This window comes from Streptomyces sp. SID14436 (assembly GCF_010548465.1).
Lineage (GTDB): Bacteria > Actinomycetota > Actinomycetes > Streptomycetales > Streptomycetaceae > Streptomyces.
This window is the reverse complement of sequence record NZ_JAAGMD010000207.1, coordinates 1-57,671: the sequence shown is the minus strand read 5'-3', so window position 1 is coordinate 57,671 and position 57,671 is coordinate 1. Positions and strand designations below refer to the sequence as shown.

Sequence of the window (57,671 nt, the reverse complement as noted above, 5' to 3'; positions counted from 1 at the left end):
AACGACTCAATACGTCGCTGGGTGTGTTCCGTGCGTTCAGTTACGGAACGCTCTACCCCTGCCTCAAGACGCTGGTCGCGAACGGCTGGTTGATCGAGGAACCGGGGCACACCACCGAGGACGCCCTCGCCGCTCCGCTCACGGGCCGTCGCGCCAAGATCGTCTACCGGTTGACGGCGGAGGGGAAGGAGCACTTCGAACAGCTCCTCTCCCAGACGGGGCCCGACGCGTACGAGGACGAGACCTTCGCCGCGCGCTTCGCCTTCTTCGGCCAGACGTCCCGCGACGTGCGCATGCGCGTGCTCGAGGGCCGCCGCAGTCGGCTGGAGGAGCGCCTGGAGAAGATGCGCGCCTCCCTGGCGCGGACCAGAGAGCGCCTCGACGACTACACCCTCGAGCTCCAGCGCCACGGGATGGAGTCCGTGGAGCGCGAAGTGCGCTGGCTGAACGAGCTCATCGAGAGCGAGCGTGCCGGGCGGGACCTCAAGGGTTCCGTCTCCGGGGGGACCGCTCAGCACGACACCACATCTGGAGCGACGGGCGGCCTGCCCCGGCCGGAGGACGACCTCCGGCCGGATACGCCCGACGACACCGCCACGTGAGTCCCAGTCAGGGCCTCACTCGTACTACACAGGGAGCAACCGGAATGGGTTCGGTTCGCGTAGCCATCGTTGGCGTGGGCAACTGCGCCGCATCGCTGGTGCAGGGAGTCGAGTACTACAAGGACGCCGACCCGGCGTCCAAGGTGCCGGGCCTGATGCACGTCCAGTTCGGCGACTACCACGTGCGCGACGTCGAGTTCGTCGCCGCCTTCGACGTGGACGCCAAGAAGGTCGGTCTCGACCTCGCGGACGCCATCGGCGCATCCGAGAACAACACCATCAAAATCTGCGACGTCCCCAGCACCGGTGTGACGGTCCAGCGCGGCCACACCCACGACGGTCTCGGCAAGTACTACCGCGAGACCATCGAGGAGTCCGCCGAGGAGCCCGTCGACGTCGTGCAGGTCCTCAAGGACAAGCAGGTCGACGTCCTCGTCTGCTACCTGCCCGTCGGTTCCGAGGACGCTGCGAAGTTCTACGCACAGTGCGCCATCGACGCCAAGGTCGCCTTCGTCAACGCCCTCCCGGTCTTCATCGCCGGCACCAAGGAGTGGGCCGACAAGTTCACCGAGGCGGGCGTCCCGATCGTCGGTGACGACATCAAGTCCCAGGTCGGCGCCACCATCACGCACCGTGTGATGGCGAAGCTGTTCGAGGACCGGGGCGTGATCCTGGACCGCACGATGCAGCTGAACGTCGGCGGCAACATGGACTTCAAGAACATGCTCGAGCGGGACCGCCTGGAGTCCAAGAAGATCTCCAAGACGCAGGCCGTCACCTCGCAGATCCGCGACCGCGAGCTCGGCGAGGGCAACGTCCACATCGGCCCGTCCGACTACGTCGCCTGGCTCGACGACCGCAAGTGGGCCTACGTCCGCCTCGAGGGCCGTGCCTTCGGTGACGTCCCGCTGAACCTCGAGTACAAGCTGGAGGTCTGGGACTCCCCGAACTCCGCCGGTGTCATCATCGACGCCCTGCGTGCCGCGAAGATCGCCAAGGACCGGGGCATCGGCGGCCCGATCCTCTCGGCGTCCTCGTACTTCATGAAGTCCCCGCCGGTGCAGTACTTCGACGACGAGGCCCACGCCAACGTCGAGAAGTTCATCCGGGGTGAGGTCGAGCGCTGATCCCGCTCGTCCAGGGCAGTTGAGGGTCTCCGGGTCGCACGGCCCGGAGACCTTCGTTCTGTGTGAGGCTGTCCCCCATGGCCGTCGTCCGTGACCTGCGCGTACTCCTGCGTTTCCAGGGTTTCAGACGCCTGCTGACCGTCCGGCTGCTCTCCCAGGGCGCCGACGGTGTCTTCCAGGTCGCGCTCGCCGCCTACGTCGTGTTCTCGCCGGAGCGGCAGACGTCGGCCGCGGCGATCGCCTCGGCCATGGCGGTGTTGCTGCTGCCGTACTCCCTGGTGGGTCCGTTCGCCGGGGCTCTGCTGGACCGCTGGCGCCGACGCCAGGTCTTCCTCCACGGCAATCTCCTGCGCGCCCTGATGGCCTGCGTGACCGCACTGCTGATCCTCGGCCGGGTGCCGGACGGCCTTCTCTTCGCCGCCGCGCTCTGCGTCACCGCCGTGAACCGCTTCGTCCTGGCCGGTCTGTCCGCCTCCCTTCCGCGCGTGGTCGACGCCGAGCGGCTGGTCATCGCCAACTCCCTGTCTCCGACCGCCGGAACGCTGGCCGCGACCGCGGGCGGGGGTCTCGCCTTCCTCGTCCGCCTGCTCGTCGCCGACTCGGACGCCGCCGTGGTCCTGGTGGGCGCCGCGCTCTATCTGTGCGCCGCGCTCGCGTCACTGCGGATCGCAAAGGACCTGCTCGGCCCGGACCGTGCGATGACACCGGCCCGCCTGTCCACCGCCCTCAAGGGCTGCGCCCGCGACCTGGTGGCGGGCGTGAGCCACCTCGCCGCCCCCGAGCGCAGGGAGGCGGCCTGGGCGCTCACGGCGATGTCGCTCATGCGGTTCTGCTACGGCGCCATGCTCGTCATGGTCCTGATGCTGTGCCGGTACGCGCTGACCTCGACCACGGACGACGGGCTCGCCCTGCTGGGGACCGCGCTGGGTGTCTCCGGCGCCGGTTTCTTCGCGGCGGCCGTCCTGACCCCCTGGGCCGCGGGACGCCTCGGAGCTGGCCGGTGGATCCGGGTGTGCTCGGGCGCCGCGGCCGTCCTCGTGCCGGCCCTCGGTCTTCCCTTCGCCACCGGGCCCCTGCTGGCCGGGGCGTTCGTCCTGGGACTGGCCACCCAGGGAGCGAAGATCGCCACGGACACGATCGTCCAGTCGACCGTGGAGGACGCCTATCGTGGCCGGATCTTCTCGGTCTACGACGTGCTGTTCAACGTCGCCTTCGTCGGCGCCGCCGGGGTCGCCGCCCTGATGCTGCCGCCGGACGGCCGGTCGGTTCCGCTGGTGGTAACGATCGCCGTTATCTACGGGGCAGTAGCAGCGGCTATCGCCCGGTTTGAGCGCCAGTAAGTGTCACATCAGTGCCACAGAGCCCCACGGGACTCCTGAGTTGTCAGTCGGGCCAGGTAGCTTACGTGCGTCTTACCTCGCGCGGATTTCTCGCCGCGCCGCCTTTCCGAGTTCTAGGGGGACCCCTAAGTGACCACTCCACCGCCCCAGGGCAATCCGTTCGCGCAGGGCCAGCCGCCGCAGGGCCAGGCCCCTCAGCCGCAGCAGGGCGGGTTCCCCCAGCAGGCCGGTCAGCCGGGGTTCCCGCCGCCGGGTGCGCCCGTTCCGCCGCCGCCTCCCGCGGGCGGCCGCTTCAACAAGAAGCTGCTGCGCGTCGTCGCCGTGATCGCGATCGCGGTCGTCATCGGTGTGGTCAAGTGGCAGTGGAACAAATCCGACGCCGAGACCACGTCGGTGGGCAGCTGCATGCACAACGAGGGCACGCAGTTCAAGCCGGACCTCAAGTCCGTCGACTGCTCCTCCAGTGACGCCGAGTACAAGGTCGTCGAGAAGTTCGACGACACCAGCGACAGCAACAAGTGCAAGTCGGTCCCGGACGCGCCCATCGCCTACTACCAGACGGGCGGCGGCCACGAGGTCGTCCTCTGCCTCAAGGACGTGAAGTAACCCGCCTGCTTCCCGCGGAGGGGCGATGTTTCACGTGAAACATCGCCCCTCCGTGTGTGCGAGACGCATCGACGGTGCCGTGTTTCACGTGAAACACGGCACCGTTCGCGTTCAGTCCTGACGCTCGGCCCACCACTCCTTGAGGGCCGCGACGGCCGCTTCGTGCTCCATGGGGCCGTGCTCCAGCCGCAGCTCCAGCATGTGCTTGTACGCCTGGCCGACCGCCGGTCCCGGCTTCAGGTCGAGGATCTGCATGATCTGGTTGCCGTCGAGGTCGGGACGGATGGCGTCCAGTTCCTCCTGCTCCTGAAGCTGGGCGATCCGCTCCTCCAGGCCGTCGTACGCCCGCGACAGCGCGGCAGCCTTCCGCCGGTTGCGCGTGGTGCAGTCGGAGCGCGTCAGCTTGTGGAGCCGGTCCAGCAGCGGACCGGCGTCCCGGACGTAACGGCGGACGGCGGAGTCGGTCCACTCTCCCGTGCCGTAGCCGTGGAACCTCAGGTGGAGCTCGACAAGACGCGAGACGTCCCTCACGAGCTCGTTGGAGTACTTGAGCGCCGTCATGCGCTTCTTGGTCATCTTCGCTCCGACCACCTCATGGTGATGGAACGAGACCCGGCCGTCCTTCTCGAAGCGGCGGGTTCGGGGCTTGCCGATGTCGTGCAGGAGAGCCGCCAGGCGGAGCGTCAGGTCGGGACCGTCGTCCTCCAGGGCGATCGCCTGCTCCAGAACGATCAGCGTGTGCTCGTAGACGTCCTTGTGCCGGTGATGCTCGTCGCGCTCCAGGCGCAGTGCGGGAAGCTCGGGGAGGACGTGCTGGGCCAGGCCGGTGTCGACGAGCAGCGTCAGACCCTTCCGCGGGTGGGGGGAGAGGATCAGCTTGTTCAGCTCGTCCCGCACCCGCTCGGCGGAGACGATCTCGATCCGGCCGGCCATCTCCGTCATCGCCTCGACGACCTCCGGGGCCACGTCGAAGTCGAGCTGCGCGGCGAACCGCGCGGCGCGCATCATCCGCAGCGGGTCGTCCGAGAAGCTCTCCTGCGGGGTCCCCGGCGTCCGCAGCAGGCGCTGGGCGAGGCTGCCGCGGCCGTCGTGCGGATCGATGAAGGTCTTCTCCGGAAGAGCGACGGCCATCGCGTTCACGGTGAAGTCGCGGCGGACGAGATCCTCCTCGATGGAGTTGCCGTAGGACACCTCCGGTTTGCGCGAGGTGCGGTCGTACGCCTCGGACCGGTACGTGGTGACCTCGATCTGGTAGCCGTCCTTCTGCGCACCGACCGTGCCGAAGGCGATCCCGACCTCCCAGACCGCGTCCGCCCAGGGCCGGACGATCTTCAGTACCTCCTCCGGTCGGGCGTCGGTCGTGAAGTCCAGGTCGTTGCCGAGCCGCCCCAGCAACGCGTCCCGGACCGAACCCCCGACCAGGGCCAGGGAGAATCCGGCCTCCTGGAAGCGGCGGGCGAGGTCGTCGGCGACAGGGGCGACCTGCAGCGGCTCGTTCCCCGCGGAGCGCTGCACCTGGCTCAGGACACTGGTTTCTTCATTGGCGTTCGGCACAACAGAAAAGAGTACGTGGCCGGGGGAGCCGGAAGCGCCCCCATTACATCCGCCCCGGGACACCTCGCACCGAACCCGCACAAGCACCACTCCGGCGACTCGGAGACGCACTCCCGCCCTTCAGCGGCATAGCGGACGCCTGGCTGCCGTGCGCGATCTTGGAGCCCGGTCCGCGGCACCTCCTCTCAGCGCGCATCGTTACCATGCGGGGACGCACATTCCGACGACCACTGACGACGAGGGACGGGCGAGCGCGTGGCCGAGGCGGCAGACTTCCAGGGGACGAGTCCCTCACCTGCCCGCCGCTGGGTGCGGCGCTCGGGGGCCCTTCTCGCCTCGGCGCTCCTGCTGACCGGGCTGCTGCAGTCGTCCTCGGCGCCTTCAGCGGACGCGGCGGCCCGGGACACGCTCCGGGCCGCCACCGACACGGGCTCGGTCGCGGTGTCCGTGGACTCGCTCACCCCCAGCGTTCCGTCGGAGGGCGACACCGTCACGGTGTCGGGCACCGTGACCAACAAGGGCCGCCAGGCCGTCACCGACGCCCACGTCGGCCTTCGGGTGGGCCCCCTGATGAACACCCGCTCGGGGATCGACACGGTCGCCCGGAACAGCCGGGACATCCTGAGCCCCGCCGGCCGGGAACTCGGCGGCAAGTACACCGAGAAGTTCTCCGAGCTCACGCCCGGTGTCTCCCAGCGCTTCAGCATCTCGGTCCCCGTCGACGAGCTGGACCTCGGGCAGGACGGCGTCTACCAGCTGGCGGTGTCGCTCTCGGGCGAGACCGCCGCGCAGCCCTGGGAGCGGATCCTCGGCGTGCAGCGGACGTTCCTGCCGTGGCAGCCGGAGGAGGCCCGCAAGCGGACGAAGACGACCGTCCTGTGGCCGCTCATCTCCTCGTCCCACATGACGGCGGAGACGGGATCGGACGAGCAGCAGACGCCCGTCTTCCGCGACGACGACCTGGCCAAGGAGATCTCCCCCGGCGGACGGCTCGACCGCATGGTGTCCCTGGGCAAGGACCTGGACGTCACCTGGGTCGTCGATCCCGACCTGCTGGCCTCGGTCGACGCCATGACCGACCGGTACGAGGTCAGGGCCGAGGGCGACACCACCGTGCCGGGCCGCAACCAGGACGTCGCCAAGCGGTGGCTGGCCGAGGTGCAGAAGGCCGTGGCGGACAACGAAGTGGTCGCGCTGCCCTTCGGCGACCCGGACCTGGCCTCCCTCGCCCACAACGGCACCTCGGTCGGCGGCTCGCTGAAGCACCTCAAGGACGCCACCGACGTCGTCGTGAACACGGTCGAGCCGATCCTCCACGTGACGCCGACCACCGACTTCGCCTGGCCCGTCGACGGTGCGGTCGACCCCTCCATCATCAAGGTCGCCACCTCGGCCGGCGCCGACAAGGTCATCGCCCGCAGCGACAGCCTCAAGGAGACCGACGGCCTGTCGTACACGCCGTCCGCGGCCCGCCCCATCGGCGGCGGCACCACCGCGGTCGTCGCGGACGCCCCCCTGTCCACGGCCTTCCGGGGCGATCTGACGAAGGCGTCCGCGTCCACACTCGCCACGCAGCGGTTCCTGGCCCAGAGCCTCACGCTGGGCCTGCAGACGGGCAAGAAACGCAGCATCGTCGTCGCACCGCAGCGCATGCCCTCGGCGAGCCAGGCACAGACGATGGCCGAGGCCCTGGAGGCCCTGCGGGAGGGGACCTGGTCGGAGTCCCAGGACCTCACCGACGCCGCCAAGGCCAAGCCGGACCCGGCGGCCGCCACCCGGGTCCCCTCGGCCGGCGCGTACCCCTCCGCACTGCGCAAGCAGGAGCTGCCGCGCGCCGCCTACGAGCAGATCGCGCGGACGCAGGGGAAGCTGGACAAGTTCAACGTGATCCTCTCCGACCGCTCCAGGGTGGTGACCCCCTTCGGGCGCGCCCTGAACCGGGCCATGTCCGCGTCGTGGCGCGGCCGGGTCGCGGAGGCCGCGACCTACCGGAGCGGCGTCGAAGCGTACCTGGACGTCCTGATCGACCAGGTCAAGCTGATCGACAAGTCGGAGACGAAGCTCTCCGGCCGCAGCGCGACCATTCCCGTGACGGTCCAGAACAACCTGGTGCAGGGCGTCGAGCACCTGGTGCTGCGCCTCAGCTCGACCAATCCGACCCGTCTGGAGATCGGCGGGGCCGCCTACGCGGAGCAGCCCGTCACTGTCTCCGGCGGCCACAGCCAGTCGGTGAAGTTCACCACCTCCGCCAACGCCAACGGCCGGGCCACGGTCGTCGCGCAGCTCTTCACCGAGGACGGCCGCCCGTACGGTGAGCCCGTCGTCTTCGACGTGAAGGTCACCGAGATCACCGCCACGGTGATGCTGGTCATCGGCGGCGGTGTCCTGCTCCTCGTCCTGGCCGGATTCCGGATGTACACCCAGCGCAAGCGGGCCGCCGCCCGCCGTGCCGAGGACGAGCCCGACGGGACGGACGAGGACGGCGACGGAGACGGTGAGGGCCCGCGGAAACCGACGGCACCCGAAGCGCGTCCCACCGAGGAGTCGGAGGCCGGCTCGCGGGCAGACGCCCCGCAGCAGCCGAGTGACCCCGCCCCGGACACCGCATCGGAAAGCCCGGACCCGTCCGGCACGGGTGAGAGAGTGGACCGTTGAGGATGTCGTGGCCGGTGGGCCCGGGACGATGAGGTGGGGTAACCATGAACGCGCCGTACGACGGTGACCGCGGCCGTGCCGCGGGCAGCTCGGGTCATCCCGAGCCGGACCGCTCCGAGGGTCCGCCGCCCGGGCACGACCAGGAGCCGCAGCCACCCGCGGACACGTACCTCCAGGACGCCTACGACCAGGACCCCTACCGGGCTCAGGACATCGCGGCCCAGGACCCCGTCGCCGAGGCCCTCTACGACCGCGCCGCGCATCCGCCGCCCCCGCCCGGCACGCAGCCGCCCGCCCAGCCGCTGTACGGGCAGCCGCCGCAGTCGCCGTACGCGCCCGACCCCCGGGTGTGGGCCCAGACGCCGGCGCCCGAGCCGGACGGCCCGACCCAGCTGCTGCCGCACGGTGACGACCCGCGCACCACGCAGTACGTGGGCGTGGACGACCTGGTCGGCCGGAGCGGTGGCCGGCAGCAGGAACCCGACGCCTTCGCGCATCTCTTCCGCGACCAGCAGCACAGCGGCGCCGTTCCCGGACAACAGGGCGGCGGGTACCCGGAGGAGCACCGGGGCGCTCACGCCACGCACCTCCCGCAGGACGCCCGGGTCGGCGAACCCGCCGGAGTGCCCGCACCGGTCTCGACACCGGGCCACTACGCAGGGGCGACCCCTCCTCCGGCCGCCGAGGCCCCCCAGGAGTCGGAGACCCCCGCGCCCGCCCCGAAGAAGGGCGGCAGGGCCGGAGGACTGCTGAAGTCGAGTGCCGTGATGGCGGCGGGCACCATGGTGTCCCGGCTGACCGGCTTCGTCCGCTCGGCACTGATCGTCTCCGCGCTCGGACTCGGCCTCCTCGGCGACTCCTTCCAGGTCGCCTACCAGCTGCCGACGATGATCTACATCCTCACGGTCGGCGGCGGCCTGAACTCCGTGTTCGTGCCGCAGCTCGTGCGTGCCATGAAGGACGACGACGACGGTGGCGAGGCCTACGCCAACCGCCTGCTGACCCTGGTGATGGTGGCCCTGGCCGCCCTCACCGCACTCGCCTGGTTCGCCGCGCCGCTGCTGGTGCGCGCGCTGTCCAACCCCGTCGCCTCGGACCCCGCCGCCAACGAGGTCGCTGTCACCTTCACCCGCTACTTCCTGCCCTCGATCTTCTTCATGGGCGTCCACGTGGTGATGGGTCAGATCCTCAACGCACGCGGTCAGTTCGGCGCGATGATGTGGACCCCGGTCCTCAACAACGTCGTCATCATCACGACCCTCGGCGTCTTCATCTACGTCTACGGCACGGCCGCCGACTCCCGGATGAACGTCACCAACATCCCCCCGGAGGGTCAGCGGCTCCTCGGGATCGGTGTCCTGCTCGGCCTCGTCGTCCAGGCCCTGGCCATGATCCCGTACCTGCGGGAGACCGGCTTCCGCATCCGCCCGCGCTTCGACTGGAAGGGCCACGGCCTCGGCAAGGCCGCGATGCTCGCCAAGTGGACCATCCTGTTCGTACTGGCCAACCAGGCCGGCGCCCTGGTCGTGACGCAGCTGTCCACCGCATCCGGGCTCGCCTCCGACGTCGAGGGCACGGGCTTCGCCGCGTACGCCAACGCCCAGCTGATCTGGGGTCTGCCCCAGGCCATCATCACCGTCTCCCTGATGGCCGCCCTGCTGCCCCGGATCTCCCGCTCGGCGGCGGAGGAAGACGGCGGCGCCGTCCGCGACGACATCTCCCAGGGCCTGCGCACCACCGCGGTCGCCATCGTGCCGATCGCCTTCGGCTTCATCGCCCTCGGCATCCCGATGTGCACCCTGATGTTCGGCTCCTCGGGCACCAGCGAGGCCACCAACATGGGGTACATGCTGATGGCCTTCGGTCTCGGCCTGATCCCCTACTCCGTGCAGTACGTCGTGCTGCGCGCCTTCTACGCCTACGAGGACACCCGCACGCCCTTCTACAACACCGTCATCGTGGCCGCCGTGAACGCGGCCGCCGCGGTGGTCTGCTTCCTGGTGCTCCCCGCCCGCTGGGCCGTGGTCGGCATGGCCGCCTCGTACGGCGCGGCCTACGCGGTGGGGGTCGGCGTCGCCTGGCGACGGCTGCGCAAGCGGCTGGGCGGCGACCTGGACGGCGCCCGGGTGCTGCGGACCTACGCGCGGCTGTGCATCGCGTCCGTCCCGGCCGCCCTGCTCAGCGGCGCTGCCTGTTACGGCATCAGCCAGACGATCGGCCAGGGCGTCGCGGGATCCTTCGCCGCCATCCTGGTCGGCGGGGCCGTTCTGCTGGGGGTCTTCTTCGTCGCGGCCCGCCGGATGCGCATCGAAGAGCTCAACTCGTTGGTCGGTATGGTCCGCGGACGCCTGGGACGCTGATGCCGGGGGTAGGCGCACAACCATCGTCCACCGCCGTGTGTCGTGCATAGCGGCGGACTGTGGGCACAATTGGTTTCGGCGTCGGATGCGCGCGACGGACGCCGGCCGACGCGCAAGGAATGGGGAGGCAGGGAACGACGGTGGCGGATCGGAGCACAGCTGCCGTCGACGTGGCAGACAACAGCGGCGAGGAGTCGCTGACCGCACAGGCGGACCAGTCCACGGCCGACGGGGTGGCCAAGAACCGGGAGCAGGACACGGACAGCGACGAGGCACAGGAGAACGCCGGGACCGACCGTTCCGGGAAGACCTCGCCGCCCGAACTGCACAGCGGTCACAAGCTGGCCAGACGCTACCGCCTCGAGGAGTGCGTCACCCGTCTGGACGGATTCAGCAGTTGGCGTGCCGTGGACGAGAAGCTCCGCCGCGCCGTCGGGGTGCACATCCTGCCCGCGGACCACGCACGGGCCCGCTCCGTCCTGGCCGCGGCACGCTCCTCCGCCCTGCTGGGCGACCCCCGCTTCGTCCAGGTCCTGGACGCCGTCGAGGAGAACGACGTCGTCTACGTCGTACACGAATGGCTCCCCGACGCCACCGAGCTGACCACGCTCCTGGCGGCCGGCCCCCTGGAGGTCTACGACGCCTACCAGATGGTCAGTCAGATCGCCTCGGCCATGGCCGCCGCACACCGCGAGGGCCTGTCCCACCTCCGTCTGAACCCCAACTCCGTGCTGCGCACCTCGACCGGCCAGTGGCGCATCCGCGGCCTGGCCGTCAACGCGGCGCTGCGGGGCGTCTCGTCCGACACCCCGCAGCGCACCGACACGGAGTCCATCGGGGCTCTGCTCTACGCCTCGCTCACCCAGCGCTGGCCGTACGAAAGCGACGCCTACGGCCTCACCGGCCTGCCCAAGGACGTCGGGCTGCTCCCGCCGGACCAGGTACGGGCCGGAGTGCACCGCGGGCTGTCCGAGCTGGCCATGCGCGCGCTCGCCAACGACGGAGCCACCGCCTCCCGTCACGAGGCCGCCTGCACCACTCCCGAGGAGCTGGTCAAGGCGATCGGTGAGATGCCGCGCATCCGTCCGCCGGAGCCCGCGTTCACCACACCGCCGGACTACCAGCGCACGACCTACCAGCAGGGCACCTACGGTCGGCCCGCCCCCCGCCCGGGTGGCACGCAGCCGGTGCCGACCCCTCCGCCCCCGCTGCAGAGCCGCACCGGCAAGGTGTTGAAGTGGGCCGTGTCCGCCCTGCTCATCGCCGCGCTCGGTCTGGGCAGCTGGCAACTCGCGGACGCCCTCATGGATCAGGGCGGCAAGTCCGACGACACCGACAAGACCCAGACGACGGAGGGGAACGAGAAGGGCGGCGACCGGCGCGCACCCGCCAAGCCGCTGGCCATCCAGGGAGCCCAGGAGTACGTCGCGAAGGGCGCGGCCCAGGCCCCCGGGGACGTCGGCAACACCTTCGACGGTGACAGCTCGACCTACTGGCGCACCAAGACCTACCGGGAGGGCCCGGACATGAACCCGGCCTACAAGCCCGGTGTCGGGATCGTCTACGACCTCGGGTCCGAGCAGTCGGTGACGTCGTCGTCGATCGGGCTGCTGCACCAGGGCGCCCACACCACGATCACCCTCTACGCCACGGACTCCCCGGGTTCGTCGACCCCGATCAGTTCCATGCGGAAGCTGGGGACGGAGACGACGACCGGCGGACAGGCCACGGTGAAGGTCGACAAGCCGGTCAAGACCCGCTACGTGCTGGTCTGGCTGACAGCCCTGCCGTCGGCGCCCGGCGACGCCTACAGTGAGCCCGGTTACAAGCAGGCCATCACCGACCTGAAGTTCACCGGCTGACGTCTCACCGAGGGGGAGGGGTCCGATGGCGGACGGCACCGCGTACCGCGAAGCGAGCGATCAGGACCTGCTCTCCCGCCACGTAGAGGGCGACCCCGACGCGTTCGGCGAGCTCGTGCGCAGGCACCGCGACCGGTTGTGGGCGGTGGCACTGCGGACCCTGGGGGACCGCGAGGAAGCCGCCGACGCCGTCCAGGACGCCCTCGTCTCCGCCTACCGGGCCGCCCACACCTTCCGCGGGCAGTCGGCCGTCACGACGTGGCTGCACCGGATCACGGTGAACGCCTGCCTCGACCGCGCCCGCAAGGCGGCCTCCCGCAGGACGTCTCCGGTCGACGACACGGAGCGGCTGGAGCAGCTCCTGGAGCCGCACGAGTCCGCCTCCGCGCCCGCGGAGCGCAATGACCTCCATCGTCAGCTGATCGAGGCGATGGCCACGCTCCCGCCCGATCAGCGGGCGGCCCTGGTACTCGTGGACATGCAGGGGTATCCGGTCGCTGAGGCGGCCCGCATCCTCGACGTGCCCGCCGGCACCGTGAAGAGCCGGTGTGCACGGGGGAGGGCCAGACTGCAGCCGCTGCTCACCCACCTACGGTCCGACGCCACGGGCGACGGCACAAGACAGGGCGGGGCACGGAACCGGACACGTGGTCCGTCCGTCCCATCCTCAGCGGAACCGCGGCAAGCGGTTCCTCCGGAGACCGGACCGAATGACCCGGCGGCAGTGAAGGGCGGAGGTGGGCGAGCGTGACGTCGACGACAGACAGGGCGGAGCATCCCGATGTCGCGGAGATCTCCGACCTCACGGAGGGGCTCCTCGCACCGGACCGCACGGCTGCCGTACGACAGCATCTCGACGGATGCGACCTGTGCGCCGAGGTCCATGCCTCGCTGGAGGAGATCCGGGGCCTGCTCGGCGCCGTGCCGGGGCCGCCCCGTATGCCCGACGACGTCGCCCGCCGCATCGACGCCGCGCTCGCCGCCGAAGCCCTGCTGGATGCAGGGGTGCCGGACACCCGGGAGTCCGAGGACGCCGTCGACGCTTCGGCTTCGCCGTCCGAAGGCGACCGTGCCCGTGTTTCACGTGAAACATCGGCACCCCCACCGCCGGATCGTCCCGGCGGGAGTGCTCGGGCGTCCACGACAGGCCCGGGCCGGAAAGGCCGAACGCGACGGGGCCGGCGCAGGGTCGCCGTCCTGGGCACCGTGTTCACGGTTGCCGCACTGGGCCTCGGCTCGGTCCTCCTGTCGTCGCTCGACGACACCGGCCGTCCCGAGGAAGAGCGTCAGGTCACCGCGGCCGACACGTTCACCCAGGGCACGCTGGAGCGGCAGGTGACGGACCTCCTCGGACAGGAAGCACCGGCACGCGGTGACGGCCGCACGCCGAACACCTTCGGGCTCGAATCAGAGGCGGCGGGTGCGAGCCCCCGGGTCCTCCAGCAGCCGACCGTCCCGGAATGCGTCCAGGAGGGAATCGGCAGCGACGACGCCGCCCTCGCCACCGAGACCGGTGTCTTCCAGGGCAGGAAGGCTCTGCTCGTGGTGCTCCCCGACGCCTCCGACGATCGCCGGGTCACGGCCTACATCGTCGAAGCGACCTGCGTGGACAACCCGTCGGCAGGCCCGGCCGAGGTCCTGTTGAAGCAGTCCTACAGCCGACCCTGACGACCGTCCGTCCCTCGCCGACCGCCGAGCCCGGCCCCCGTCCGGTCCACGCTGCCGGCACCCCTCGGACAGCGCTACCGTGTGCCCCGGCACGGCGGGAATGCGCGCCCCGTAGGATCCGTTGGATGGGGTGAGAGGTCCGCGAGAAGCTCCCACCACCGGTCGACCGAAGCAGACCAGAGACGAGGAAACACGCTGTGAGCGACGTCCGTAACGTGATCATCATCGGCTCGGGGCCCGCCGGCTACACGGCGGCGCTCTACACCGCCCGTGCGTCGCTGAAGCCCCTGGTGTTCGAAGGGGCCGTCACCGCCGGCGGCGCCCTGATGAACACCACCGATGTCGAGAACTTCCCCGGCTTCCAGGACGGCGTCCTGGGCCCCGAGCTCATGGACAACATGCGCGCCCAGGCCGAGCGCTTCGGCGCCGAGCTCGTCCCGGACGACGTGGTGGCCGTCGACCTCACCGGCGACATCAAGACCGTCACCGACACCGCGGGGACGGTCCACCGGGCGAAGACGGTCATCGTCACCACCGGCTCGCAGCACCGCAAGCTGGGCCTGCCCAACGAGGACGCCCTGTCCGGCCGGGGTGTCTCCTGGTGCGCGACCTGTGACGGGTTCTTCTTCAAGGACCAGGACATCGCCGTGATCGGTGGTGGCGACACCGCGATGGAGGAGGCCACCTTCCTCTCGCGCTTCGCCAAGTCCGTGACGGTCGTCCACCGCAGGGACACCCTGCGCGCCTCCAAGGCGATGCAGGAGCGTGCCTTCGCCGACCCGAAGATCTCGTTCGTCTGGGACAGCGAGGTCGCCGAGGTCCAGGGCGACCAGAAGCTCTCCGGTCTGAAGCTGCGCAACGTCAAGACGGGCGAGCTGTCGGACCTGGCGGTGACGGGCCTGTTCATCGCCATCGGGCACGACCCGCGCACCGAGCTGGTCAAGGGCCAGCTGGAGCTCGACGAGGAGGGCTACCTGAAGGTCGAGGCGCCGTCGACCCGCACGAGCCTTCCCGGCGTCTTCGGTGCCGGTGACGTGGTCGACCACACCTACCGCCAGGCGATCACGGCGGCCGGCACGGGCTGTGCCGCCGCGCTCGACGCCGAGCGTTACCTCGCCGCTCTCGCGGACGGTGAGAAGGCCGAACCCGAGAAGACCGCCGCCGTCTGATCACCCACCCGCCCCACGCATCGACCAGTTAAGGAGCCCGCCGTGGCAGGCACCCTGAAGAACGTGACCGACGACTCCTTCGAGCAGGACGTCCTCAAGAGCGACAAGCCCGTCCTGGTGGACTTCTGGGCCGCTTGGTGCGGCCCGTGCCGCCAGATCGCTCCGTCCCTCGAGGCCATCGCCTCCGAGTACGGGGACAAGATCGAGGTCGTCAAGCTGAACATCGACGAGAACCCGGGTACGGCCGCCAAGTACGGCGTCATGTCCATCCCGACGCTGAACGTCTACCAGCGGGGCGAGGTCGCCAAGACCATCGTCGGTGCCAAGCCGAAGGCCGCGATCGTCCGCGATCTGGAGGAGTTCATCGCCGAGTGACGGCGAGCCGTCGTACGGCTGTTTCACGTGAAACACGAGAGGGCCGACCCGGTGAGGGTCGGCCCTCTCGCATGAGGTCCGTCGAGGCCGCCTCCGGTATCACAGCGGCCGGAGGGCGGGTTCCTTCTGCACCGCTCCCAGCAAGCGGTCCAGCGCCATCTCCACGTCTTCCTTCCAGGAGAGGGCCGTCCTGAGTTCCAGCCTCAAGCGGGGATACCGGGGGTGTTGCCGCACGGTCTTGAACCCCACGGCCAGCAGATGGTCCGCGGGCAGGACACAGGCGGGCTCCTTCCACCGGGCGTCGCCGAACGCCTCGATCGCCTTGAAGCCCCGGCGCATCAGGTCCTTCGCCACCGTCTGCACCATCACCCGTCCCAGTCCCTGACCCTGGTAACCCGGCACGATGATCGCGGTGATCAGCTGGACCGCGTCCGGTGACACGGGACTCGTGGGAAAGGCGGAGGAGCGGGGTACGTAGGCGGGCGGGGCGTAGAGCACGAACCCCACGGGGACGTCGTCGACGTAGACGACTCTTCCGCAGGAGCCCCAGTCCAGGAGGACGGCCGAGATCCACGACTCCTTCTCGAGCGCGGCCGTGCCTGCCTTTACCGCTGTCTCACCGCTGACGGGGTCGAGCTCCCAGAAGACACACGAGCGACAGCGCTGGGGGAGGTCCTGAAGGTTGTCCAGCGTGAGCGGTACGACCCGACGCCCCATGAAGGGTGTTCCTCGCTTTCTTCGCCCGCTGCCTCACACGCGGCTGCCAGAGCACTCCGTTCCCTGAGCAGGCTGCCGACGAAGCCGCCGACGGCGCCCACCCCGAGCCAGGCACTCACCATCCGGGTGCGGCTCGTCATCTGCATGGCCCCTGCCTTGGTCTCGGACGTCCTGCCGGGTGGATGCGCCATATACGAACGCATCGTATCCATGATGCGTTTGCCTCGATACCGGCGAAAAGCAAAGGGCGGACCGTGTTCCGGTACACACCGGACAGGTCCGCCCCGGGCTGCCGCTGCGGGCAGCCGCGCCTCAGGCCTCGGGCTCCACGGAGTCGTCGTCCACGAGGCTCCTCTGCAGTACCGGCCCCTCGCCGGGCGCGAGCGTGCCGAGGATGCGCTCGAGGTCCTCCATGGAGGCGAACTCGACGGTGATCTTGCCCTTCTTCTGGCCCAGGTCGACCTTCACTCGCGTCTCGAACCGATCCGAGAGACGGGTCGCCAGGTCGGTCAGCGCCGGCGAGACCAGAGCCCCCGCTCGCGGGCCCTTGGCCTTCGAGGTCTTCTGCGGCCGCGAACCCATCAGGTTCACGATCTCCTCGACGGCCCGGACCGAGAGGCCCTCGGCGACGATGCGGTGAGCCAGCCGGTCCTGCTCCTCGGAGTCGTCGACCGACAGAAGGGCTCGCGCGTGGCCCGCGGAGAGCACCCCGGCGGCGACGCGGTTCTGCACCCTGGGCGACAGCTTCAACAAGCGCAGGGTGTTGGAGACCTGCGGCCGGGACCGGCCGATGCGGTCGGCCAGCTGGTCGTGGGTGCAGTTGAAATCCCTCAGCAGCTGGTCGTAGGCCGCGGCCTCCTCCAGCGGGTTGAGCTGGGCGCGGTGCAGGTTCTCCAGCAGGGCGTCCAGGAGGAGCTTCTCGTCCTCGGTGGCCCTGACGATCGCCGGGACCTTCTCCAGACCCGCCTCACGGCAGGCCCGCCAGCGGCGCTCACCCATGATGAGCTCGTACTGGCCCGGACCGGTCTGCCGGACGACGACCGGCTGGAGGAGGCCGACCTCCTTGATGGAGGTGACGAGCTCCGCGAGGGCGTCGTCGTCGAATACCGTACGCGGCTGACGCGGGTTCGGAGTGATCGAGTCCAGCGGAATCTCCGCGAAGTGCGCACCGACGGGCGGCGTGAGTCCGTCCGCCGCCGCCAGGTCCTCTGTTTCACGTGAAACAGGGGGCAGCGTGGCCACCTTCGCCGCTGCCACACCACGCTCGTGAGGAAGCACCGGCGCCGTACCGGCTGACGGGGACGACGCGCCACCTCCCACGGCCGGCGGAGGCACGGTCCGCTCTGTAGGGGCTGCGGGAATCAGTGCGCCGAGACCGCGGCCCAACCCCCTCCGTCGCTCGCTCACTGGACGCCCTCCACCATGCTCGGATCGTTCTGCTGTGCGCCGATGTGGGCGTGCGACGCGTCGTAGCTGATGCCGACGCCCCTCAGCGCGATCTCACGTGCCGCCTCGAGATACGAGAGGGCACCGCTCGATCCAGGATCGTAGGTCAGCACCGTCTGTCCGTAGCTCGGTGCCTCCGAGATGCGGACCGAACGCGGAATGCTCGTCCGGAGGACCTCTTCACCGAAGTGGCTGCGCACCTCGTCCGCGACCTGGGAGGCGAGCCGGGTCCGGCCGTCGTACATGGTGAGCAGGATCGTCGACACATGCAGGGCGGGGTTGAGGTGGCCCCGCACCAGATCGACGTTGCGCAGCAACTGGCCCAGCCCTTCCAGCGCGTAGTACTCGCACTGGATGGGGATCAGAACCTCCTGGCCGGCCACCAGAGCGTTGACCGTCAGCAGTCCGAGGGACGGCGGGCAGTCGATGAGGATGTAGTCCAGCGGCTGCTCGTAGGCCTGGATCGCCCGCTGCAGCCGGCTCTCCCGCGCGACCAGGGACACCAGCTCGATCTCTGCACCGGCGAGATCGATCGTGGCGGGGGCGCAGAAGAGACCTTCGACGTCCGGGACGGGCTGGACGACATCCGCCAGCGGCTTGCTCTCCACCAGGACGTCGTAGATGGACGGAACCTCGGCGTGGTGGTCGATGCCCAGCGCTGTGGACGCATTGCCCTGAGGGTCGAGGTCGACCACCAGGACACGAGCACCATGAAGAGCCAGCGAGGCGGCCAGGTTGACGGTGGTCGTCGTCTTTCCGACGCCACCCTTCTGGTTGGCCACCACCATGACGCGGGTCTGCTCGGGCCGTGGCAAGCCCTCACCGGCGCGCCCCAGTGCCTCCACTGCCAGCTGGGCAGCACGACCGATGGGAGTGTCGTCCATAGGCGGCGGTGTTTCACGTGAAACATCCGCCCCCATCGACTCGGTACGGGGACCGGGGACCGGATCGGTCATCGGTCCCGCGATGTTGGCGTCGGACCGCAAGGATTCACTCTCCTCGACTTCAGGCTCGCAATGAACAGAGCCTCCCATGTCTTCGGGGTCGCGAACCAGTGAGGCCTGGCGTTCTGTGGAGAAATCCATCTCTGTGGACAACTCCGTGCCCCTCGCGGGGGACGCAGGGGGCGGAGTCTCTTCGGGAACAGGACCCTCTCCGAGTGAACCGAGAGGCTTACGGTCGCGGGGTTCGGCCGCAGCGCGGCCGCGACTGATGATGCCGTGCAGCAGTGAGCGACGTTTCACGTGAAACACGATGCACAGCCCCAAGAGCCGTATCGCCGCGACACTCCGGCATACGCCGGTTCGGCAGCTTGGGTGGAGTCCTTCTGGCCCCGTGCGGACGGGGCGGCTGCCCTATCCGCGCCGCCGGCGGGTACGGCCGGTGCGAGCCGCCTTGGCGCGCTTCGCCGCGAAGCGCACACCTCCCGGACTCTCCCCCACCTCGACGCGCACGACCGTCGACTGCGGATCCACGACGCCAGCGCCGACGTGCACGATCGAGGTCGTCACGGCGCCCAGCTTGCTCAGTGCGGTCGCCGCGCTCTTGAGTTCTTCCTCCGCGGTGTCCCCCTTGAGGGCCAGCATCTCCCCGTAGGGCCGCAGCAGGGGGATGCCCCAGGTGGCCAGACGATCGAGGGGAGCCACGGCCCGTGCCGTCACGACATGCACGGGCGGGATCTTTCCCATGACCTCCTCGGCGCGGCCGCGGACCACCGTCACGTGATCCAGTCCGAGCAGCTCCACCACCTCGGTCAGAAAGGTGGTGCGCCTGAGCAGCGGCTCGAGCAGGGTGATCTTGAGATCCTCCCGTACGAGCGCCAGGGGAATGCCCGGCAGGCCGGCACCCGACCCGACGTCGCAGACCGTCACTCCCTCCGGGACGACCTCGGAGAGCACAGCGCAGTTCAGCAGGTGGCGCTCCCACAGGCGGGGCACCTCTCGCGGACCGATCAGACCTCGCTGCACACCTGCCTCGGCGAGCAGCTCCGCGTACCGGACCGCGTCCGCGAAGCGGGCACCGAACACCTCGCGTGCCTGCTCGGGCGCGGGGGGAAGCTCCGCTGCCTCGGTCACGGGGAACCGTCCTTCCGTACCGTGCCGACATCACGCGCCGACACCAGAACCACGAACTATCAGGCTGACAAAATCCGGCCCCGCCTGCGCAACAGACGGGGCCGGTGGAGCACGGAGCAGAATCAGGCGGGAAGCACAACGACGAAGCGCTGCGGCTCCTCACCCTCGGACTCGCTGCGCAGACCCGCGGCCTTGACGGCGTCGTGCACGACCTTGCGCTCGAACGGCGTCATCGGATCCAGCCTCACGGGTTCGCCGCTGCTGCGGGCGTCCGCCGCCGCCTTCGCACCCAGCTCGGACAGCTCCTCACGCTTCCGAGCCCGGTAACCGGCGATGTCGAGCATGAGGCGGCTCCGGTCACCGGTCTCCCGGTGCACGGCCAGACGCGTGAGCTCCTGGAGCGCCTCCAGCACCTCGCCGTCCCGGCCGACCAGCTTCTGCAGGTCACGGCTGCCCGTGTCGCTGATGATCGATACGGAGGCGCGGTCGGCCTCGACATCCATGTCGATGTCGCCGTCGAGGTCGGCGATGTCGAGCAGGCCCTCCAGGTAGTCCGCAGCGATTTCACCCTCCTGCTCCAGGCGGGTCAGGGTGTCAGTGCCCTCGGCAGCGGTGGAGATGGTGCCTTCCGTCACGGGATGGACTCCTTCTTACTTCTTGGACGGGGACTTGGGCCGCTGCGGGCCCTTGCGCTGTCCGGACTGGGCCTTGCTGCGGGTGCCGCCGCCGGGCTGCTTGCCCGTGCCCTTCTTGGCACCGGCCGCCGTCTTGGCCTTGCTCTGCGGTTCGTCGGACTTGGTCAGCGAGGTGGGTTCGTCGGCGGCCTTGGCCACGCCGGACTGCCGCTGCGACTTGCTCTGGCGCTTGGGCTGCTGCCGCTTGGGCGTCCCGGCCTGGGTGCCGTCCTCGTCGTGGACCGTGGCCTCACCCTTGACCACGGCGCCGTCGGCCTGGGCGACGAGACCGTTCTTGCTCAGACCGTTGATGAACTTGCGCTCGTACTCGTTGCGGTCCCGGCCCTTGGCGACGATGGCCTTGATGATGGCGCGCTGACGACGGTTGCGCGTCCCGCTGTTCTTCAGGACGTGCTTGGAGAGGCGCTCCAGGTAGGCGGCCTGGGCCTTGGAACCCGGGGTCGGGTTGTTGTGGATGACGTACATCTGCTGGCCCATGGTCCACACGTTGGTGGTCAGCCAGTAGACGAGGACACCGACCGGGAAGTTGATGCCGAAGACGGCGAAGATGACGGGGAAGACGTACATCAGCATCTTCTGCTGCTGCATGAACGGCGTCTTCACCGTGGTGTCGACGTTCTTCGTCATCAGCTGGCGCTGCGTGTAGAACTGCGACAGCGACATCAGGACGATCATGACCGCCGTGACGATCCGCACGTCCGTGAGCGAGGAGTTGAGGAGCTCGACCTTCTCCGAGCTGTCCGTGAACTTCGCGGCGAGCGGCGCTCCGAAGATGTGGGCCTTCTGGGCGCTCGCGAGCAGTTGCTCGTTGATCACACCGATGGTGTCGTTCGACGCGATGCTGTTGAGCACGTGGTACAGCGCGAAGAAGAACGGGGACTGCGCCAGGATGGGAAGACACGAGGACAGCGGGTTGGTGCCCGTGTCCTTGTAGAGCTTCATCATTTCTTCGGACTGGCGCTGCCGGTCGTTCTTGTAGCGCTCCTGGATCTTCTTCATCTCCGGCTGGAGCGTCTGCATCGCACGCGTCGCCTTGATCTGCTTCACGAAGAGCGGGATCAGGCAGATACGGATGAGGATCACCAGGGACACGATGGACAAGCCCCAGGCCCACCCGGTGTCAGGCCCGAAGATGGCGCCGTACACCGTGTGGAACTGGACGATGACCCAGGAGACGGGTGTCGTGATGAAGCTGAAGAAGCTGGCAATCGTGTCCACTAATCATGCTCCTTGGGCATGGGACGAGGTCTCAGCGGCCGGGCTCGAAGGACTCGTCGGACCTGCGGGGGAAGTCTGTCCTTCGGTGGCCGGTTCGGCGGCGGAGGGCCCGCCCTTGCGTGCACGCCAAGCGCTTCGCAGCATTTCGTGCCACCGCGGGCGCTTGCGCGGAGGGACATGGTCCACACCGCCGAGCGACCACGGATTGCACCGCAGGATGCGCCAGGCCGTGAGTGCTGTGCCCTTGATGGCACCGTGCCGGTCGATGGCCGTGTAGCCGTAGTGGGAACACGATGGGTAGTACTTGCACACGGGGCCCAGCAGCGGACTGATCGTCCACTGGTAGAGCTTGATCAGGGCCAGCAGCGGGTACTTCATCGGGTGCCCCCTCCCAGGAGCCGCTGTAGGGCGGCGTCCAGGTCTCGGGCCAGTTCTGCGTGGTCGGCGTCGCCCGCACCGGGCAGCGCTCGTACGACTACCAGGCTACCGGGGGGCAGCTGGTCGACTCGTTCGCGCATCAGGTGGCGAAGCCTGCGCTTCACCTTGTTGCGCACGACCGCGCCTCCCACAGCCTTGCTCACGACGAAACCCGCACGCGTCGGGGGAGCGCTCTCCCCAGGCGCGTGCGGGTCCGTGGCACCGCTACGAAGGTGTACGACGAGGTGCTGGCGCCCGGCCCGGCGTCCGCGTCGTACGGCGATCGCGAAGTCCTCGCGCCGCCTCAGCCGGTTCTCGGTGGGCAGCACGACGTCATGACCTGATCGGGATCAGGCGGACAGGCGGGCGCGACCCTTGCTACGGCGGGACGCGAGGATCGCGCGGCCGGCACGGGTGCGCATACGCAGCCGGAAGCCGTGGGTCTTCGCGCGACGACGGTTGTTCGGCTGGAAGGTGCGCTTGCTCACTCGGGGGCTCCAGAAAAAGATCGGGGTCTGCGGGATGCCGTCCTGGCTGTCACCGTGCGCCCACGAGTAGCTCGCGTTACGCCCGAGTGCACCGCTGACCGATCACCTTGTGCGATCTGTGCCCATCGGAGGCAGGCGGCAGCAGCCATCGACAACTCGACCTCGTCACGGTACGCGCGGCTGCGCCATTCGGTCAAACCACTGCTCGCCGGGAGACACTTGTCCACAGCCTGGGGACAACAACTTGAACCGTACCGGCCGCCCTGACTACCGTGACTGGACTTCGACTCGTTCCCCTGTGTCCCTTCACCACCCTTTGATCTACCGAGCCGTCCCCGAATCACACGTTCGAGGGACCTGTGAGAGAGCGTGCCCTGTGGCTGACGTACCTGCCGATCTTGCCGCAGTGTGGCCACGCGTTCTGGAACAGCTCCTCGGTGAGGGCCGTGGTCACGGGGTCGAGGGGAAGGACGAGCACTGGATCCGGCGCTGCCAGCCGCTGGCCCTGGTCGCCGACACCGCGCTGCTCGCCGTGCCGAACGAGTTCGCGAAGGGTGTGCTCGAGGGCCGCCTCGCACCGGTCGTCAGCGAGAGCCTGAGCCGCGAGTGCGGACGCCCCATCCGGATCGCCATCACCGTCGACGAGTCCGCGGGCGAGCCCCCGGCCGCCCCCGCCCCTGCTCCCGGGCCCCGCCCCCAGCCCCGCTACGAGGAGCCCGAGCTCCCGACGGCGCGCCCGGACCGCGAGAGCTACGAGCGCGAACAGTACGAGGGGACCCGCGAGCAGTACGAGGGCTCCTACGACGGCTATGAGGGGTACGGCCGCCGCCGTCCCGAGCAGCCCGGGCCCCCCGGCGACCAGCTCCCCACCGCCCGCCCCGCCTACCCGTCCGAGTACCAGCGCCCCGAGCCGGGGTCCTGGCAGCGGCCGGCACAGGACGAGTACGGCTGGCAGCAGCAGCGTCTCGGTTTTCCCGACCGTGACCCCTACGCGTCGCCCTCGCAGGACGGGTACGGGGGACAGGAGGGTTACGGGGGTCCGCCTCCGCAGGACTACCGCCCCCAGCCGATGGAGCGCCCCTCCTACGACCCGCAGCGCTCCGAGTACGAACCGCCACGCGCCGACTACGACCGCGGTGACTACGACCGGGGCGACTACGACCCGCGTGACCCCGGGCGCCGCGAGCGGCCCGAGCCGCCGGCCGGTTCCGGGCACGTCCACCGGGGCGGACCGGTCGGCCCGAACCTGCCGACCACCGGCGCTCCCGGCCCGCTGGCGGCGCAGCCCGCGCCGGCCACCGGCCCCGGGGAACCGACGGCGCGGCTCAACCCGAAGTACCTCTTCGACACGTTCGTGATCGGCGCGTCCAACCGGTTCGCGCACGCGGCCGCGGTCGCCGTCGCGGAGGCGCCGGCCAAGGCGTACAACCCCCTCTTCATCTATGGGGAGTCGGGCCTCGGCAAGACGCACCTGCTGCACGCGATCGGGCACTACGCGCGCAGCCTCTACCCGGGCACGCGCGTGCGGTACGTCAGCTCGGAGGAGTTCACCAACGAGTTCATCAACTCCATCCGCGACGGCAAGGGCGACAGCTTCCGCAAGCGCTACCGCGAGATGGACATCCTCCTGGTCGACGACATCCAGTTCCTGGCGGACAAGGAGTCGACGCAGGAGGAGTTCTTCCACACCTTCAACACGCTGCACAACGCCAACAAGCAGATCGTGCTGTCCAGCGACCGGCCGCCCAAGCAGCTGGTGACGCTGGAGGACCGGCTGCGGAACCGTTTCGAGTGGGGGCTGATCACGGACGTCCAGCCGCCCGAGCTGGAGACGCGCATCGCCATCCTGCGCAAGAAGGCGGTGCAGGAACAGCTCAACGCCCCGCCGGAGGTTCTGGAGTTCATCGCGTCGCGCATCTCGCGGAACATCCGTGAGCTGGAGGGCGCGCTGATCCGCGTGACGGCCTTCGCCTCGCTCAACCGTCAGCCGGTGGACCTGGGGCTGACGGAGATCGTCCTGAAGGACCTGATCCCCGGCGGCGACGACTCGGCGCCCGAGATCACCTCGACGGCCATCATGAGCGCGACGGCCGACTACTTCGGTCTCACGGTCGAGGACCTGTGCGGCACCTCGCGTGGACGCGCGCTGGTGACCGCGCGGCAGATCGCGATGTACCTGTGCCGTGAGCTGACGGATCTGTCCCTGCCGAAGATCGGTGCGCTGTTCGGCGGCCGGGACCACACCACGGTGATGCACGCGGACCGCAAGATCCGCAATCTGATGGCCGAGCGGCGCTCGATCTACAACCAGGTCACCGAGCTCACCAACCGCATCAAGGCGGGCTGAGAGCCGACCACGACGCGTCGAGGGCGCCTCCGGAGCTGATCCGGAGGCGCCCTTCGTCATGTGCCGGGCCGGGGCCGTCTGGCCCTGGGCCAGGGTCAGGGCCAGGGCCACTGTGCCCCTGGGCCAGGACCTTCACGGCCGAGTGTGGGCCCTCCGGGGCCGGTGCCGGAGGGCCCACGTCGTGCACGAGTCCGTCACTGGTCGGCCGGGACGGGGCGGCCGGCCCTCCGCCGCCCGTCCCTGCGTCCTCCGCCGCCCCCATTGCCGTGCTCCGACTTCCTTCCGTGCCCGCCGGCGCCGCCTCACTCTGCCCATGGCGGCGACCGCGGTCCATGACCGCTGTTCGATTAATGGCCTGGTTACGGCCTCTCTCCACAGATTCGGCTACTTTTTCGCGTCCACATCCTGGGGACTGCGAAGTTGTCCCGACTCCGTCCACAGGCGACCCTGGTGAGGGAGGATCGAGCCAGGTCAGCCGGTTGTGGATTCGTGGACGAGTGATCTCCACAGGCTGTGGACAACAAAATGATCCACAGCCTGTGCACGGAGTTGTCCACGGGCAACCCACAGGCTGGAGGCTGTTGTCCCCAGCGATCACCGTTTTCTCCACATGCCTGTCCACTGTTCGGCAACGTGACGCCCGCCCTCACCGGGTCGAGTGAAAGGCGTCACATCAGGGTGCCGCGAGACCCTGTGGGAAAGACGCCGAAACCTGGGGACGGTGCTGGGGAGAACTCGCCCCGACCTGTGCACGGGATGTGCAGAACTTTCCGTTCTCCACAGAAGCCCCTGGTTGTCCACTGCCACCGCCCACAGGGCCAGTGGACAAAATCTGGGCGCTGACCTGCGGAAACAGGGTTATCCACGGTATCCACAGGCCCTACTACTACTCCCAACTAGAGAGAGCGAGGAATTCGTTTCGAAGGGGGTCCTGTGCACAACTCGGTGCTTCGACCCCGACTGCCCCTCGTCACGACTTGACCCCGAGAGGCACCTACTGTCAGTGCGGTGCGTCAGACTGGTCCCCGGTGTCCTTCCCAGCACCGGGAGCGATGACACCGAGTCAGACGACGAAGCCAGGCAGGGCGAGAAGCGCCGGCAACAGCAGGAGGCGGCAACAGTGAAGATCCGGGTGGAACGCGACGTACTCGCGGAGGCAGTGGCCTGGGCGGCACGCAGCCTCCCGGCCCGTCCGCCGGCGCCTGTCCTCGCCGGCCTGCTGCTGAAGGCCGAGGACGGTCAGCTCAGCCTCTCCAGCTTCGACTACGAGGTCTCCGCGCGGGTCTCGGTGGAGGCGGAGATCGAGGAGGAGGGCACGGTGCTCGTCTCCGGCCGCCTGCTCGCCGACATCTCCCGTGCCCTCCCCAACCGGCCGGTGGAGATTTCCACAGACGGTGTACGGGCGACGGTGGTGTGCGGCTCCTCGCGGTTCACGCTCCACACCCTGCCCGTGGAGGAGTACCCGGCCCTGCCGCAGATGCCGAACGCCACGGGCACGGTCCCCGGCGAGGTCTTCGCCTCCGCCGTGCAGCAGGTCGCCATCGCCGCGGGCCGCGACGACACGCTGCCCGTCCTGACGGGTGTGCGCATCGAGATCGAGGGCGACACGGTGACGCTCGCCTCCACCGACCGCTACCGCTTCGCGGTCCGCGAGTTCCTGTGGAAGCCGGAGAACCCGGAGGCGTCCGCGGTCGCCCTGGTCCCCGCCAAGACGCTGCTGGACACGGCCAAGGCCCTGACCAGCGGTGACCAGGTGATCCTGGCGCTCTCCGGCTCGGGCGCGGGCGAGGGCCTCATCGGTTTCGAGGGCGCCGGCCGCCGCACCACGACCCGTCTGCTGGAGGGCGACCTCCCGAAGTACCGCACGCTGTTCCCGACGGAGTTCAACAGCGTCGCCGTGATCGAGACCGCCCCCTTCGTGGAGGCCGTGAAGCGCGTGGCGCTGGTCGCGGAGCGCAACACCCCGGTGCGGCTCAGCTTCGAGCAGGGTGTGCTCATCCTGGAGGCCGGCTCCAGCGACGACGCACAGGCTGTGGAAAGGGTCGACGCCCAGCTGGAGGGCGACGACATCTCCATCGCCTTCAACCCGACGTTCCTGCTGGACGGCCTGAGCGCGATCGACTCCCCGGTGGCGCAGCTGTCCTTCACCACGTCCACCAAGCCCGCGCTGCTCAGCGGGCGGCCCGCGGTGGACGCGGAGGCGGACGACGCCTACAAGTACCTGATCATGCCGGTGCGGCTGAGCGGCTGAGCGGCGGCACCGTCCACAGGTGTGCACCACGCTTCCCGGGCCCGTGGACGACCGGCTCCCGCCGGATCGGCCGGGCCCAGGAAGCCTCTGGGGACGAACCCGCAGGTGAGGGCGTGCGCATGAGCGCTTACGCCCACAGATGTGCGTGAGCGTCCGGGTTTAGGCTCGGGGTGGTACATCAGTGCCACGGCACGTCCGTGCCGCCACGCCACGTCACGTCGCAACCTAAGGAACACAACTGATGGAGCTCGGTCTCGTCGGCCTCGGCAAGATGGGCGGCAACATGCGCGAGCGGATCCGCCGCGCAGGCCACACCGTCGTCGGATACGACCGCAATCCCGATCTCGCCGACGTCCACAGCCTTGGCGAGCTGGTGGACAAGCTGGCTGCCCCGCGCGTGGTGTGGGTGATGGTCCCGGCCGGCGAGGCCACCCAGGCCACCATCGACGAGCTGGCCGACCTGCTTGAGCCCGGCGATGTCGTGGTCGACGGCGGCAACTCCCGCTGGACGGACGACGAGAAGCACGCCGAGGAGCTGGCCGCCAAGGGCATAGGCTTCGTCGACTGCGGTGTCTCCGGCGGCGTCTGGGGCCTGGAGAACGGCTACGCGCTGATGTACGGCGGCGACAAGGAGCACGTCGCCAAGGTGCAGCCGGTCTTCGACGCGCTGAAGCCCGAGGGCGACTTCGGCTCCGTCCACGCCGGCAAGGTGGGCGCGGGCCACTTCGCCAAGATGGTCCACAACGGCATCGAGTACGCCATGATGCAGGCGTACGCCGAGGGCTGGGAGCTGCTGGAGAAGGCCGACTCCGTCACGGACGTCCGGGAGGTGTTCCGCTCCTGGCAGGAGGGCACGGTCATCCGCTCCTGGCTGCTCGACCTCGCGGTGAACGCCCTCGACGAGGACGAGCACCTGGGGGCGCTCCGGGGTTATGCACAGGACTCGGGTGAGGGACGCTGGACTGTGGAGGCGGCCATCGACCACGCGGTCCCGCTGCCCGCGATCACCGCGTCGCTGTTCGCGCGGTTCTCCTCGCGTCAGGAGGACTCGCCGCAGATGAAGATGATCGCGGCCCTGCGCAACCAGTTCGGTGGTCACGCGGTCGAGAAGAAGTAATCCACAGGAGAAGCAGTCATCCACAGGGCCGCACCGCGGCCCACGGCGCCGGGGGAGGTCGGCGAACGACCATGCACGTCACGCACCTGTCGCTGGCCGATTTCCGGTCCTACTCCCGGGTCGAGGTCCCGCTCGACCCGGGAGTGACGGCCTTCGTCGGTCCCAACGGCCAGGGCAAGACGAACCTGGTCGAGGCCGTCGGCTACCTCGCCACCCTCGGCAGCCACCGGGTCTCCTCCGACGCCCCGCTGGTGCGGATGGGGGCCGACCGCGCGATCGTCCGGGCGCAGGTCCGTCAGGGGGAGCGGCAGCAGCTCGTCGAGCTGGAGCTGAACCCCGGGCGGGCCAACCGGGCCCGCATCAACCGTTCCTCGCAGGTCCGGCCGCGCGACGTGCTGGGGATCGTCCGCACCGTGCTGTTCGCGCCCGAGGACCTGGCCCTGATCAAGGGGGACCCGGGCGAGCGGCGCCGTTTCCTGGACGAGCTGATCACCGCCCGCGCTCCGCGCATGGCTGGTGTCCGTTCCGACTACGACCGGGTGCTCAAGCAGCGCAACACCCTGCTGAAGTCGGCCGCGCTGGCCCGTCGGCACGGCGGCCGCACCCTGGATCTGTCGACGCTGGACGTCTGGGACCAGCACCTCGCGCGGGCCGGTGCCGAGCTGCTCGCGCAGCGCCTGGACCTGATCGCGGCGGTGCAGCCGCTGGCGGACAAGGCGTACGAGCAGCTCGCGCCGGGGGGCGGGCCGCTCGCGCTGGAGTACAAGCCGTCCGCGCCCGGCGAGGCGCACACGCGTGAGGACCTGTTCGAGCAGCTCATGGCGGCGCTGTCGGACGTGCGCAAGCAGGAGATCGAGCGGGGCGTCACCCTGGTCGGCCCGCACCGCGACGATCTGCTGTTGCGCCTGGGCGAGATGCCCGCGAAGGGGTACGCCTCCCACGGCGAGTCGTGGTCCTACGCGCTCGCCCTGCGGCTGGCGTCGTACGACCTGCTGCGCGCCGAGGGGAACGAACCGGTGCTGGTGCTCGACGACGTCTTCGCGGAGCTGGACACCCGTCGCCGTGAGCGGCTCGCCGAGCTCGTGGCGCCCGGTGAGCAGGTCCTGGTGACGGCGGCCGTGGACGACGACGTCCCGCACGTCCTGGCGGGGACGCGGTTCCGGGTGGCGGAGGGGACGGTGGAGCGCGCATGAGCGAGCCCCGTGAGCCCGGGGGCGCCCCGGGGGACGTGCCGCAGCAGTCCGGGGTCGACCTCGCGCGGGTGGCGCTGCGGGCGGCCCGGGAGGCGGCCCGCGCGCGCGGTGACGCGGCCCGGCAGAAGAAGCAGGTGCGACGCGGCGGTCTGCGCTCCGGCGCGGGTGCCGACCGGCGGGACCCCATGGCGCTCGGTGCGGCGATCAACCGTCTGCTGACCGAGCGGGGCTGGGAGGCGCCGGCCGCGGTCGGCGGGGTGATGGGGCGCTGGCCGGAGATCGTCGGCGAGGACGTGGCCAAACACTGCGCGCCCGAGCGGTACGACGAGGACGAGCGGGTCCTGTTCGTCCGCTGCGACTCCACGGCCTGGGCGACGAACCTGCGGCTGCTCGCGCCGACGCTGGTCGCCCGGCTGAACCAGGACCTCGGGCAGGGCAGGGTGAAGCTGATCAAGGTCAACGGTCCCGGCGGTCCCGCGCGCCGCTACGGCCCTCTGCGCGCGCCGGGGAGCACCGGTCCCGGCGACACGTACGGCTAGCCGGGCAGCGGCTCCGCGCCGCCCGCGCCGTCCGTGTGGTCCGGGGGCTGGTGGTGGGTGCCCCGCAGGTCCTCGGACCGCGCCCGGTCGGCCCGACGGCAACGCTCGGATCACGGGGCGGCGTCGGACCGTCATGCGTTGCTCAGGCGGGAGCGGCACGCCATGCGCTGCGCAACTCGGCAGCCCCGTTGACTCCGTCCCGGAGTGCACGAGCACCCGCCGCGGTGACACGTACGGATGAAGAACATCGATTTCCGGCCCTTCCGCAGCACGTGATTGACATCACATCAGGGCTTCTCAACCCCCTGATCGGGGCGGTCCCGACCCCCTCGCCCGCGCACCGCACACGGTGGCGAACCGCCACCTGACTCCTAAGTAGCAAAGGGTTGACGGTCAGAAGCGCTGAGTGCCCTCGTGGGCCGCCTGGGGCCCCCTTCCGCATATCGGGAGTCGCGAGAGGCCGGTTGAGGGCGGCACATGCGGATCCAGGTACCCGCAAACCCCCATCGATGTCAGCGCTACCGGTAGACTGGAGCCAATCCCGCCCCGATCGTGGGGACCGCCCGGGAAAAGCTGAGCAACGCTGATCAAGGCTTACCAACGCAACATGCCGCAGCCGCTCCGGCGACCTCCCCCAAAGGGGGTACCCCCAGGAGTTCGGCTCGTGCTGTGCCAGAAAGGGCGCTTCGTGGCCGATTCCGGCAACCCCAACGAGATCATCCCGTCCACCGACGCTGACGCCGAGGCCACCGCCTCGTACGACGCCAGCGCCATCACCGTCCTCGAGGGCCTGGACGCGGTCCGCAAGCGACCCGGCATGTACATCGGCTCGACCGGTGAGCGAGGCCTGCACCACCTGGTGCAGGAGGTCGTGGACAACTCCGTCGACGAGGCGCTGGCCGGTCACGCGGACACCATCGACGTCACGATCCTCGCTGACGGCGGCGTGCGGGTCGTCGACAACGGGCGTGGCATCCCGGTCGGCATCGTCCCCTCCGAGGGCAAGCCGGCCGTCGAGGTCGTGCTGACGGTCCTGCACGCGGGCGGAAAGTTCGGAGGCGGCGGCTACGCGGTGTCCGGCGGTCTGCACGGCGTGGGCGTGTCCGTCGTGAACGCCCTGTCGACCAAGGTGTCCGTCGAGATCAAGACCGACGGCTACCGCTGGACGCAGGACTACAAGCTGGGTGTTCCGACTGCCCCCCTCGCCAGGCACGAGGCCACGGAGGAGCACGGCACCTCGGTCACCTTCTGGGCCGACCCCGACATCTTCGAGACCACCGACTACTCCTTCGAGACCCTCTCGCGACGCTTCCAGGAGATGGCGTTCCTCAACAAGGGGCTGCGCATCAACCTCACCGACGAGCGGGAGTCGGCGAAGGCCACCGCCGGTGCGGACGAGGCGGGCGAGGACGAGAAGCACGAGGTCAAGCACGTCTCGTACTACTACGAGGGCGGCATCGTCGACTTCGTGAAGTACCTCAACTCCCGCAAGGGGGACGTGGTGCACCCCACCGTCATCGACCTGGAGGCCGAGGACAAGGACAAGCACCTGTCCCTCGAGGTCGCCATGCAGTGGAACGGCGGCTACACCGAGGGCGTGTACTCCTTCGCCAACATCATCCACACGCACGAGGGCGGTACGCACGAAGAGGGCTTCCGCGCCGCGCTCACCTCGCTGATCAACAAGTACGCGCGCGACCGCAAGCTGCTGCGCGACAAGGAGGACAACCTCACGGGTGACGACATCCGCGAGGGCCTCACGGCGATCATCTCGGTCAAGCTGAGCGAACCGCAGTTCGAGGGCCAGACCAAGACCAAGCTGGGCAACACCGAGGTGAAGACCTTCGTCCAGAAGGTCGTCTACGAGCACCTCGCGGACTGGCTGGACCGCAACCCCAACGAGGCGGCGGACATCGTCCGCAAGGGCATCCAGGCCGCCACGGCGCGCGTCGCCGCCCGCAAGGCCCGCGACCTCACGCGGCGCAAGGGACTGCTGGAGACCGCGTCCCTGCCGGGCAAGCTCTCCGACTGCCAGTCGAACGACCCCGCCAAGTGCGAGATCTTCATCGTCGAGGGTGACTCCGCCGGCGGCTCGGCCAAGTCCGGCCGCAACCCCGAGTACCAGGCGATCCTCCCGATCCGCGGCAAGATCCTCAACGTCGAGAAGGCGCGGATCGACAAGATCCTGCAGAACCAGGAGATCCAGGCGCTGATCTCGGCCTTCGGCACCGGTGTGCACGAGGACTTCGACATCGAGAAGCTCCGCTATCACAAGATCATCCTGATGGCGGACGCCGACGTCGACGGCCAGCACATCAACACCCTGCTGCTGACGTTCCTGTTCCGCTTCATGCGTCCGCTGGTCGAGGCCGGGCACGTGTTCCTGTCGCGTCCCCCGCTCTACAAGATCAAGTGGGGCCGGGACGAGGTGGAGTACGCCTACTCCGACCGCGAGCGCGACGCGCTGATCGAGATGGGGCGCCAGCGCGGCAAGCGGGTCCGTGAGGACTCCATCCAGCGCTTCAAGGGCCTCGGTGAGATGAACGCCGAGGAGCTGCGCATCACGACCATGGACCAGGAGCACCGCGTCCTCGGCCAGGTCACCCTGGACGACGCGGCGCAGGCCGACGACCTGTTCTCGGTCCTGATGGGCGAGGACGTGGAGGCCCGCCGCCAGTTCATCCAGCGCAACGCCAAGGACGTCCGCTTCCTCGACATCTGAGTCGGTCTCAGCTGACCGCATCAGGAAGGATCTTCACCAGCAATGACCGACGAGAACACTCCCGTCACGCCCGAAGAGGACGGCCTCGCCCTGCGCGTGGAGCCGGTCGGGCTCGAGACGGAGATGCAGCGCTCCTACCTCGACTACGCGATGTCCGTCATCGTCTCGCGTGCGCTGCCGGACGTCCGTGACGGCCTCAAGCCCGTCCACCGCCGGGTGCTGTACGCCATGTACGACGGCGGCTACCGCCCCGAGCGCGGCTTCTACAAGTGCGCGCGCGTGGTGGGCGACGTCATGGGCAACTACCACCCGCACGGCGACTCCTCGATCTACGACGCGCTGGTCCGCCTCGCGCAGCCGTGGTCAATGCGCATGCCGCTGGTGGACTCCAACGGCAACTTCGGCTCCCCGGGCAACGACCCGGCGGCGGCCATGCGGTACACCGAGTGCAAGATGGCGCCGCTGTCGATGGAGATGGTCCGCGACATCGACGAGGAGACCGTCGACTTCACGGACAACTACGACGGCCGCTCCCAGGAGCCGACCGTCCTGCCCGCCCGCTTCCCGAACCTGCTGATCAACGGCTCGGCGGGCATCGCGGTCGGTATGGCGACCAACATCCCGCCGCACAACCTGCGCGAGGTCGCCGCCGGTGCCCAGTGGTACCTGGAGAACCCGGAGGCCTCCCAGGAGGACCTGCTCGACGCGCTGATGGAGCGCATCAAGGGCCCCGACTTCCCGACCGGCGCCCTGGTGGTGGGCCGCAAGGGCATCGAGGAGGCCTACCGCACCGGCCGCGGCTCCATCACCATGCGCGCGGTGGTCGAGGTCGAGGAGATCCAGAACCGCCAGTGCCTGGTGGTCACCGAGCTGCCCTACCAGGTCAACCCGGACAACCTCGCGCAGAAGATCGCCGACCTGGTGAAGGACGGCAAGATCGGCGGCATCGCCGACGTGCGCGACGAGACCTCCTCGCGCACCGGCCAGCGCCTGGTCATCGTGCTCAAGCGGGACGCGGTCGCCAAGGTCGTCCTGAACAACCTGTACAAGCACACCGACCTGCAGACGAACTTCGGCGCCAACATGCTGGCGCTGGTGGACGGCGTGCCGCGCACCCTGTCGCTGGACGCGTTCATCCGCCACTGGGTGACCCACCAGATCGAGGTCATCGTCCGCCGGACCCGCTTCCGGCTGCGCAAGGCCGAGGAGCGCGCCCACATCCTGCGCGGCCTGCTGAAGGCCCTGGACGCCATCGACGAGGTCATCGCGCTGATCCGGCGCAGCGACACCGTCGAGATCGCGCGCGGGGGCCTGATGGACCTCCTGGAGATCGACGAGATCCAGGCCAACGCGATCCTGGAGATGCAGCTCCGCCGGCTGGCGGCCCTGGAGCGGCAGAAGATCGTCCAGGAGCACGACGAACTCCAGGCGAAGATCGACGAGTACAACGAGATCCTGGCCTCCCCGGTGCGCCAGCGCGGCATCGTCAGCGAGGAGCTGGCCGCGATCGTCGAGAAGTACGGCGACGACCGCAAGACGAAGCTGATCCCCTACGAGGGCGACATGTCCATCGAGGACCTGATCGCCGAGGAGGACATCGTCGTCACGGTCACCCGCGGCGGCTACATCAAGCGCACCAAGACGCACGACTACCGGGCGCAGAAGCGCGGCGGCAAGGGCGTGCGCGGCACGAAGCTCAAGGAAGACGACATCGTCAACCACTTCTTCGTGTCGACGACGCACCACTGGCTGCTGTTCTTCACCAACAAGGGCCGGGTCTACCGCGCGAAGGCGTACGAACTGCCCGACGCCGGCCGGGAGGCGCGCGGTCAGCACGTGGCCAACCTGCTGGCCTTCCAGCCTGACGAGGTGATCGCCGAGATCCTGGCGATCCGCGACTACGAGGCCGCGCCGTACCTGGTGCTCGCCACCAAGGCCGGTCTGGTCAAGAAGACCGCGCTGAAGGATTACGATTCTCCGCGTTCCGGTGGTGTGATCGCGATCAACCTGCGCGAGCAGGAGGACGGTTCCGACGACGAACTGATCGGTGCCGAACTCGTGTCGTCCGACGACGACCTTCTGCTGATCAGCAAGAAGGCGCAGTCGATCAGGTTCACCGCTACGGACGACACGTTGCGTCCCATGGGCCGTGCGACCTCGGGCGTCAAGGGCATGAGTTTCCGCGAAGGGGACGAGCTGCTCTCGATGAATGTTGTTCGACCCGGTACGTTCGTGTTCACTGCCACCGACGGCGGGTACGCGAAGCGGACCGCTGTCGACGAGTACCGCGTCCAGGGTCGCGGCGGCCTCGGCATCAAGGCCGCCAAGATCGTCGAGGACCGCGGCACCCTCGTCGGCGCGCTGGTGGTCGAGGAGACCGACGAGATCCTCGCCATCACGCTGTCCGGCGGCGTGATTCGTACGCGAGTCAACGAGGTCAGGGAGACGGGCCGTGACACCATGGGCGTCCAACTGATCAATCTGGGCAAGCGCGATGCCGTGGTCGGCATCGCCCGTAACGCCGAGGCGGGACGCGAGGCGGAGGAAGTCGACGGCGACGTGGCCGTGGACGAGACCGACGAGGGTGCCGCGACCACCGGCACGGTCGAGGGTGAGGCGCCCTCGGCCGAGTAGGACGAGGAGTGAGTCAGCGTGAGCGGAGCCACGGGCGCCGGACCCACCGGTACCAGTACGGGGACGGACGGCGGTGCCCGTGGCTCAGCCGCGCAGGCGAATGATCCGCACACGACCAACCTCAAGCCGATCAAGGCCGACGACACCCGCGCGTCCGGCCCGCAGGGATCCCAGGGGGGACGTGTGACGGACAGCCGGGGCCCGCAGCAGTCCCCGCAGTCGGCGTCGCCGCTGCCGGGAGAACGGCAGTCGCAGCAGCAGTCCGGCCCGTACCACCCGCCGCAGGCCTATCCGGCGCAGGGCGGGACGGCCGGCGGCCAGACCGGCGCGGTGCGCCGCCCGCGCACCGGGGCCCGCACCACCCCGCGCGTCCGCAAGGCGCGCCTGCGGGTGGCCAAGGCCGACCCGTGGTCGGTGATGAAGGTCAGCTTCCTGCTCTCCATCGCGCTCGGCGTCTGCACCATCGTGGCGTCGGCGGTGCTGTGGATGGTCATGGACGCCATGGGCGTGTTCTCGACCGTGGGCGGCACCATCTCCGAGGCGACCGGCTCCAACGAGTCGAACGGCTTCGACCTCCAGGCGTTCCTGTCGCTGCCCAACGTCCTGCTCTTCACCACGATCATCGCGGTCATCGACGTCGTCCTGGCGACCGCCCTGGCGACGCTCGGCGCCTTCATCTACAACCTCTCCGCGGGCTTCGTGGGCGGTGTCGAGCTGACGCTGGCCGAGGACGAGTGAGCGGCACACGGAGCCGGTCCGGCCTGCTCCGACGGTCCCCCGACAACCGATTTTGGGACTGCCCCGGTCGTGCGCTAATCTTCAGGAGTCAGCGCGCGGGACATGTACCGCAGAGCGCGGCGGGGCTATAGCTCAGTTGGTTAGAGCGCATCCCTGATAAGGATGAGGCCACTGGTTCAAATCCAGTTAGCCCCACCAGCACGAAGACCCCCGGTCGATACGACCGGGGGTCTTCGGCGTTCACGGCGTGGCAGCTCCGGCCCGAAGGCCCGAAGGCCCGCTGCGCCGGCCCGTCCGGCTCACCGGCGGTCCGCTTCGCGCGAAGGCGCTCGAAGCCCAGGACGGTCCAGACCGGCACGCAGACGCAGGCGCACACGATGAAGACGGACGAGCCGTCTGCGTCCGGGCGGCATGAGCCACACAACGGCTCATGCCGCCCACCACGCGGCGACCACGAAGGCCGCCGTGGGGCTGCTGTGCGCCCAGGTCAGGAACCTGCGCTTCGCGACGGTGTCCCCCTGTGTGTCGGATGACTTGTTCCTGCTGCTGCCCTGCGCACGGGCAGGGGAACGCGTTGCCGGCTGCCGAGGGAGGGTGCGCGGGAGGGCATGGGGAAGGCCCGGCAGCTCTGAGAGCTGCCGGGCCTGTGGCGTGCCGTGCGGTGCTGTACGCAAGTTCGCCAGGACTCGGGGGAGCGGAACGGCACGGGATGAGGTGTCCCCAGGGGGTTCAGCGCTGCAGGGGGATGCGATGGCCGGTGAGGGGGCCGGCCGGTGCCGTGGCGTCGTCCGGGGCGGTGGCGGCGTCGGCGCAGTCCGCGTCCGCCGGTGCGGCCCCGGAGTCGGCGAACGGGTGCTGACGGCAGCCGGGCGACGTGCCGTGGGCCTCGGCGCGGATGCGCTGCTTCATCGTGGGGGGCAGTGACCTGGCTTGCGGGTGGACCCGGAGGGACGAAGCCGGTGCCGTCGTCTCAGGAGAGCTCTCGCTGTTGCGGCTCGTCTCGCTCTGCTGTACAGCGGCGGAGGCCGTCGTGGTGATCAGGCCGAGCGCCGTGCACAGCGCGAGGAAGGCGGTGACGATGACGGTCCAGAGCTTCATGACCTTGTTCCTGGCCACGGTCCCTCACTTTCGGGTTGGGCGATTTGCGTACTTTCCTCATCATGTGTATGAGCGCGACGAAGTGGTGGACCGACGCCCGTGGCGCGTCGATGTTCAGATGAACACCACCCGGATGGGCGCAAGAGGGGTGAAAATGAGGGGAGCCGGGCGAGAAGCAGTCAAAATCACCGTCCGTGCGGGTGTCGTCACCCTCTGGTCGGATCGACGAATTCCGCTTCTACTCGGCCGGGAAGAGGGCGAGTTGAGGCGCCCGGGCAGGTCACCGATTGGTATCGGCCGGTGTGTATAGTCGGGCGCCAGAGGTCCCCTACGTCAAGGAAAGACGAGGTCGCGCGGTGAAGAAGCTTCTCCTGGTCGCACTGGCCGCCATCGGCGGGCTCCTCGTGTACCGCCAGATCCAGGCGGATCGCGCCGAGCAGGATCTGTGGACGGAGGCGACTGACTCCGTGCCCACGGGTTCGTGAGTACCGACAGCCAACGCTGAACAGGCCCCGACCGCCCCGGCGGTCGGGGTTTTGTGTGTGACGGGCCCTTGTCCGCGGACCCGGTCCGCGCGGCAGGATGGGCGCCGGATCGACGTCCGATACGACGAGGGGTGGCGCGTGAGGGGACGGCGGTGTAGAGGAGGGGGCCGCGCACCTGCCGGCCGCGACCGCCCGCCCGTGATCCGGCGCATGGGTGCGGTGACGCTGGTGTCCGCGCTCGCGCTCGGAGCGGTGGGGGCCCCGTCGGCCGCGGCGGCGTCCGGTGCACCGGGGAGCTATGCGTTCGCCGAGGGGGCGACGACGGTGGAGGGCACGCCCAGCACCGCGGACGCGGCACGGCTGGAGCCGGGGCGGGTCTACCGCAGCACCCTTCCGGTCCGGGGAACCGTGTACTACAGCCTGGAACTGGACGCCGCCTCGACCGCCTACGTCTCCGCCACCGCTGTTCCGCCGGCCGGACTGGGCGCCTCCTCCGTCCGCGACGGGGTCAAGGTCTCCCTCCAGGACGCGCGGGGGCGTTCCTGCGACGTGGACACGGCCGGCTTCGGCGCCGCCGGCAGCCCGCGCCCGGTCACCGCGTCGGCCGTGCGCGAGACGGCCCGCCGCAGGTCGTTGTGCCAGGAGGCCGGCACCTACTACGTGGCCGTGGAGCGCGCCGACCCCGACGGCGCGGGCACGTCCCCCGCTGCATGGGAACTGGAACTCGCCGCGGTCACGGAGCCGCCGCTGGAGGCGGCCGGTGCGACGAACGCGCCCCGGGAGTGGAACTCCGCCTCCCCGGAGCCGGTCGCGGGAGCGGCCCGACGGCGGGCGGGCGGCGTCGGGTTCGCGCAGGCCACGCCCCTCGGCGAGGGCGTCTGGCGGGACGACATCCGCCCGGGCGCCACGCTCTTCTACAAGGTGCCCGTCGACTGGGGCCAGCAGGTGTCCGTCACCGCCGAACTGGGCAGTTCGAGCGGCACCGGCAAGGGCTTCGTCGCCGCGGCGCTGGACCTGGACCTCCACAACCCCGCCCGCGGCCCGGTGGCGGACGTGCGTGTGTCCTACGACGGCGGCCAGAAGGCGGGCAGCCTTCCGGCCCTCCCGCCGGTCGCCCACGCCAACCGTCATGCCGCCGTCGGCCGCGTGGCGGCGATGCGTGTCGCCGGGTCCTACTACCTCGTGGCCCACCTCGCGGCGGACGTGGCCGACGACTTCGGCACGGGGCCGGTGCCGCTGACGCTGCGGATACGTCTGGACGGTGCGGCACAGTACGGGCCCGCCTACGCGGGGGAGTCCGTGCCCGAGGGCGTCTTCGGGGTGACGGCGGCGGACCGGGAAGCGGCAGCCGAGGGCACGGACGGCGACGCCGCGGCGATGAGGGTGCTGGCGGTGAGCGGCTTCGGGGCGGGGAGCGCGCTGCTGCTGGGGCTCGGCGTGTGGACGGTCGTGGCGCGTCGGAGGGCCGCCTCCTGGCGGGACGGTGCGGTGTGAGGCGGGCAGGCCGTTGGTGGGGCGGGGACCTGCCTCGGGTCGGCCGGGTGGCCGGTCAGATGCGGCCGAGTGCCCAGAAGCCCACGGCGTAGCAGGCCAGGGCGAGGAGGAGTAGGGGAACGGCCACCTTCGCGGGCGGGCCGGGGCGGGGCCGGCGGCGGTGGGCGCGGTGCGCGGGACGGTCGGGGGAAACCGCGGCGCCGGGAGGTGGAACCTGCGGGTCTCGGGCGGTGTATTCAGCAGTAGAGGGCTCGGCAACAGGCAGCCGGGCCGGTGCGGAATACGCCGGAGGACGCGGCGGCAGGGGGGTGCGCAGCGGGTGAGTGGGGTCATGCGGGGGGAAGACGGGGGCGGTGGCAGGGGGCCGTTGAGGGGGGAGGGCTTGCTGGGCCTGGGCTTGGGCTTGGGCCTGACCCTGCTCCTGCGCGGGCTGGTTGGCGTACGCGTGCGGGGGGAGCCCGGGCGGCTGGGGAGCGGGCGGAGGTGGCGCCGACGGGGCGGGGGCGGGCGTTGCCCCGGGCGGCGGCAGGTGGAAGCTCCCGGTGTCCGACATGCTGGGCTGCGACTGCGACTGCGACTGCGACTGCGACTGCGACTGCGACTGCGGCTGTGGGGGGTGAGATGGGGGCTGTTGCGGGGGCGCCGGGGGTGGCGTTCCGGTGGTGGGGGTGGTCCGGCGTGGATCGGCGGGTGGGGCGTCCGTCCCCGTGCCTGCGACACCGACCTCCGCACCGTTCCCGGGCCGGGGCTCCGGGACGCCAGGGGAGTCGCCGATGTACGGGTGGGCCACCGGCCGGGAGCTCTCCTCCGCAGACGGCCGGCCGGCCTCCGTCGTCCCCGTGGACGTGCCGCTGCCGCCGACCCGCACCCCGGACGCCCGCTTCAGTGGACCGTCCGGTCCGAACCCCGGTGGGAGCGGCCCGAGTTGGTTGAAGATCTCGATCAGCTCGTCGTCCGGTCCGGGCTCCGGGAGGAGCTCGGCTGCCGAGGCCAGCGCCCTGCGTGCCCCCGTGACCGTGCGGAAGCGGGCGTCGGGATCGGGCTGCAGCAGGGTCGCCACGACCTGCCACAGGGGCTCGGGGATGCCCTGGGGAGCCTTCGGTGTCCCGTGGTCGGCGAAGTACTGGATGAGGGCCTTGGTGTCCGGCTTGGCGCCCTCCAACAGGTACAGGGCGACCAGTCCCACGGCGAAGAGGTCGGCGGGGAAGTCCGGCTCGGAGCCCATCATCTGCTCGGGCGCGAGATAGCCCGGCGTGCCGACCACCAGGTTGGTCTCGGTCAGGCGGGGTTCGCCCAGGCGCATCGCGATGCCGAAGTCGGACAGGCGCAGGCGTGGCCGGCCGGTGCCGGTCGCCTCCAGGAGCACGTTGGCGGGCTTGATGTCGCGGTGGACGACGCCTTCCGCGTGGACGGCGGCGAGCCCGGCCAGCAGCTGGTCCAGCAGCGTGCAGACGAAGGGCGGCGGCAGCGGGCCGTAGTCGCCGACCAGGTGGACCAGTGAGCCGCCGGCGACCAGGTCCATGGTGAAGAGGACCTGGTCGTCGTCGGCGGCCCAGCTGGTGGGGGCGAGCACATGGGGGTGGTCGATGCGCAGTGCCTGCTCGCGTACGAAGCGCAGGAGGGAGTGGGCGTCGCTCTGCAGCAGCACCTTGGCGGCCACATAGCGGCGCCGCCGGTGGTCCCAGGCGCGCCATACGGCGCCCACACCGCCGCGTCCGATCGGATCGGCCAGTTCGTACCGGCCGGCGAACACCTCACCCATGGCTGTGCCCCGCCCCTCCCCCTGTGCCGTCGCCCTTCGTCTTCCGCGGCCGGGCCGGGATCAGTTCTGGTGGGACTGGTAGTGCGCCACGGCGTCGGAGGTGCGGCCGGCGCCGTAGACCCGGAGGAACTCCGCCAGTTCCGGGTGCGTGGCGGACAGGGAGTCGGCTGCCTCGATGATGTCGCCGGCGGCCGCCACCGAGCGCAGCAGGGACTGGATCTCCCGGACGACCCGCTTGACCGTGGGCGCCCCTGAACTGCTCGTCGTCTGCGTGGTGTTGCTGAGCACCGAACCCCCCTGCGACTTCTTGATCTCCTCCATGCGCTCAGTGGCCTCGGCCGCGCTCACGCTTCCGTCCGCGACCTGTCCCGCGAGTTCCTGCAACAGCTGGACCCGCTGTACGACCGCGGGGTTGCCGATCTTGGCCCGCTGGCCGCTCATGAGTTGTGACAGCATCGGCGCGGACAGTCCGAGTACACCCGCGAGACGAGCCTGGTTGAGACCCAGGTCGTCTATGAGCCTACGGAAGAGCGCCCCCAGTGGCTCCCCGTACCAGTTCCGCTGCAGTTCCCGCGCTCTTGCGGTGGCTTCCTGCTGTGCGGCGTCCATTGCGTCTCCCCATCGCTTCCCCAAGAACCGCGGTTCGCTGTAGCGAACCACGTCCGAGCATCTTACGGAGCGTGGTTGGTCACGGGGACCCCAATCCTTTTGCGGAATCCCCGGGGTGACCCGGTACTCTGGTGTGCGGCGCCCGCCGGGATGCACCTTTTCCGGGCGGACGCTTCGTTTCCGGGGCCTTAGCTCAGTTGGTAGAGCGCTGTCTTTGCATGGCAGATGTCAGGGGTTCGACTCCCCTAGGCTCCACAACCCGGGCCCCTCCCGTCTGCGGACAGCAGATGGCGGAGGGGCCCTTCGTTTCACGTGAAACAGCGCGGTGGGCCGGGAGATCCCGCGGATCTTCCGGCCCACCGCGCTGTGATGCCGTAGCGCGTCAGGACTGCTCGTCGCGCTTGGCGGCCTGTTCCTCGGCCTCCTTGGCCTGGACCTCCGGGTCCAGGGTGGCGCCGCTGCCGTCCACGGAGGTCAGCGTGGCTCCCTCGGGGACGTCCGTCGCGGCCGGCGGTTCCACCAGCCAGTCCGGGTTGGCCTGCTTGTCCCACCACTTCCAGGCGGCGAAGGCGCCGCCGGCGACGAGGCCCGCGATCGCGATCACCTTGGCGGCCCGGCCGGCCCTGGCCCGTCGCTGCTGCTTGCGGACCAGCTTCTGGATCTGCTGGGCGGTGACCTGACCGCGCAGGGCGGCCAGCGCGGCAGCGCTGCGCGCGGCCGCTTCCTCCGTGGCCGGACCGGCGACGGCGATCGCCTGCTCGATCCGGGGCCGGGAGTAGTCGGCCGCCTGTCGCGCGGCCTGGCGCGTACGGGCGGCGGCGTCGTGGGCGGCCTGGTCGACCTTCGGCGGCACATGCGTCCGGGCCTGCTCCAGGTACGGCTGGATGTGCGCGCCGTACTGGACGCGAGCCTGGCCTGCGGCCTGCGTCACCTTGGGCGCCAGCCGTACGCGGGCCTCCTGTGCGTAGTGCGCGGCCCTTACCTTGGCCGTGTCGGCGTAGGGCGCCACCACTTCCGCGGCGTGCAGCACGCTGTCCTTCGCCGAACCGGTCGCGGCGCGCACGCTGTCGATGCGGGTCACGGGTTCCTCCTCCTCGGTGGCGTACGGTATTTCGACTTTCCACCCTTTTACGGATCATGCATCGCGAGCGGCCGTGAGGCATGCGCGGGCGGGCATCCGGGTGCCGATGAAGCCGATCGAATGCGGTAGCGGATGAAGGGGACATCAGGGGCTTGTGGTCACTTGTGGTCGACAATGCCACGGATCGCCGCCGTGCGCCCCCGTCGCGGGACCTCTCCCGGGTCTTTTCCGCAACCCGCTCCGCCCGGTCGCGTCCTGTCAACGAGTGCCGGGCGACTGAGGGCCCCGTCCGTGCGAGGATCAGGGAGTCACCGAAAGACAACGGAAGGCACATCGTGGCTGAGCAGCTCTACGCCACCCTGAAGACCAACCACGGCAACATCGAGGTTCGGCTGTTCCCGAACCAGGCGCCGAAGACGGTCAAGAACTTCGTCGAGCTCGCCAAGGGCGAGCGGGAGTGGACCCACCCGCAGACCGGTGCCAAGTCCACGGACAAGCTCTACGACGGCACGGTTTTCCACCGGGTGATCAGCGGTTTCATGATCCAGGGCGGTGACCCGCTGGGCAACGGCACCGGCGGCCCCGGCTACCAGTTCGAGGACGAGTTCCACCCGGACCTGCGCTTCGACAAGCCCTACCTGCTGGCCATGGCCAACGCGGGCCCGGGCACCAACGGCTCGCAGTTCTTCATCACCGTCGCCCCGACGGCGTGGCTGACCCGCAAGCACACCATCTTCGGTGAGGTCACCGACGCGGCCAGCCAGAAGGTCGTGGACGGCATCGCCTCCGCGCAGACCAACCCGCGCACCGACCGCCCGCTGGCCGACGTGGTCATCGAGTCGGTCGAGATCCGCGAGGGCTGAGACACCCGGCCCGGAGCTCCCGGGGCGCGACAGCGTCCGGGGGGAACCAATCGCCCCGCTCGTCCGTAAGGATGGGCGGGGCGGGGTTTTTCGACGACCGAGGGGATTCCATGGACGACCAGGCTGCCGGCAGCCCGCGGGACGCCCACAGCGTCCCCTCCTGCTATCGCCACCCGGACCGCGAGACCGGCATACGCTGCACCCGCTGCGACCGGCCGATCTGTCCCGAGTGCATGGTCAACGCGTCCGTCGGATTCCAGTGCCCCGAGTGTGTGCGGGGCGGGTCGGGCACCGGGCACGCCCCGTCCGCCTCCGTGCCGCGCACGATCGCCGGGGGCACCGTCACCGAGGACCCGCGGCTGGTCACCAAGATCCTCATCGGGATCTGCCTCGCGGCCTTCCTGGTGCAGATGTCCGTCGGGGACACCTTCACGGACCGCTTCGACCTCATCGGGCGGGCCTTCGTCCCGCACCTCGGATCGCTCGAGGGTGTGGCGGAAGGGCAGTACTACCGGCTGCTGACGTCGATGTTCCTGCACGGCAGTTACATCCACATCATCTTCAACATGCTGAGCCTGTGGTGGATCGGCGGTCCGCTGGAGGCGGCCCTGGGCAGGGCCCGCTACCTGACCCTCTATGTGGTGTCCGGACTCGCGGGCAGTGCGCTGAGCTACCTGATCGCCGCACCGAACCAGCCCTCGCTCGGTGCCTCCGGGGCGGTCTTCGGGCTGTTCGGCGCCACCGCCGTGCTGATGCGGCGGCTGAACTACGACATGCGGCCGATCATCGCGCTGCTGGTGATCAACCTGATCATCACCTTCAGCCCGGGGTTCAACATCGCCTGGCAGGCACACCTCGGCGGGCTCGTGGCCGGTGTCGTGATGGGGTACGCCATGATCCACGCCCCGCGTCAGAAGCGGACGCTGATCCAGTACGGGACCTGCGCCGTGGTGCTCGCCGTCGTGGTGATCATGACCCTGGTGAGAACGTCCCAGCTGATCTGAGGACCGACTGGCCTGAGACCCGCCTGGTGAGCGTCTGGGCCGGTCGGAGGCTCGGAGGCCCACTTGGTCGGGATCCGAGCCGGTCGGAGGACGTTGTCCACAGTGTGTGGCGGATCTTGTGCACAGTGTGCGGGAACATCTGTGCCTGCTGTCGCTGGGACGTGTTTTCGCAGGTCAGGGCGTGTGTGAACACACTTTCGATTGCCGGTGGTTCTGTCACACCGGCGTCAACGTCCGATGGGTTATCCACAGATCGTCGTTCTTTTCCCCACGCTGTGGAAAGGCCTGTGGATAACTCAGTGGATAGCCCTGCCCAGAGGTGCGGAACGGCTCGGGCAGGGCCCCGCTCACAGCCCGGTGCGGGCTACTTCCACTGTGTGGAGACGCCGAATCCGGCGGCGATGAACCCGAAGCCCACCACGATGTTCCAGTTGCCCAGGGCTTCGATCGGGAGCCTGCTGTCAGTGACGTAGAAGACGACAATCCAGGCCAGGCCGATGGCGAACAGGGCCAGCATCACGGGCGCGACCCAGGCGCGGCTGTTCATCTTCAGCGCGGTCGCCTGCTTCGCGGGCGGCGGCGTGTAGTCGGCCTTCTTGCGGATACGTGACTTCGGCACGAGGGTCTCTCCTGTCGATGCGCTGCGTGGCCGCGCAGAGAACTGGGTCGGGCTCAAAGCAGCGTACAAGGGGACTCTGAGCGCTCCCCCGGGCGTCCGTTAGCGTAGTGCTTCCGCGGCGCCGAAGGAGATAAGGGTACGTTGAGCAATTCTGCCTACTCCCCGGGTTCGGAATCCAGTCCTGTCCGCCGACGCCGTTTCCGGCCCGTGCGGGTGCTCACCGCGGGCGTCTTCGCCCTCGCCGGCCTCATCTTCTTCACCAGCTTCAACACGGCCAAGGGCACCAACATCAGGACGGACGCCTCCCTGCTGAGGCTGTCCGACCTCGTGCACGAGCGCAGCCGCAAGAACGGCGAGCTGGAGGAGTCCAACGGGGCGCTGCGCAAGGACGTGGAAGCGCTCGCCCAGCGCGACGACGGCAGCACCAAGGCGGACGACGACCGCCTCGCCTCCCTGGAGAAGCGCGCGGGGACGAAGAAGCTCAAGGGCGAGGCGATCACCGTCACGCTCAACGACGCCCCGCCGGACGCCACCGCCAAGCTGCCCGGTTACCCGGAGCCGCAGCCCGACTACCTGGTCATCCACCAGCAGGACCTCCAGGCCGTGGTGAACGCGATGTGGCAGGGCGGGGCCGAGGGCATCCAGGTCATGGACCAGCGGCTGATATCCACCAGCGCCGTGCGCTGCGTGGGCAACACCCTGATCCTCCAGGGCCGGGTCTACTCACCGCCGTACACGATCACGGCGGTCGGCGACCCCGGGAAGCTGCGCAAGGCGCTCACGGCGTCCCCGGCGATCCAGAACTACATGGTGTACGTCAACGTCTACGGGCTCGGCTGGAAGGTCGAGGACAACGGCCCGGTGACTCTTCCCGGCTACTCGGGCACAGTGGACCTGCACTACGCGAAGCCCGTGGAGTGACCACCGTGGAGTGAAGGCCCGCACAGGGAGCCGCCGGTGCGTGTGATCGTCAGGACTCTCAGCGAACTGTGCGTCACCGTGGGCGCCGTGATCGTGCTCTTCGTCGCCTACGTGCTCTTCTGGACCGGCGTGCGGGCCGACGGCGTCATGGACGACGAGATCGACCGGCTGCGAGCAGTGGGCGCAGGAGCGGGCCCGTATCGCGGGCACCGACGGCGCCGGGAACGCCGCCTGGTCCGGTACGGCCGGCAGCAGCCCGCCGCGGCAGAAGCCGTACGCGAAGGGCCGGTCCTTCGCCATCATGTACATCCCGCGTCTTGGTTTCACGTGGAACAAGCCCGTTCTCGAGGGCACGGACACCGGCACGCTGAAGAAGGGCCTCGGCCACTACGCCGGCACCGCCCGCCTCGGTGAGCGCGGAAACTTCTCGGTGGCCGGCCATCGCCGTACCCACGGTGACCCGTTCAAGGACTTTCCCCAGCTCGGGCGGGGTGACGCGGTGGTCCTCACGGACGGGACGACATGGTTCACGTACCGGATCGACAAGGGCCCCTACAAAACCGTGCCCTCGGACATCGAGGTAATCGACCCCGTGCCACGTATGTCCGGGTACAAGCGGCCGGGCCGCTACCTGACGCTGACGACGTGCGAACCGGAATGGGGTCACAGCCACCGCCTGATCGTCTGGGCGCACTTGGACTCCACCCAGCCTGTGGAGGCCGGGAAACCGGAGGCGTTGCGCCGTTAGTCTGGTGGCGGTACGGCGTGGGTCCGGTGCCGTGGTACGACGGAAGGGACGGCATGTACAGCTGGATCTGGCGGCATCTGCCGGGCAACGGGTGGGTGCGGGCACTCATCTCGCTCCTGCTGATCGTCGCCGTGGTCTACGTCCTCTTCCAGTACGTCTTCCCCTGGGCCGAGCCGCTGCTGCCCTTCAACGATGTGACGGTGGACAACCAGTGAGCGCGCGCATTCTCGTCGTCGACAACTACGACAGCTTCGTCTTCAACCTGGTCCAGTACCTCTACCAACTGGGCGCCGAGTGCGAGGTCCTGCGCAACGACGAGGTGTCGACCGCGCACGCGCGTGGGGGAGGCTTCGACGGCGTGCTGCTCTCCCCCGGCCCCGGGACCCCCGAGCGGGCCGGCGTCTGCGTGGAGATGGTGCGGCACTGCGCGGCGACCGGCGTGCCCGTGTTCGGCGTCTGCCTCGGCATGCAGTCGATGCAGGTGGCCTACGGCGGCGTCGTGAACCGCGCCCCCGAGCTGCTGCACGGCAAGACCTCGCCCGTCCTCCACGAGGGGAAGGGCGTCTTCGCCGGTCTGCCGTCCCCGTTCACCGCGACCCGCTACCACTCGCTGGCCGCCGAGCCGACGACGGTCCCGGCGGAGCTGGAGGTGACGGCCCGCACGTCCGACGGCATCGTCATGGGACTGCGCCACCGTGAACTGCCCGTCGAGGGCGTGCAGTTCCACCCCGAATCGGTTCTCACCGAGCACGGGCACCGGATGCTCGCCAACTGGCTGACGGAGTGCGGCGACCGGGACGCGGTGGCGAGGTCGGCGGGGCTCGCGCCCGTCGTGGGCAGGTCCACGGCGTGACCGCGCTGCGCCCCGAGCGCGAGTCCGGTGCCGAGTACGGGGAGTCGTTCACCGACGGCTCCTCCTACGGCTCCGGCGGCGGGCAGGGGACCCCGTACGGGCAGCAGCCGTACGGGGCGCCCGGCACGCTCGGGGACGGCTGGTACGACGACACCCCGCAGGACCCCTACGGCGGGACCTCCTACAGCGAGGGCTCGTTCGGCGGAGACCCCTACGGCGCGGCAGCCCACAACGGAGCCGCCCACAACGGGGCCGCCCACAACGGAGCCGCCCAGAACGGCGCAGCGCGCCCGGGGGAGCCCGCGGGCGGTACCACTTACGGCGCCGGTGTGCCCGACAGCTCCTACAGCGGGGCGGCCTACGTCGCGGCCTACGGCGGGACGGGCTACGACGGCACGGGCCCGGGCCCCGCCGGGGTGCCCTACGACGCAACGGCCCAGGGCGGCACCGCCTACGACGGCACGGCCTACGACGGGACCGCGTACAACGGCGCCCCGGGCGGTGCCGCGTACGCCGGACCCGCCCATGCCGGACCCGCCCATGCCGGACCCGCGCACGCCGGAGCCGACTACGGCGGTGCCGCGTCCGGGGGGCCCGCCGCGGAGACGGCGTACCTCCCGCCCGTGGACGACGAGACGGTCGCGCTGCGCATCCCGGACCCGCCGCAGCCCGCGACCCGTGAGCCGACCGGGACGGCGACGGCGGCCGACGGCGCGGAAGGCGGTCGTGCCGCCCGCAGGAAGGCCGCCAGACGGGGCCAGGGCCGCCGCGGCACCGCCCCGGGGCATGACGAGCCGGGCGAGGCGTCCCGGGGCTCCGACGAGCCGCAGACGCCCCTGTCACGGGTCGAGGCGCGCCGCCGTGCCCGCCAGAGCAAGCCGGGTGCGGCCGTGGTCGCGAGCCGCGCCATCGGCGAGGTGTTCATCACCTTCGGCGTGCTCATGCTGCTGTTCGTCACGTACCAGCTGTGGTGGACGAACGTGCGGGCGCAGGCGCAGGCCGGCAAGGAGGTCAGCGACCTCCAGAACGACTGGGCGAACGGCAAGCGGAATCCGGGCGCCTTCGAGCCGGGCCAGGGCTTCGCGCTGCTGCACATGCCGAAGCTGGACGTGGTCGTGCCGATCGCCGAGGGCATCAACAGCAAGAAGGTGCTCGACCGGGGCATGGTCGGCCACTACGCCGAGGGCGCGCTGAAGACGGCCATGCCCGAGGACAAGACCGGCAACTTCGGGCTCGCCGGCCACCGCAACACGCACGGGGAGCCGTTCCGCTACATCAACCGGCTGGAGCCGGGCGACCCCATCGTCGTGGAGACGCAGGACACGTACTTCGTGTACAAGATGACGTCGATCCTGCCGGTGACCTCGCCCAGCAACATCAGTGTCCTGGAGCCGGTCCCCAAGGGCTCGGGCTTCACCGGACCGGGCCGCTACATCACGCTGACGACCTGCACCCCCGAGTTCACCAGCAAGTACCGCATGATCGTCTGGGGCAAGATGGCGGAGGAACGGCCGCGCAGCAAGGGCAAGCCGGATGCGCTCGTCAACTAGGGGCAAGGGGAACGTGGCAACGACCACCGACGACACCGAACAGCAGACCGCCGTGCCCCCGTCACGGCGGCGTCCGGCACGCCGCCGCATGGGTCCCGTCGCGACCGCGGTCAGCGTCTTCGGCGAACTGCTCATCACGACGGGCCTGGTCCTCGGCCTGTTCGTCGTCTACTCGCTGTGGTGGACGAACGTCGTCGCCGACCGGGCGGCGGGCAAGCAGGCCGACAAGGTGCGCGACTCCTGGGCCCGGGAGACCGACGGGGACGGCGGCGGTCCCGTCTCCTTCGACAGCAAGGACGGCATCGGCTTCCTGCACGTGCCCGCGATGAGCGACGACGAGATCCTCGTCGAGAAGGGCACGTCGATGAAGGTCCTCAACGACGGCGTCGCCGGCTACTACACCGACCCCGTCAAGGCGACGCTGCCGACGTCCGGCAAGAAGGGCAACTTCTCGCTCGCCGCGCACCGGGACGGCCACGGGGCGAAGTTCCACGGCATCCACCGGATCGGCAAGGGCGACGCGATCGTCTTCGAGACGAAGGACACCTGGTACGTCTACAAGACCTACGCGGTCCTCCCCGAGACGTCGAAGTACAACGTCCAGGTCCTCGCCCCGGTCCCCAAGGAGTCCGGGGCGAAGAAGGCCGGCCACTACATCACGCTGACGACCTGCACCCCCGTGTACACGAGCAAGTACCGCTACGTCGTCTGGGGCGAACTGGTCCGCACGGAGAAGGTCGACGAGCAGCGGACGCCGCCCGAGGAACTGCGCTGACCGGCGCCCCCGCGCCCCGGCCGCCCACCACCGCGCACTCTCACCCGCGCCGACCGCACCGACAGCCCTGACCGCCCGACGGTTCCGACAGCCCTGACGCCCCCGACGGTCCCGACCACCCCGACGGTCCCGAACGCCCCGACGGTCCCGACCGCCCCGACGTATCGACCGCCCGCGTACGACGAAGCCCCGGCCCCTCACGTGGAGGGCCGGGGCTTTGCCGTACCGTTCGTGCGGCGGCGGGCGGTGCGTCAGTCGCGGCCGCCCGTGAGGCCACCGAAGATGCCTCCGTTGTCACCGCCGTTCGGCCCGCCCTGCTGGCCCCCTATGGCGATCAGCACGACCTTGTCGCCCTGCTTGACCTCCTGGCCCTCCTGCGGGTTGCTGCCGACGACCACGGCGTTGTCGTCGTTCGCGCCCTGGACCCGCTCCAGTTGGAGACCCGCCTGGGCGAGGACCTGCTTGGCCTGGCCGACCGTCATCTGGGTGACGCGCGGCATGGCGAACTTGTTCTCCTGCTGCTTCGCCTTGCCGATGACGATCGTGACCTGGGATCCCTTGTCGGCCGACGAGTTGGGGCCCGGCGTGGTCGAGATGACCTTGCCGACCTGGTTCGGGTCGTCGGTCTCCTGCTCGGTGCAGTTGCCCACCAGGTCGTTGCCCGTCATCTGGGTCTTCGCCTCTTCGCAGGTCTTGCCGGTGACGTCCGGGACGGTCGCCTTCTCCTGCTCCTTGGCGATGATCAGAGTGATCGTCGAGCCCTTCTCCACCTCCTTGCCGGAGGTCGGGTCCTGGTCGAGGACGCTGTTCGGTTCCTCCGTCGAGACCCGCGACTTGGTCTCGATCTTGAACTGGTAGTCGTCACCCTCCAGCTTGGTGGTGGCGTCCTCCAGGCTCAGACCGATCACGCTCGGCACCGCCACCTTCGGGGCGCCGGTCGAGACCACCAGGTTGACGGTGGAGTCCTTCTTGACCTTGGTGCCCTGCTTCGGGTCCTGCTCGCAGATCTTGCCCTTGGTCTCGTTCTCACAGGGCTTCGACGTGAAGGCGAGTTGCAGGTCGCCGTTCTCGGCGAGACGTTCGGCGTTCGCCTTGGTCTCACCTATGAAGTTCGGCACCGCCACGTCCTCGTTGCCCACCCCGCCGTCGCCGCCGAACGCCCAGCGGCCGATCAGGATGGCGCCGATCAGGACCAGGACACCGGCCGCGACCAGCAGGATCGTGGAGGTGTTGTTCTTCTTCGGCTGGCGGCGGCGGCCCTGGCGGTCGTCGTAGCCGTAGCCGCCGTCGTCCGGGTTCATGGGCGGCAGCATCGAGGTGGCCGCGGCACCGCCGGCGTCCTGGCGCAGGGCCGTGGTCGGCTGGTCGTCCGGGTAGCCGCCGTAGCCCGCGGAGCCGAGGGCCGCGGCGGCCGCGACCGGCTGGCCGTCCAGGCAGGCCTCGATGTCGGCGCGCATCTCGTCCGCCGACTGGTACCGGTAGTCGGGGTCCTTGACCAGCGCCTTCAGGACGATGGCGTCCATCTCGGGCGTGATCTCGGGGTCGAAGACGCTGGGCGCCTGCGGTTCCTCGCGGACGTGCTGGTAGGCGACGGCGACCGGGGAGTCGCCCACGAACGGCGGGCGGACGGTCAGCAGCTCGTAGAGCAGGCAGCCGGTGGAGTAGAGGTCGGAGCGGGCGTCGACCTGTTCGCCTTTGGCCTGTTCGGGGGAGAGGTACTGGGCGGTGCCGATCACGGCCGACGTCTGGGTCATCGTCATGCCGGAGTCGCCCATGGCGCGGGCGATGCCGAAGTCCATGACCTTGACCTGGCCGTTGCGGGTCAGCATGACGTTGGCCGGCTTGATGTCGCGGTGCACGATGCCCGCGCGGTGCGAGTACTCCAGGGCCTGGAGGATGCCGATGGTCATCTCCAGTGTCCGCTCCGGCAGCAGCTTGCGACCACTGTGGAGAAGCTCACGCAGCGTGGAGCCGTCGACGTACTCCATGACGATGTACGGGATGGAGACCCCGTCGATGTAGTCCTCGCCCGTGTCGTAGACCGCGACGATCGCGGGATGGTTGAGCGAGGCGGCCGACTGGGCCTCCCGGCGGAACCGGGCCTGGAAGGACGGGTCGCGCGCGAGGTCCGCGCGCAGCGTCTTCACCGCCACGGTGCGGCCGAGGCGGGTGTCATGCGCGAGGTAGACCTCCGCCATGCCACCGCGGCCGAGCACCTGGCCCAGTTCGTACCGGCCGCCGAGGCGACGCGGCTCTTCCATAGCTACCTACCAGCCCTCTCCGTCGGTCCCGGCCGGCACGTACGTGCGGCCGGAGGCTGCGTTCCGGGCCTACCGTACCCGGCTCGTTTTGTGTGACCTGGCCAAGTGCGTCAGCCGATACAGGACCGGTACCGCAACGTGCACCGATGTGAAGCGGACGTGACCGGTGTCACTGCTTGCCCTTGATGACCGCCTCCATCACGTCCTTGGCGATCGGGGCGGCGAGCCCGCCACCGGAGATGTCGCCGCGCACGGCGTCGTCGTCCTCGATGACGACGGCCACCGCGACCGGGGAGCCGCCGTCACCGGTCTTGGCGTAGGAGATGAACCAGGCGTAGGGGTTCTTGCTGTTGGCGACACCGTGCTGGGCGGTGCCGGTCTTGCCGCCGACGGTGACGCCCGGGATGCGGGCGTTGCCGCCGGTGCCGTTCTCGACGACCGTCTCCATCATCGACTGGAGGATCTGGGCGTTCTTGGCCTCCATCGGCCGGCTCAGCTCCTCCGGCTTGGTCTTCTCGACGGTGTCCAGGTTCGGTGCCTGCAGCGCGTCGACCATGTAGGGCTGCATCATCGAGCCGTTGTTGGCGATGGCCGCGGTGACCATGGCCATCTGCAGCGGGGTGGTGGCGGTGTTGAACTGGCCGATGGAGGACAGCGCGACCTGCGAGGGCTCCATGTCGTCGGAGAAGACGGAGGCGTTGGCGCGGACCGGGGTGAACTGCTCCTCGTTGAAGCCGAACTTCTCGGCCGTCTCGAGCATCTTGTCGTTGCCGAGGTCGGCGCCGATCTTGCCGAAGACGGTGTTGCAGGACACCCGCAGCGCCTCGCGCAGGGTGGCGTCCTTGCAGGGCAGGTTGCCGTCGTTCTTCAGCTCGGTGCGGGTCCCCGTCATCACCCACGGCAGGGGCGTGTCCGTCTTCTCGTCGGCGTCCTTGTAGAGACCGTGCTCCAGGGCCGCGGCCGCGGTGACGACCTTGAAGGTCGATCCGGGCGGGTAGACCTCGCGCAGGGCCCGGTTGAGCATCGGGTCGTTCGGGTTGTTCTTCTTCTGCAGCTTCTGCCAGGCCTCGGTGTCCGTCGTGGTGGAGTTCCCGGCGAACGACGACGGGTCGTAGGACGGGTAGGAGGCGAGGGCCAGGATCTTGCCGGTGGACGGCTCGATGGCGGCGACGGCGCCCTTGCCGCCCTGCCGCTTCAGCCCTTCGTAGGCGGCCTTCTGCGCGGCGGAGTTCAGCGTGGTGACGACGTTGCCGCCCTGCTTCTTCTTGCCGGTCAGCATGTCCAGGGTGTTGCGGAAGAACAGCTGGTCGGCGTTGCCGGTGAGGATGCCGTCCTCGATGCTCTCCAGCTGGGTCGCGCCGAAGGCCTGTGAGGCGTAGCCGGTGACCGGCGCCCACATCGGGCCGTTCTTGTAGGTGCGCTTGTACTCGAAGTCGCTGCCCGAGGTCCGCTTCGATCCGGTGATCGGCTTGCCGTCGACGATGATGTCGCCGCGCGGCTGCGCGTACCGCTCGATGGCGATGCGCCGGTTCTTCTCGTTCTTCTGCAGGGCGTCGGCCTGCACGTACTGGAGCCAGTTGTCACGGATCATGAGGGCGAGCATGAGGAGCCCACAGAAGATCGCGATCCGGCGCAGGGGCTTGTTCACGGTCGGACCACCTGGGTCATCTCGGCGTCTGGGTTGGTGGCGGGCGCGGGCGCCGGGCGTCGGGCGGTGTCACTGATGCGCAGCAGGATGCCGATCAGCGCCCAGTTGGCGATGACGGAGGAACCGCCGTAGGCGAGGAACGGCATGGTCATACCGGTCAGCGGGATGAGACCCATGACACCGCCGGCGACCACGAAGACCTGGAGGGCGAAGGCACCGGACAGGCCGATCGCGAACAGCTTGCCGAACGGGTCGCGCGCGGCCAGCGAGGTCCGCACACCGCGCTCGATGATCAGCCCGTAGAGCAGCAGCATCGCCATCACGCCGGCCAAACCCAGCTCCTCGCCGAAGGTGGCGAAGATGAAGTCGGAGTTGGCGGCGAAGCCGATCAGGTCGGAGTTGCCCTGGCCGAGGCCGGTGCCCATGACACCGCCCGAACCGAAGGACATGATCGACTGGCCGATCTGCTCGCAGGCGCCGGAGGTCGCGTAGCAGCCGAACGGGTCCAGCCAGGCGTCCACGCGCTGCTGGACGTGCCCGGCGAACGAGGCCACGCCCACGGCGCCCGCGGCGGACATCAGCAGACCGATGACGATCCAGCTGGTCCGCTCGGTGGCGACGTACAGCATCACGATGAACAGCCCGAAGAACAGCAGCGAGGTGCCGAGGTCGTTCTCGAAGACGAGGACGAGGAGGCTGACCGCCCAGATGGTGATGATCGGACCGAGGTCCCGGCCGCGCGGCAGGTACAGGCCCATGAACCGGCGGCTGGCCAGGGCGAGGGCGTCCCGCTTCACCATGAGGTAGCCGGAGAAGAAGATCGCGATGACGATCTTCGCGAACTCGCCGGGCTGGATGGAGAATCCGGCGACCCGGATCCAGATCTTGGCGCCGAAGACGTCGGCGCCGAGGCCCGGCACCAGCGGCAGCAGCAGCAGGACCAGGGCGGCCACCATGGAGATGTAGGTGTACCGCTGCAGGATGCGGTGGTCCTTGAGGAAGACGAGCACGGCGACGAACAGGGCGACGCCGATGGCCGAGTACAGCAGCTGGTTCGGGGCGGACGGGCTGAACGCGCCGTAGGCCCGCTTGGCCAGCTGCTGCAGCCGCTCCGACTGGTCCAGCCGCCAGATGGCGACCAGCCCCAGACCGTTCAGCAGGGTCGCCAGGGGCAGCAGCAGCGGGTCCGCGTAGGGCGCGAACTTGCGCACCACGAGGTGGCCGACGCCCGCCAGCAGCCCGAGGCCCAGCCCGTAGGCGAGCAGCCCGGAGGGCACGGTGCCGTCGATGGCGAGGCCCACGTTGGCGTAGGCGAAGACCGGGATGACCACGGCGAACACCAGCAGCGCCAGCTCGGTGTTGCGCCGGCTCGGGGCGCCGATCGCGCCGATCGTGGACGTGTGCTGCGCCGACGGGTTGGTAGTACTGCTCATCGTGTGACAGGGCCTCTCACGGCTTGCCTACTGCTTACCGCACAGCGAGACGACCTTCTGCTCCTCCTCCGAGAGGCTGGGGCCGGGGCTGGGATCAGGTGCGGTCGTGGACGGGGGCGTGGACTTCTCCGGCGCCTTCGTCGACCCCGAGGGGTCGGGCGTCGGCGTGACCTTGGACGTGAAGGAGGCGGGAGTGGTTCCCGTGGTGCCCCCGGCCTCGCCCTCACCGGTCTTCGCGTTGTTCTCGCTCTCGGCGGCACGCCGCTCGGCCGCCTTCTTGCAGGCGGAGGCCTGCACCGACAGTTCCTCGATCTTCGCCCGGGCGTCCGCCAGGTCGCTCTCGGGGATGGTGCCCTCGACCAGCTTCTGCTGGTAGGGCGGCAGGTACTTGAGTTCGATCTCGGGGTGGTCCTGCTGGACCTTCGACAGCGACACCCACGCCAGGTCCTGGCTGATGCCCCGGTACAGCGCGACGTGGTCCTCGTTGGTGCCGACGTAGTACTGCGTCTGCGTCCAGCGCCAGCCGCCGTACAGGCCGCCGCCGACGACGGCGAGGGCCAGCAGGCCGAAGAAGGACCGCTTGAGCCACTTGCGGCCCTTGCGCGGCTTGGTGAAGTCGTCGTCGCCGTAGCCGAAGCCGTCGGTGGGGATGAAACCGGTCACGTCGCCGCTGCCGGGCGGGCCGAACTCGCCGCCGCCCTGGGAGCGCCGGCGGCCGAGCCCGGAGGCGCGTCCGGCCGGGGTCTGCATGATGCCGTTGTCGTGGAGCTGGCTCTGGTTCTCGGCGACGGCGCCGACCACGACGGGGGTGTCGGACAGCTGCCCGGCCAGGGTGTCCCCGGTGTCGAGGTCGAGGACGTCGGCGACGATCACCGTGATGTTGTCGGGTCCGCCGCCGCGCAGCGCCAGTTCGATCAGGTTCTGGACGGTCTCCTCGGGGCCCTGGTAACTGGCCAGGGCGTCCTCGAGGGTCTGGTGGGAGACCACGCCGGACAGGCCGTCGGAGCAGATCAGGTACCGGTCGCCGGCCCGCACCTCGCGGATCGACAGGTCGGGTTCGACGTGCTCGCCGCTGCCGAGGGCCCGCATCAGCAGGGACCGCTGCGGGTGGGTGGTCGCCTCCTCCTCGGTGATCCGGCCCTCGTCGACCAGCCGCTGCACCCAGGTGTGGTCCTGGGTGATCTGCGTCAGGACGCCGTCCCGCAGCAGGTAGGCCCGGGAGTCGCCGACGTGCACCATGCCGAGGCGCTGACCGGTCCACAGCAGGGCGGTCAGGGTGGTGCCCATGCCCTCGAGCTGCGGGTCCTCCTCGACCATCATGCGCAGCTGGTCGTTGGCCCGCTGCACGGCCGTGCCGAGCGAGGTGAGCAGGTCGGAGCCGGGGACGTCGTCGTCGAGCGCGACGATGGTGGAGATCGCCTCGGAGGAGGCCACCTCACCGGCCGCGGCGCCGCCCATGCCGTCGGCGATGGCGAGCAGGCGCGGACCGGCGTAACCGGAGTCCTCGTTGCCCTCCCGGATCATCCCCTTGTGCGATCCGGCGGCGAAGCGCAGGGAAAGGCTCATGCGCACCTCGCCAGTCGGCTCCGGGTACAGCCGGTCGTGTCGAGCCACACTGCCCACCCTCCGGTCGGGAGCGCGCCGCGGCCCTGGGTGGGGGCCGGCGATGCGTGCTCGCTCCGCTCGCGCTCATTCATTGGTGTAGCACTACTTCCGCAGCTCGATGACGGTCTTGCCGATGCGGATCGGCGCGCCCAGCGAAATCGGCGTGGGGGTCGTCAGCCGGTTCCGGTCCAGGTAGGTGCCGTTCGTGGAGCCGAGGTCCTCGACGATCCACTGGCCGTCGCGGTCCGGGTAGATCCTGGCATGACGGCTGGAGGCGTAGTCGTCGTCCAGCACGATGGTGCTGTCGTGCGCGCGGCCCAGGGTGATGGTCTGGCCCTGCAGCGCGACCGTGGTGCCGGTGAGGGTCCCCTCGGTCACCACCAGCTTGGTGGGGGCGTTGCGGCCGCCGCGACGGCCGCCGCCCGACTGCTGGCGCTGCGGCGGCGGCGTCTGCCGGCCGGCCTGCTGCGCGCGGCCGGCCTCCCGCCGTGCCCCGCGCTGGGTGACCCGCGTACCGAACAGGTCGCTCCGGATGACCTGCACGGCCACGATCACGAACAGCCACAGTACGGCCAGGAACCCCAGCCGCATGACCGTGAGGGTCAGCTCTGACATTGCCCCCGCTTCACCCTTCGGCTTGCCTATAGATAACGGTGGTGCTGCCCACGACGATCCGCGAGCCGTCGCGGAGCGTAGCGCGGGTGGTGTGCTGTCCGTCCACCACGATGCCGTTCGTGGACCCGAGATCCTGGATCGTCGAGGGCGTTCCGGTCCGGATCTCGCAGTGCCGGCGGGAGACGCCGGGGTCGTCGATCCGCACGTCGGCCTCGGTGCTGCGGCCCAGGACGAGCGTCGCCCGGGAGATCTGGTGGCGGGTGCCGTTGATCTCGATCCAGTAGCGGGTGCGGCCGGCGGACACGGGTGCGGCGGGGGGCCGCTGGCCGCCC

At 69.8% G+C, this 57,671-nt stretch carries 49 protein-coding genes, 2 tRNA genes and 1 pseudogene (1 of these 52 running past the window's edge); 31 read left to right on the top strand and 21 right to left on the bottom strand.

From position 1 onward, the window contains the following. The 4 genes from G3I53_RS07545 to G3I53_RS07530 form a co-directional block, all read left to right on the top strand. Positions 1-602, top strand: the 3' portion of a protein-coding gene (locus tag G3I53_RS07545) for a PadR family transcriptional regulator (RefSeq protein ID WP_164335608.1). Its footprint begins 82 nt before the window's first position; 602 of the gene's 684 nt are visible here — the last part of the coding sequence; the start codon falls outside the window, past its left edge; the stop codon is at positions 600-602. 44 nt (positions 603-646) lie between these two features. Next, entirely contained in the window at positions 647-1,729 is a 1,083-nt protein-coding gene (locus G3I53_RS07540; protein ID WP_164335610.1) for an inositol-3-phosphate synthase, read from the top strand. Positions 1,730-1,806: 77 nt separating this feature from the next. Next, the gene (locus G3I53_RS07535) at positions 1,807-3,069 is read left to right on the top strand and encodes an MFS transporter (protein ID WP_164335611.1); all 1,263 of its coding nucleotides are present in this window, start codon (positions 1,807-1,809) and stop codon (positions 3,067-3,069) included. Positions 3,070-3,198: 129 nt separating this feature from the next. Further along, the gene (locus G3I53_RS07530; RefSeq protein ID WP_164335613.1) at positions 3,199-3,675 is read left to right on the top strand and encodes a hypothetical protein; all 477 of its coding nucleotides are present in this window, start codon (positions 3,199-3,201) and stop codon (positions 3,673-3,675) included. Positions 3,676-3,786: 111 nt separating this feature from the next. On the opposite strand, the gene G3I53_RS07525 is transcribed toward G3I53_RS07530, so the two are convergent. Next, positions 3,787-5,229: a CCA tRNA nucleotidyltransferase gene (locus G3I53_RS07525; protein ID WP_164335615.1), complete on the bottom strand. Its 1,443-nt coding sequence runs from the start codon at positions 5,227-5,229 to the stop codon at positions 3,787-3,789. Positions 5,230-5,484: 255 nt separating this feature from the next. Here G3I53_RS07525 and G3I53_RS07520 point away from each other — a divergent pair, with 255 nt between their 5' ends. From G3I53_RS07520 to trxA, 7 genes are all read left to right on the top strand, one after another. Next, positions 5,485-7,884, top strand: coding sequence for a DUF6049 family protein (locus G3I53_RS07520; protein ID WP_164335617.1), 2,400 nt, complete (start codon positions 5,485-5,487; stop codon positions 7,882-7,884). A 44-nt stretch (positions 7,885-7,928) separates the two neighbouring features. Then, positions 7,929-10,244, top strand: a complete 2,316-nt coding sequence (gene murJ / locus G3I53_RS07515; RefSeq protein ID WP_164335619.1) for a murein biosynthesis integral membrane protein MurJ — start codon at positions 7,929-7,931, stop codon at positions 10,242-10,244. Positions 10,245-10,384: 140 nt separating this feature from the next. Beyond that, entirely contained in the window at positions 10,385-12,106 is a 1,722-nt protein-coding gene (locus tag G3I53_RS07510; RefSeq protein WP_164335621.1) for a protein kinase family protein, read from the top strand. Positions 12,107-12,131: 25 nt separating this feature from the next. Beyond that, entirely contained in the window at positions 12,132-12,857 is a 726-nt protein-coding gene (gene sigM / locus G3I53_RS07505) for an RNA polymerase sigma factor SigM (protein ID WP_164335623.1), read from the top strand. Next, positions 12,854-13,774, top strand: coding sequence for a hypothetical protein (locus G3I53_RS07500; protein ID WP_164335624.1), 921 nt, complete (start codon positions 12,854-12,856; stop codon positions 13,772-13,774). Before sigM ends, G3I53_RS07500 begins: the two co-directional genes overlap by 4 nt. A gap of 197 nt (positions 13,775-13,971) precedes the next feature. Further along, positions 13,972-14,943 (top strand): thioredoxin-disulfide reductase, encoded by a 972-nt coding sequence (trxB, locus tag G3I53_RS07495; protein WP_164335626.1) that lies wholly within the window; start codon positions 13,972-13,974, stop codon positions 14,941-14,943. A 42-nt stretch (positions 14,944-14,985) separates the two neighbouring features. Beyond that, positions 14,986-15,318: a thioredoxin gene (trxA, locus tag G3I53_RS07490; RefSeq protein ID WP_164335628.1), complete on the top strand. Its 333-nt coding sequence runs from the start codon at positions 14,986-14,988 to the stop codon at positions 15,316-15,318. 99 nt (positions 15,319-15,417) lie between these two features. Here trxA and G3I53_RS07485 read toward each other — a convergent pair whose 3' ends face one another. The 9 genes from G3I53_RS07485 to rpmH form a co-directional block, all read right to left on the bottom strand. Further along, the gene (locus G3I53_RS07485) at positions 15,418-16,035 is read right to left on the bottom strand and encodes a GNAT family N-acetyltransferase (RefSeq protein ID WP_164335630.1); all 618 of its coding nucleotides are present in this window, start codon (positions 16,033-16,035) and stop codon (positions 15,418-15,420) included. 312 nt (positions 16,036-16,347) lie between these two features. Continuing rightward, a complete protein-coding gene (locus tag G3I53_RS07480; RefSeq protein ID WP_164335632.1) occupies positions 16,348-17,442 on the bottom strand; it encodes a ParB/RepB/Spo0J family partition protein in 1,095 nt (364 codons plus the stop codon). Next, a complete protein-coding gene (locus G3I53_RS07475; RefSeq protein WP_164335651.1) occupies positions 17,439-18,515 on the bottom strand; it encodes a ParA family protein in 1,077 nt (358 codons plus the stop codon). Before G3I53_RS07475 ends, G3I53_RS07480 begins: the two co-directional genes overlap by 4 nt. Before the next feature lie 321 nt (positions 18,516-18,836). Further along, a complete protein-coding gene (gene rsmG / locus G3I53_RS07470; RefSeq protein WP_164335634.1) occupies positions 18,837-19,556 on the bottom strand; it encodes a 16S rRNA (guanine(527)-N(7))-methyltransferase RsmG in 720 nt (239 codons plus the stop codon). Between the two features lie 122 nt (positions 19,557-19,678). Further along, on the bottom strand, positions 19,679-20,191 hold the full coding sequence (locus tag G3I53_RS07465) for a R3H domain-containing nucleic acid-binding protein (RefSeq protein WP_164335636.1): 513 nt from the start codon (positions 20,189-20,191) through the stop codon (positions 19,679-19,681). Between the two features lie 15 nt (positions 20,192-20,206). Then, positions 20,207-21,469 (bottom strand): membrane protein insertase YidC, encoded by a 1,263-nt coding sequence (yidC, locus tag G3I53_RS07460; RefSeq protein ID WP_164335638.1) that lies wholly within the window; start codon positions 21,467-21,469, stop codon positions 20,207-20,209. A gap of 3 nt (positions 21,470-21,472) precedes the next feature. Then, complete coding sequence (yidD, locus tag G3I53_RS07455; RefSeq protein ID WP_164335640.1) at positions 21,473-21,847, bottom strand: membrane protein insertion efficiency factor YidD; 375 nt, start codon at positions 21,845-21,847, stop codon at positions 21,473-21,475. After that, positions 21,844-22,215: a ribonuclease P protein component gene (gene rnpA, locus G3I53_RS07450; RefSeq protein WP_164335642.1), complete on the bottom strand. Its 372-nt coding sequence runs from the start codon at positions 22,213-22,215 to the stop codon at positions 21,844-21,846. Before rnpA ends, yidD begins: the two co-directional genes overlap by 4 nt. A 21-nt stretch (positions 22,216-22,236) precedes the next feature. Further along, positions 22,237-22,374 (bottom strand): 50S ribosomal protein L34, encoded by a 138-nt coding sequence (gene rpmH / locus G3I53_RS07445; RefSeq protein ID WP_003956500.1) that lies wholly within the window; start codon positions 22,372-22,374, stop codon positions 22,237-22,239. A 376-nt stretch (positions 22,375-22,750) separates the two neighbouring features. Between rpmH and dnaA the strand changes: the two genes are divergently transcribed. The 9 genes from dnaA (at position 22,751) to G3I53_RS07400 (ending at position 36,113) form a co-directional block, all read left to right on the top strand. Beyond that, positions 22,751-24,721 carry a chromosomal replication initiator protein DnaA gene (dnaA, locus tag G3I53_RS07440; protein WP_164335644.1) on the top strand — a complete coding sequence of 657 codons (1,971 nt, stop codon included), beginning with the start codon at positions 22,751-22,753 and terminating at the stop codon, positions 24,719-24,721. Between the two features lie 1,120 nt (positions 24,722-25,841). Next, positions 25,842-26,972, top strand: coding sequence for a DNA polymerase III subunit beta (gene dnaN / locus G3I53_RS07435; protein WP_164335645.1), 1,131 nt, complete (start codon positions 25,842-25,844; stop codon positions 26,970-26,972). 241 nt (positions 26,973-27,213) lie between these two features. Further along, positions 27,214-28,089 carry a phosphogluconate dehydrogenase (NAD(+)-dependent, decarboxylating) gene (gene gnd, locus G3I53_RS07430; RefSeq protein WP_164335647.1) on the top strand — a complete coding sequence of 292 codons (876 nt, stop codon included), beginning with the start codon at positions 27,214-27,216 and terminating at the stop codon, positions 28,087-28,089. Positions 28,090-28,160: 71 nt separating this feature from the next. Further along, complete coding sequence (gene recF / locus G3I53_RS07425; RefSeq protein ID WP_164335649.1) at positions 28,161-29,282, top strand: DNA replication/repair protein RecF; 1,122 nt, start codon at positions 28,161-28,163, stop codon at positions 29,280-29,282. Beyond that, a complete protein-coding gene (locus tag G3I53_RS07420; protein WP_164438148.1) occupies positions 29,279-29,821 on the top strand; it encodes a DciA family protein in 543 nt (180 codons plus the stop codon). The genes recF and G3I53_RS07420 overlap by 4 nt, the downstream gene beginning before the upstream one ends. Before the next feature lie 688 nt (positions 29,822-30,509). After that, positions 30,510-32,543: a DNA topoisomerase (ATP-hydrolyzing) subunit B gene (gene gyrB, locus G3I53_RS07415; protein ID WP_343240566.1), complete on the top strand. Its 2,034-nt coding sequence runs from the start codon at positions 30,510-30,512 to the stop codon at positions 32,541-32,543. Between the two features lie 42 nt (positions 32,544-32,585). Next, complete coding sequence (gyrA, locus tag G3I53_RS07410) at positions 32,586-35,177, top strand: DNA gyrase subunit A (RefSeq protein WP_164338818.1); 2,592 nt, start codon at positions 32,586-32,588, stop codon at positions 35,175-35,177. Between the two features lie 18 nt (positions 35,178-35,195). Continuing rightward, positions 35,196-35,915, top strand: coding sequence for a DUF3566 domain-containing protein (locus G3I53_RS07405; RefSeq protein WP_164338817.1), 720 nt, complete (start codon positions 35,196-35,198; stop codon positions 35,913-35,915). 121 nt (positions 35,916-36,036) lie between these two features. After that, positions 36,037-36,113: transfer RNA gene (locus G3I53_RS07400), tRNA-Ile, on the top strand. A gap of 531 nt (positions 36,114-36,644) precedes the next feature. On the opposite strand, the gene G3I53_RS07395 is transcribed toward G3I53_RS07400, so the two are convergent. Next, positions 36,645-37,031, bottom strand: a complete 387-nt coding sequence (locus G3I53_RS07395) for a DUF6344 domain-containing protein (RefSeq protein ID WP_164338816.1) — start codon at positions 37,029-37,031, stop codon at positions 36,645-36,647. A 338-nt stretch (positions 37,032-37,369) separates the two neighbouring features. Between G3I53_RS07395 and G3I53_RS33670 the strand changes: the two genes are divergently transcribed. Beyond that, a complete protein-coding gene (locus G3I53_RS33670; RefSeq protein WP_003999697.1) occupies positions 37,370-37,498 on the top strand; it encodes a DLW-39 family protein in 129 nt (42 codons plus the stop codon). 210 nt (positions 37,499-37,708) lie between these two features. After that, a complete protein-coding gene (locus G3I53_RS07385) occupies positions 37,709-38,992 on the top strand; it encodes a hypothetical protein (RefSeq protein ID WP_203616721.1) in 1,284 nt (427 codons plus the stop codon). A 55-nt stretch (positions 38,993-39,047) separates the two neighbouring features. Here the strand turns inward: G3I53_RS07385 and G3I53_RS07380 are convergent, their stop codons facing one another. Then, entirely contained in the window at positions 39,048-40,754 is a 1,707-nt protein-coding gene (locus G3I53_RS07380) for a serine/threonine-protein kinase (protein ID WP_164338396.1), read from the bottom strand. A gap of 60 nt (positions 40,755-40,814) precedes the next feature. Beyond that, complete coding sequence (locus tag G3I53_RS07375) at positions 40,815-41,363, bottom strand: DNA-binding protein (protein WP_164338397.1); 549 nt, start codon at positions 41,361-41,363, stop codon at positions 40,815-40,817. A 182-nt stretch (positions 41,364-41,545) separates the two neighbouring features. On the opposite strand from G3I53_RS07375, the gene G3I53_RS07370 reads away from it, so the two are divergent. Further along, positions 41,546-41,618 (top strand) — tRNA-Ala (locus G3I53_RS07370). 127 nt (positions 41,619-41,745) lie between these two features. Here the strand turns inward: G3I53_RS07370 and G3I53_RS07365 are convergent. Continuing rightward, positions 41,746-42,444 (bottom strand): DUF5324 family protein, encoded by a 699-nt coding sequence (locus G3I53_RS07365; RefSeq protein ID WP_164338398.1) that lies wholly within the window; start codon positions 42,442-42,444, stop codon positions 41,746-41,748. A 335-nt stretch (positions 42,445-42,779) separates the two neighbouring features. Between G3I53_RS07365 and G3I53_RS07360 the strand changes: the two genes are divergently transcribed. Further along, entirely contained in the window at positions 42,780-43,307 is a 528-nt protein-coding gene (locus G3I53_RS07360; RefSeq protein ID WP_164338399.1) for a peptidylprolyl isomerase, read from the top strand. Between the two features lie 110 nt (positions 43,308-43,417). Continuing rightward, the gene (locus G3I53_RS07355; protein WP_164338400.1) at positions 43,418-44,311 is read left to right on the top strand and encodes a rhomboid family intramembrane serine protease; all 894 of its coding nucleotides are present in this window, start codon (positions 43,418-43,420) and stop codon (positions 44,309-44,311) included. A 364-nt stretch (positions 44,312-44,675) separates the two neighbouring features. On the opposite strand, the gene crgA is transcribed toward G3I53_RS07355, so the two are convergent. Beyond that, positions 44,676-44,930 carry a cell division protein CrgA gene (gene crgA, locus G3I53_RS07350; RefSeq protein ID WP_164338401.1) on the bottom strand — a complete coding sequence of 85 codons (255 nt, stop codon included), beginning with the start codon at positions 44,928-44,930 and terminating at the stop codon, positions 44,676-44,678. Positions 44,931-45,071: 141 nt separating this feature from the next. Here crgA and G3I53_RS07345 point away from each other — a divergent pair, with 141 nt between their 5' ends. From G3I53_RS07345 to G3I53_RS07320, 6 genes and pseudogenes are all read left to right on the top strand, one after another. Further along, positions 45,072-45,851, top strand: a complete 780-nt coding sequence (locus G3I53_RS07345; protein WP_164338402.1) for a DUF881 domain-containing protein — start codon at positions 45,072-45,074, stop codon at positions 45,849-45,851. A gap of 36 nt (positions 45,852-45,887) precedes the next feature. Next, positions 45,888-46,599 (top strand): annotated as a pseudogene (locus G3I53_RS07340) (class E sortase). 53 nt (positions 46,600-46,652) lie between these two features. Then, positions 46,653-46,814 (top strand): hypothetical protein, encoded by a 162-nt coding sequence (locus G3I53_RS33210; protein ID WP_192231037.1) that lies wholly within the window; start codon positions 46,653-46,655, stop codon positions 46,812-46,814. Then, on the top strand, positions 46,811-47,452 hold the full coding sequence (locus G3I53_RS07335; RefSeq protein WP_164338403.1) for an aminodeoxychorismate/anthranilate synthase component II: 642 nt from the start codon (positions 46,811-46,813) through the stop codon (positions 47,450-47,452). The genes G3I53_RS33210 and G3I53_RS07335 overlap by 4 nt, the downstream gene beginning before the upstream one ends. A 416-nt stretch (positions 47,453-47,868) precedes the next feature. Beyond that, complete coding sequence (locus G3I53_RS33665) at positions 47,869-49,002, top strand: class E sortase (RefSeq protein ID WP_343240565.1); 1,134 nt, start codon at positions 47,869-47,871, stop codon at positions 49,000-49,002. Positions 49,003-49,015: 13 nt separating this feature from the next. Next, the gene (locus G3I53_RS07320; RefSeq protein ID WP_164338732.1) at positions 49,016-49,777 is read left to right on the top strand and encodes a class E sortase; all 762 of its coding nucleotides are present in this window, start codon (positions 49,016-49,018) and stop codon (positions 49,775-49,777) included. 251 nt (positions 49,778-50,028) lie between these two features. On the opposite strand, the gene pknB is transcribed toward G3I53_RS07320, so the two are convergent. The 6 genes from pknB to G3I53_RS07290 form a co-directional block, all read right to left on the bottom strand. Beyond that, entirely contained in the window at positions 50,029-52,038 is a 2,010-nt protein-coding gene (pknB, locus tag G3I53_RS07315; RefSeq protein ID WP_164338733.1) for a Stk1 family PASTA domain-containing Ser/Thr kinase, read from the bottom strand. A 169-nt stretch (positions 52,039-52,207) separates the two neighbouring features. Beyond that, positions 52,208-53,686, bottom strand: coding sequence for a penicillin-binding protein 2 (locus tag G3I53_RS07310; RefSeq protein WP_164338734.1), 1,479 nt, complete (start codon positions 53,684-53,686; stop codon positions 52,208-52,210). After that, entirely contained in the window at positions 53,683-55,119 is a 1,437-nt protein-coding gene (locus G3I53_RS07305) for an FtsW/RodA/SpoVE family cell cycle protein (protein WP_164338735.1), read from the bottom strand. Before G3I53_RS07305 ends, G3I53_RS07310 begins: the two co-directional genes overlap by 4 nt. A 27-nt stretch (positions 55,120-55,146) precedes the next feature. Continuing rightward, complete coding sequence (locus tag G3I53_RS07300) at positions 55,147-56,685, bottom strand: Stp1/IreP family PP2C-type Ser/Thr phosphatase (RefSeq protein WP_164338736.1); 1,539 nt, start codon at positions 56,683-56,685, stop codon at positions 55,147-55,149. Positions 56,686-56,826: 141 nt separating this feature from the next. Next, the gene (locus G3I53_RS07295) at positions 56,827-57,339 is read right to left on the bottom strand and encodes an FHA domain-containing protein (protein ID WP_164438146.1); all 513 of its coding nucleotides are present in this window, start codon (positions 57,337-57,339) and stop codon (positions 56,827-56,829) included. 10 nt (positions 57,340-57,349) lie between these two features. After that, on the bottom strand, positions 57,350-57,671 hold a 322-nt coding region (locus tag G3I53_RS07290), incomplete at its 5' end, for an FHA domain-containing protein (RefSeq protein WP_164438145.1).

Coding starts and splice junctions, on each gene's coding strand:
- G3I53_RS07540 (WP_164335610.1), top strand. CDS start 647: ATGGGTTCGGTTCGCGTAGCCATCGTTGGCGTGGGCAACTGCGCCGCA.
- G3I53_RS07535 (WP_164335611.1), top strand. CDS start 1,807: ATGGCCGTCGTCCGTGACCTGCGCGTACTCCTGCGTTTCCAGGGTTTC.
- murJ (WP_164335619.1), top strand. CDS start 7,929: ATGAACGCGCCGTACGACGGTGACCGCGGCCGTGCCGCGGGCAGCTCG.
- sigM (WP_164335623.1), top strand. CDS start 12,132: ATGGCGGACGGCACCGCGTACCGCGAAGCGAGCGATCAGGACCTGCTC.
- G3I53_RS07485 (WP_164335630.1), bottom strand. CDS start 16,035: ATGGGGCGTCGGGTCGTACCGCTCACGCTGGACAACCTTCAGGACCTC.
- G3I53_RS07475 (WP_164335651.1), bottom strand. CDS start 18,515: ATGGGAGGCTCTGTTCATTGCGAGCCTGAAGTCGAGGAGAGTGAATCC.
- yidD (WP_164335640.1), bottom strand. CDS start 21,847: ATGAAGTACCCGCTGCTGGCCCTGATCAAGCTCTACCAGTGGACGATC.
- gnd (WP_164335647.1), top strand. CDS start 27,214: ATGGAGCTCGGTCTCGTCGGCCTCGGCAAGATGGGCGGCAACATGCGC.
- recF (WP_164335649.1), top strand. CDS start 28,161: ATGCACGTCACGCACCTGTCGCTGGCCGATTTCCGGTCCTACTCCCGG.
- G3I53_RS07420 (WP_164438148.1), top strand. CDS start 29,279: ATGAGCGAGCCCCGTGAGCCCGGGGGCGCCCCGGGGGACGTGCCGCAG.
- gyrA (WP_164338818.1), top strand. CDS start 32,586: ATGACCGACGAGAACACTCCCGTCACGCCCGAAGAGGACGGCCTCGCC.
- G3I53_RS07385 (WP_203616721.1), top strand. CDS start 37,709: ATGGGTGCGGTGACGCTGGTGTCCGCGCTCGCGCTCGGAGCGGTGGGG.
- G3I53_RS07380 (WP_164338396.1), bottom strand. CDS start 40,754: ATGGGTGAGGTGTTCGCCGGCCGGTACGAACTGGCCGATCCGATCGGA.
- G3I53_RS07375 (WP_164338397.1), bottom strand. CDS start 41,363: ATGGACGCCGCACAGCAGGAAGCCACCGCAAGAGCGCGGGAACTGCAG.
- G3I53_RS07355 (WP_164338400.1), top strand. CDS start 43,418: ATGGACGACCAGGCTGCCGGCAGCCCGCGGGACGCCCACAGCGTCCCC.
- G3I53_RS33210 (WP_192231037.1), top strand. CDS start 46,653: ATGTACAGCTGGATCTGGCGGCATCTGCCGGGCAACGGGTGGGTGCGG.
- pknB (WP_164338733.1), bottom strand. CDS start 52,038: ATGGAAGAGCCGCGTCGCCTCGGCGGCCGGTACGAACTGGGCCAGGTG.
- G3I53_RS07305 (WP_164338735.1), bottom strand. CDS start 55,119: ATGAGCAGTACTACCAACCCGTCGGCGCAGCACACGTCCACGATCGGC.
- G3I53_RS07300 (WP_164338736.1), bottom strand. CDS start 56,685: ATGAGCCTTTCCCTGCGCTTCGCCGCCGGATCGCACAAGGGGATGATC.
- G3I53_RS07295 (WP_164438146.1), bottom strand. CDS start 57,339: ATGTCAGAGCTGACCCTCACGGTCATGCGGCTGGGGTTCCTGGCCGTA.